This window comes from Gemmatimonadota bacterium (assembly GCA_041390125.1).
In the GTDB taxonomy this organism is placed as follows: domain Bacteria; phylum Gemmatimonadota; class Gemmatimonadetes; order Longimicrobiales; family Gaopeijiaceae; genus JAGQIF01.
On the sequence record JAWKQN010000016.1, the window covers coordinates 57,094 to 104,710 of the forward strand.

40 protein-coding genes (1 of these 40 cut by a window edge) are annotated in these 47,617 nt (G+C 71.4%); 11 read left to right on the top strand and 29 right to left on the bottom strand.

Annotated features, from left to right (window positions below):
- The 3 genes in view from R3E98_17245 to R3E98_17255 are tightly spaced (each overlapping or abutting the next) and all read right to left on the bottom strand, a layout consistent with a single transcriptional unit that may run on beyond the window.
- On the bottom strand, window positions 1–1,028 hold the 5' portion of the coding sequence (locus R3E98_17245; protein MEZ4425146.1) for a CRTAC1 family protein. The gene continues 478 nt to the left of window position 1, outside the view; the window shows 1,028 of its 1,506 coding nt (coding positions 1–1,028); it begins with the start codon at window positions 1,026–1,028; the stop codon falls past the left edge of the window.
- Window positions 1,025–2,317, bottom strand: a complete 1,293-nt coding sequence (locus R3E98_17250) for a Xaa-Pro peptidase family protein (protein MEZ4425147.1) — start codon at window positions 2,315–2,317, stop codon at window positions 1,025–1,027. The genes R3E98_17245 and R3E98_17250 overlap by 4 nt, the downstream gene beginning before the upstream one ends.
- Complete coding sequence (locus tag R3E98_17255; protein MEZ4425148.1) at window positions 2,314–3,348, bottom strand: acetamidase/formamidase family protein; 1,035 nt, start codon at window positions 3,346–3,348, stop codon at window positions 2,314–2,316. The genes R3E98_17250 and R3E98_17255 overlap by 4 nt, the downstream gene beginning before the upstream one ends.
- Before the next feature lie 344 nt (window positions 3,349–3,692).
- Between R3E98_17255 and R3E98_17260 the strand changes: the two genes are divergently transcribed.
- On the top strand, window positions 3,693–4,772 hold the full coding sequence (locus tag R3E98_17260; protein ID MEZ4425149.1) for a 6-bladed beta-propeller: 1,080 nt from the start codon (window positions 3,693–3,695) through the stop codon (window positions 4,770–4,772).
- A gap of 222 nt (window positions 4,773–4,994) precedes the next feature.
- Here the strand turns inward: R3E98_17260 and R3E98_17265 are convergent, their stop codons facing one another.
- The gene (locus R3E98_17265; GenBank protein MEZ4425150.1) at window positions 4,995–6,392 is read right to left on the bottom strand and encodes a mercuric reductase; all 1,398 of its coding nucleotides are present in this window, start codon (window positions 6,390–6,392) and stop codon (window positions 4,995–4,997) included.
- 259 nt (window positions 6,393–6,651) lie between these two features.
- Between R3E98_17265 and R3E98_17270 the strand changes: the two genes are divergently transcribed.
- Window positions 6,652–8,130 carry an ATP-binding protein gene (locus tag R3E98_17270; GenBank protein ID MEZ4425151.1) on the top strand — a complete coding sequence of 493 codons (1,479 nt, stop codon included), beginning with the start codon at window positions 6,652–6,654 and terminating at the stop codon, window positions 8,128–8,130.
- An 18-nt stretch (window positions 8,131–8,148) separates the two neighbouring features.
- Here R3E98_17270 and R3E98_17275 read toward each other — a convergent pair whose 3' ends face one another.
- From R3E98_17275 to R3E98_17290, 4 genes are all read right to left on the bottom strand, one after another.
- Entirely contained in the window at window positions 8,149–8,814 is a 666-nt protein-coding gene (locus R3E98_17275) for an outer membrane beta-barrel protein (protein ID MEZ4425152.1), read from the bottom strand.
- Between the two features lie 81 nt (window positions 8,815–8,895).
- On the bottom strand, window positions 8,896–10,314 hold the full coding sequence (locus tag R3E98_17280; GenBank protein ID MEZ4425153.1) for a hypothetical protein: 1,419 nt from the start codon (window positions 10,312–10,314) through the stop codon (window positions 8,896–8,898).
- 106 nt (window positions 10,315–10,420) lie between these two features.
- Complete coding sequence (locus tag R3E98_17285; GenBank protein ID MEZ4425154.1) at window positions 10,421–10,969, bottom strand: GNAT family N-acetyltransferase; 549 nt, start codon at window positions 10,967–10,969, stop codon at window positions 10,421–10,423.
- A gap of 54 nt (window positions 10,970–11,023) precedes the next feature.
- Window positions 11,024–12,556, bottom strand: a complete 1,533-nt coding sequence (locus R3E98_17290) for an FAD-dependent monooxygenase (GenBank protein ID MEZ4425155.1) — start codon at window positions 12,554–12,556, stop codon at window positions 11,024–11,026.
- A gap of 263 nt (window positions 12,557–12,819) precedes the next feature.
- Between R3E98_17290 and R3E98_17295 the strand changes: the two genes are divergently transcribed.
- From R3E98_17295 to R3E98_17315, 5 genes are all read left to right on the top strand, one after another.
- Window positions 12,820–14,118 (top strand): aminotransferase class I/II-fold pyridoxal phosphate-dependent enzyme, encoded by a 1,299-nt coding sequence (locus tag R3E98_17295; GenBank protein ID MEZ4425156.1) that lies wholly within the window; start codon window positions 12,820–12,822, stop codon window positions 14,116–14,118.
- 4 nt (window positions 14,119–14,122) lie between these two features.
- The gene (locus R3E98_17300) at window positions 14,123–14,743 is read left to right on the top strand and encodes a YigZ family protein (GenBank protein ID MEZ4425157.1); all 621 of its coding nucleotides are present in this window, start codon (window positions 14,123–14,125) and stop codon (window positions 14,741–14,743) included.
- A 146-nt stretch (window positions 14,744–14,889) separates the two neighbouring features.
- The gene (locus R3E98_17305; protein ID MEZ4425158.1) at window positions 14,890–16,995 is read left to right on the top strand and encodes a M20/M25/M40 family metallo-hydrolase; all 2,106 of its coding nucleotides are present in this window, start codon (window positions 14,890–14,892) and stop codon (window positions 16,993–16,995) included.
- A 225-nt stretch (window positions 16,996–17,220) separates the two neighbouring features.
- The gene (locus R3E98_17310; GenBank protein MEZ4425159.1) at window positions 17,221–18,291 is read left to right on the top strand and encodes a hypothetical protein; all 1,071 of its coding nucleotides are present in this window, start codon (window positions 17,221–17,223) and stop codon (window positions 18,289–18,291) included.
- A 318-nt stretch (window positions 18,292–18,609) separates the two neighbouring features.
- Window positions 18,610–19,014, top strand: coding sequence for a hypothetical protein (locus tag R3E98_17315; GenBank protein MEZ4425160.1), 405 nt, complete (start codon window positions 18,610–18,612; stop codon window positions 19,012–19,014).
- A gap of 25 nt (window positions 19,015–19,039) precedes the next feature.
- Here R3E98_17315 and R3E98_17320 read toward each other — a convergent pair whose 3' ends face one another.
- From R3E98_17320 to R3E98_17340, 5 genes are all read right to left on the bottom strand, one after another.
- A complete protein-coding gene (locus R3E98_17320; protein ID MEZ4425161.1) occupies window positions 19,040–19,279 on the bottom strand; it encodes a zinc ribbon domain-containing protein in 240 nt (79 codons plus the stop codon).
- A 107-nt stretch (window positions 19,280–19,386) separates the two neighbouring features.
- Window positions 19,387–20,067: a hypothetical protein gene (locus R3E98_17325; protein MEZ4425162.1), complete on the bottom strand. Its 681-nt coding sequence runs from the start codon at window positions 20,065–20,067 to the stop codon at window positions 19,387–19,389.
- Between the two features lie 20 nt (window positions 20,068–20,087).
- Window positions 20,088–21,098: an amidase family protein gene (locus R3E98_17330; protein MEZ4425163.1), complete on the bottom strand. Its 1,011-nt coding sequence runs from the start codon at window positions 21,096–21,098 to the stop codon at window positions 20,088–20,090.
- A 61-nt stretch (window positions 21,099–21,159) separates the two neighbouring features.
- Window positions 21,160–21,570, bottom strand: coding sequence for a VOC family protein (locus tag R3E98_17335; GenBank protein MEZ4425164.1), 411 nt, complete (start codon window positions 21,568–21,570; stop codon window positions 21,160–21,162).
- 133 nt (window positions 21,571–21,703) lie between these two features.
- A complete protein-coding gene (locus R3E98_17340) occupies window positions 21,704–22,819 on the bottom strand; it encodes a cystathionine gamma-lyase (protein MEZ4425165.1) in 1,116 nt (371 codons plus the stop codon).
- Between the two features lie 194 nt (window positions 22,820–23,013).
- On the opposite strand from R3E98_17340, the gene R3E98_17345 reads away from it, so the two are divergent.
- Entirely contained in the window at window positions 23,014–25,512 is a 2,499-nt protein-coding gene (locus R3E98_17345) for an ABC transporter permease (GenBank protein ID MEZ4425166.1), read from the top strand.
- A gap of 121 nt (window positions 25,513–25,633) precedes the next feature.
- Complete coding sequence (locus R3E98_17350; protein ID MEZ4425167.1) at window positions 25,634–26,758, top strand: NAD(P)/FAD-dependent oxidoreductase; 1,125 nt, start codon at window positions 25,634–25,636, stop codon at window positions 26,756–26,758.
- 22 nt (window positions 26,759–26,780) lie between these two features.
- Here R3E98_17350 and R3E98_17355 read toward each other — a convergent pair whose 3' ends face one another.
- From R3E98_17355 to R3E98_17375, 5 genes are all read right to left on the bottom strand, one after another.
- The gene (locus R3E98_17355) at window positions 26,781–28,388 is read right to left on the bottom strand and encodes a hypothetical protein (protein MEZ4425168.1); all 1,608 of its coding nucleotides are present in this window, start codon (window positions 28,386–28,388) and stop codon (window positions 26,781–26,783) included.
- Window positions 28,389–28,518: 130 nt separating this feature from the next.
- The gene (locus tag R3E98_17360; GenBank protein ID MEZ4425169.1) at window positions 28,519–29,052 is read right to left on the bottom strand and encodes a GNAT family N-acetyltransferase; all 534 of its coding nucleotides are present in this window, start codon (window positions 29,050–29,052) and stop codon (window positions 28,519–28,521) included.
- A 61-nt stretch (window positions 29,053–29,113) separates the two neighbouring features.
- Window positions 29,114–30,253: a glycosyltransferase family protein gene (locus R3E98_17365; protein ID MEZ4425170.1), complete on the bottom strand. Its 1,140-nt coding sequence runs from the start codon at window positions 30,251–30,253 to the stop codon at window positions 29,114–29,116.
- Between the two features lie 178 nt (window positions 30,254–30,431).
- Window positions 30,432–30,977: a thermonuclease family protein gene (locus R3E98_17370; GenBank protein ID MEZ4425171.1), complete on the bottom strand. Its 546-nt coding sequence runs from the start codon at window positions 30,975–30,977 to the stop codon at window positions 30,432–30,434.
- Complete coding sequence (locus tag R3E98_17375) at window positions 30,974–31,333, bottom strand: hypothetical protein (GenBank protein ID MEZ4425172.1); 360 nt, start codon at window positions 31,331–31,333, stop codon at window positions 30,974–30,976. The genes R3E98_17370 and R3E98_17375 overlap by 4 nt, the downstream gene beginning before the upstream one ends.
- A 241-nt stretch (window positions 31,334–31,574) precedes the next feature.
- Here R3E98_17375 and R3E98_17380 point away from each other — a divergent pair, with 241 nt between their 5' ends.
- On the top strand, window positions 31,575–33,542 hold the full coding sequence (locus R3E98_17380) for a PQQ-binding-like beta-propeller repeat protein (protein MEZ4425173.1): 1,968 nt from the start codon (window positions 31,575–31,577) through the stop codon (window positions 33,540–33,542).
- A gap of 4 nt (window positions 33,543–33,546) precedes the next feature.
- Here R3E98_17380 and R3E98_17385 read toward each other — a convergent pair whose 3' ends face one another.
- From R3E98_17385 to dacB, 5 genes are all read right to left on the bottom strand, one after another.
- Complete coding sequence (locus R3E98_17385) at window positions 33,547–34,467, bottom strand: hypothetical protein (GenBank protein MEZ4425174.1); 921 nt, start codon at window positions 34,465–34,467, stop codon at window positions 33,547–33,549.
- A gap of 247 nt (window positions 34,468–34,714) precedes the next feature.
- Entirely contained in the window at window positions 34,715–36,895 is a 2,181-nt protein-coding gene (locus R3E98_17390) for a molybdopterin cofactor-binding domain-containing protein (protein MEZ4425175.1), read from the bottom strand.
- Window positions 36,892–37,389 (bottom strand): (2Fe-2S)-binding protein, encoded by a 498-nt coding sequence (locus tag R3E98_17395; GenBank protein MEZ4425176.1) that lies wholly within the window; start codon window positions 37,387–37,389, stop codon window positions 36,892–36,894. The genes R3E98_17390 and R3E98_17395 overlap by 4 nt, the downstream gene beginning before the upstream one ends.
- Window positions 37,390–37,637: 248 nt before the next feature.
- Window positions 37,638–38,492, bottom strand: coding sequence for a creatininase family protein (locus tag R3E98_17400; GenBank protein ID MEZ4425177.1), 855 nt, complete (start codon window positions 38,490–38,492; stop codon window positions 37,638–37,640).
- A 149-nt stretch (window positions 38,493–38,641) separates the two neighbouring features.
- Window positions 38,642–40,219, bottom strand: coding sequence for a D-alanyl-D-alanine carboxypeptidase/D-alanyl-D-alanine-endopeptidase (dacB, locus tag R3E98_17405; protein ID MEZ4425178.1), 1,578 nt, complete (start codon window positions 40,217–40,219; stop codon window positions 38,642–38,644).
- Between the two features lie 232 nt (window positions 40,220–40,451).
- On the opposite strand from dacB, the gene R3E98_17410 reads away from it, so the two are divergent.
- The gene (locus R3E98_17410) at window positions 40,452–40,931 is read left to right on the top strand and encodes a DinB family protein (protein MEZ4425179.1); all 480 of its coding nucleotides are present in this window, start codon (window positions 40,452–40,454) and stop codon (window positions 40,929–40,931) included.
- Between the two features lie 55 nt (window positions 40,932–40,986).
- Here R3E98_17410 and R3E98_17415 read toward each other — a convergent pair whose 3' ends face one another.
- The 6 genes from R3E98_17415 to R3E98_17440 form a co-directional block, all read right to left on the bottom strand.
- On the bottom strand, window positions 40,987–43,617 hold the full coding sequence (locus R3E98_17415) for an ABC transporter permease (GenBank protein MEZ4425180.1): 2,631 nt from the start codon (window positions 43,615–43,617) through the stop codon (window positions 40,987–40,989).
- Window positions 43,614–43,955 carry a helix-turn-helix transcriptional regulator gene (locus tag R3E98_17420; protein MEZ4425181.1) on the bottom strand — a complete coding sequence of 114 codons (342 nt, stop codon included), beginning with the start codon at window positions 43,953–43,955 and terminating at the stop codon, window positions 43,614–43,616. The genes R3E98_17415 and R3E98_17420 overlap by 4 nt, the downstream gene beginning before the upstream one ends.
- Window positions 43,956–44,110: 155 nt before the next feature.
- Complete coding sequence (locus tag R3E98_17425; protein ID MEZ4425182.1) at window positions 44,111–45,229, bottom strand: amidohydrolase family protein; 1,119 nt, start codon at window positions 45,227–45,229, stop codon at window positions 44,111–44,113.
- 105 nt (window positions 45,230–45,334) lie between these two features.
- The gene (locus R3E98_17430) at window positions 45,335–46,168 is read right to left on the bottom strand and encodes a hypothetical protein (protein ID MEZ4425183.1); all 834 of its coding nucleotides are present in this window, start codon (window positions 46,166–46,168) and stop codon (window positions 45,335–45,337) included.
- A gap of 131 nt (window positions 46,169–46,299) precedes the next feature.
- A complete protein-coding gene (locus R3E98_17435) occupies window positions 46,300–46,566 on the bottom strand; it encodes a hypothetical protein (GenBank protein ID MEZ4425184.1) in 267 nt (88 codons plus the stop codon).
- Window positions 46,567–46,615: 49 nt separating this feature from the next.
- The coding region (locus R3E98_17440; protein ID MEZ4425185.1) for a hypothetical protein at window positions 46,616–47,617 on the bottom strand (1,002 nt) is incomplete at its 5' end.

Genomic DNA, 47,617 nt, shown 5'->3' on the forward strand with positions numbered 1-47,617 from the left:
AACAGGTGGTCGGGCGCCTCGGGCTCGTCTCCCAGGAACGCGGCCACGAAGACGTCCGGCCACCCGTCGTTGTCGTAGTCGCCCCAGGCGGCCGTGGTGCTGTGATGGTCGGCGGCAACCGGCGTGCCCTGCGCCACTTCGGTGAACGTGCCGTCCCCGTTGTTGCGCCAGATGGCATCCGGGCCGTAGTTGGCCACGAACAGGTCCAGGTCCCCGTCGTTGTCGTAGTCGGTGACGTCCGGCCCCACACCGCCGATCTCCTCGGAGCGCTCGCCGCCGTCCATGCCCAGCTCGGCGGCCACGTCCGTGAAGGTCCCGCCGTCGTTCCGGTAGAAGCCGTCCGCGTCCCCGTTCTGGTTGGCCACGAAGGCGTCGAGGTCCCCGTCCTGGTCGAAGTCCGCCCAGGCCACTCCGACCGTGCGGCGGGGATCGCCGATCCCGGTCTCCTCCGTCACGTCGGTGAAGGTCTGACCGTCGTTGCGGTAGAGGCGATTGGGGCCGTCGCGCAGCGCCACGAAGAGATCGACGTCCCCATCCTGGTCGATGTCGATCCAGGAGGTCTGACGAGTCGTCCCGTCGACGGAGACGCCGAGCTGCCCCGTGACGTCCGTGAAGTGCGTCCCGTCTCCGTCATTGCGGTAGATGCGGTCGGTGCCGCCCCCGGCGGGGAAGCCGATGTAGACGTCCAGATGGCCGTCCCCGTCGAAGTCCCCCCAGGACGCCACGCGCGTGTCCTCGGGGCTGGCCAGCCCGACGTCGGCGGCCACGTCGGTGAAGGTCCCGGCGTCGTTGCGGTAGAGACGGTCGGGCCCGTTGCGGAAGCCCACGAACAGGTCCAGATCGCCGTCGTTGTCGAAATCGATGAACGCGTTGGGCTGCGCCCCCGAAGCGGAGAACAGCTCCGGTTGCACGGACTCGAACGTGGGCGGGAAGTCCGGGTCACGCTCCTCCAGCGTGCCCTGCTCGGCCGCGCAGGCGGCCAGCAGCAGGGACGCGCAGAGCGCGAGGCCCTCCCGCCCGCGGCTCACGCCACCCCCGCGAAGGGAGTGTCGAGCGAGGTCGACTGCGGCGTGAACAGCTTCGCGCCCTGCTCGGTGACGTACATGCAGTCCTCCAGGCGCACACCGAACTCACCCGGGATGTAGATGCCGGGCTCGTCGCTGAAGGTCATGCCCACCGCGAGCGGCAGCGTGTTCCCGCGCACCAGGTACGGCCACTCGTGGCCGTCCATGCCGATCCCGTGGCCCACGCGGTGCGTGAAGTAGGCGTAGTCGGGCCCGTAGCCGGCGTCGGAGATGACCTTGCGCGCGGCCGCGTCCACGTCCTCGCAGGGCACACCGAGCTGCGCGGCCTCCAGCGCGGCCGTCTGGGCCGCCAACTCGATCTCGAAGACGTCCCGCATCTTCTGTGTGGGCTGGCCCAGCACGAAGGTACGGCTCATGTCGGAGCGGTATCCCTCCACGCCGCAGCCGCCGTCGATCAGGAGGATGGTCCCCTCCCGGATCACCTGCGGGGTGCGCGAGCCGTGCGGCAGCGCAGCGTATTCGCCCGTCTGCACGCTGGCGCCGCCGGAGAAGCCTTGGCGCTCGTGCGCCATCGACACCAGGCGCCCGAAGTCGGATTGGGTCATGCCCTCTTCCATCGACTCGTAGGCGGCCTTGTAGGCCCGCAACGTCACGTCGTTGGCGAGCTGCATGAGCTCGAGCTCGTGCGCGTCCTTGTGGATGCGGCATCCGGCGCTGATCGGGGTGCCGCTGGTGATCTCCAGCGCGGGGGCGGCCTGGGCCACGCCGTTGGAGAACACGAACCGCACCGTCTCTTCCACGCCGAGGCGTCCGGTGGCGATGCCGCGGTCGCGCAGCCCCTGGGCCACGAGCGCGTAGGGGTCGCCGTCCTCGTGCCACGTCAGCACTTCGCTGTCGGCGTCGAAGGGGCCGTCCGCCAGCTGCTCGCGGGCGCGGTCCTCCTCGAAGAAGGGACAGACCACGAAGGGCGTTCCGGTGCGGGGGATGATCAGCGCGAGCAGCCGCTCGGACAGCCCCCACTGGATGCCGGAGAAGTACACGAGCGACGTCCCGCCCGTGAGCATCAACGCGTCGATGCGGTTGTCCGCCATGAGGCGGCGCGCCTTCTCCATCCGGCCCGCCCGCTCCTCGCGGGTGATGGGGCGCGCCTGGTCCCGCACGGACGTGAGCGCCGCGATGGGGGCGGGCACGTCCTGCGAGGCCGCCTCGCGGGTCTGCGATTCTGCGCCCTGACAGGCGGTGCCGGCGAGCGCCGCGGAGGAGACACCCAGGAAGGAGCGACGAGAGATCATGGTTCGCTACCCGCGTTGAAGATGGACTTCGGGATCATGACGTGGACGCCGACCTTCTGGTCGACGAGCTGGGTGATGCGGAGATCGCAGGCCAGGCTGACGAGGCGGTACGCCTCGCCCGTGTCCACGCCCCAGCGGTCGTGGATCAGCTCGGTGGCCTGGCGGATGGCGATGCGCGTGGCCTCGGTGAGGTCTTCATCCGCGCCCATGGCGATCCAGTGCGTCTGGGTCTCGGCCCGCGGCCACTCGATGCTGTGGTCCTTGTGCACGATCAGCTGGACCAGGCCGCGCAGGGAGGTCTCGATGGCGGTCTGGTTGACTTCGCCGTCCCCCTGGGCGGCGTGGCCGTCGCCGATCTCGAAGAGCGCGCCCGGCACGTGCACCGGGATGTAGAGCGACGTGCCCGCGACCAGCTCGCGGTTGTCGATGTTGCCGGCGTGGATCCAGGGCGGCACCGAGCTCCACCGTCCGGCGTCCGGCGGCGGAGCCACACCCATGCTGCCGAAGAAGGGCCGGAGCGGGATATGGATGCCGGGCTGGAATTCGGCCATCATGCGTTCCCGGTCCAGCCGGAAGATGCGGGTGCGCTCCTCCGGGCAGAGCTCGCGCATGAAGCCGCTGCAGCCGTTGTAGCCGTAGGCGATCGGCAGGTCCACCGTCAGGATGCGGACCTCCAGGACATCTCCCGGCTCGGCGCCCTCGACGAAGACGGGCCCCGTCAGGATGTGGCCCCCCGGCCCCCGGTCGGTCACCACCTCGGTGACGTCGCGCAGGTTGATCTGGACTTCGTCCGGTGGGATGCCCGCGGCCTCCAGGCGCTCCGGGGTGGACGTCAGGAGGGTGGAGACGTCCACGATGTCCCCGGACCGGATCCGGAGCACCGGGGCGGCCTCCGCCCAGTAGTAGCCCCAGGCCACGGTCCGGGGCGTGGCGTCCAGGCGGTGGACCATCGGGGTGGAGGACGCCTCCTGGGCCGACAGTCGGGCCGGCAGGAGCGTCCCGAGCAGCAGGAGCGGCAGGACGAGGCGCATCCCGCCAGTATGCTCGGGGCGGGGGGGACGCGGCAACTTCCGGGGGGACCGGGGCCGGGGTCTGGGGCTGGCCGAGCCTTGGACGGAGGCTGACCGGCCGGGTCAGGGCTGCCGATGTCGTCCACCGCCAGGGGCCAAGGACCCCCGCCGAATCTCCTTTGTGCTCGCCGGACGACTGGTGGGCGCCAAGCGGAGGCGCGTCCTTTGATCGAAGAAGCTTGCCTCGGTTCAGCCGCGCTGGTAAGACGTCTACAGGTAATCGTCAAGGGACCTCGCCCCCCTCCTGCGAGCCGTTGACCATCGGGTTGCCGCGACCTGTTCACCGCCTGGTGAGGTGATTCGCCATGCGCGCTCGCTCATTCGCTTCGCTGCGAAAGACGTTCTCTACCATTCTCTTTGTAGTCGTCACGGTCTCAGGTTGCCAGAGTGTCGAGGCACAGTCTTCGCGCGCTGTTCATCGGGAGCGTCCCGCAGCAATCCGCCTCGTTCCGGTAGTCAGGCTGGACCCGAACGCATCGCCGTTCGGTCCAACAACACGGATTCTCTGGCACCGCGGAAACTACCTCATCGTCGACGAACGCAAGGGCCACGAGGTCTTTGTCTTTGATGCGCAAGGCGAATTCCTGACCGGTGTGGGGCGTCAAGGACGAGGTCCGGGGGAGTTCAGCGACATCATCGCGCTTGGGGTCGGAGCGGCGGATTCCGTGGTCCTCTTCGACCGTGGTAATCTGAGAATGATCGTGCTTGACCCTACCTACAGAGTGGCTCGCGAAGAGCCGCTGCCATTTGTTCCCGAGAAGAATGCGCTCCTCGGGGTCGCGGGGGGCGCGATGCTCGTCGCGACCGCATCCGGGTTTCGCACCGGCGATGTCGCCGGGGTGTCGCTGATCGGGAGCAGGGGTGAGGTAATGTGGACTGCTCCGGATCGAACCTACTCGAGCGGCGGCTACGTTCGGGGAGTGGACTTCGCGCCGTCCACCGCCGGCCACGCCTGGGTGTTGAACAACCCCGACTACACTCTCCGGCGAATCGACCTGCGTACGGGGGCCAGCATAGGTGCGACGCTTGAACTCGCTGGCCCCGACTGGGCTTCCTTCACCCGGGGCGGAGGACCGCCGAGCTTCGGTCTGGGTGTGGGCGAGGACGCGACGAACAGGGTGTGGACCATCATCAGGATGCCTCAAGAAGTGTCCCCTCGCCCCCTTCCGCCCGACGCTCCCTATCCTACCGAAGGCCCTGCAGGAATCTTCGATCTGGTGATCGAGGTCGTCGACGCGAGTCGCGGAGCCGTCATTGCACAGTCGCGCCTGGACGACTTCCCGGGAGGGTTGTTGGGTCGGGGGCCCGTCGCCGGGTCCATGAGGGTATTCACGTACGACGATGAAATGGGTGCGGTCGTTGTGTGGGACGCGTTCGTCAACTAGTTGGTCTGTTCCCGAAGCTGAGTGAACGCGGATACCGCCTCACCCACGATGGCCGGGAGTTGCAGGTCTTCGAATGCGGAGCCGACCGGCCCATCCTGAGCATCGCGATCTCGGTTCCGATTGGGAGTGCGCTGAGGACTGTCATCGGTGATCACAGTGTACGACACGTTTCATAGGTAACGAGCACTCGAGAACAACGGAGGCGCGGAGCTGGAGTGCTGTCTACTCCAGCGCCAAGAACAGGTTGTTCAGCGATTCCGCCAGGGTGGGATGGGCGAACACCCCATCCCGGAGCGCCGTGAACGGCAGGTCCGCCACCATGGCCATCTGCAGGACGCTCATCACCTCGCCGCCTTCGATCCCGAGGATGGCCGCGCCCAGGACCCGGTCGGTCCCGGCGTCCACCACGGCCTTCATGAACCCGCGGGTCTCGTCCGTCTCCACGGCGCGCGCCACACGCTCCATCGGGAGCTTCGCGACCCGGATGTCCCGCCCCTGCTTCCGGGCATCGGCCTCCGTCAGGCCCACGCGCCCGAGCTGGGGGTCCGTGAACATCACGTAGGGCAGCAGGCGACCCGCCCGGGTCACGGACCCGTCGCCGAGCAGCTGCGACTCGACCACGCGGTAGTCGTCGTAGGAGATGTGGGTGAACGGAGGCGCGCCGGTGATGTCGCCCAGCGCCCAGACGTTCTCCACCCCGGTCCGGCAGCGATCGTCCACAGGGATGAAGCCGCGCGCGTCCGGCTCCAGACCGGTGTGCTCGAGGCCGAGACCATCGGCGTTTGACCTGCGGCCGATGGCCACCAGCAGGTGGCTTCCCAGCACCGTGTCGCCCCCTTCCAGGTGCAACGCGATGCCACCGTCGGGACCGACGCCGACGCGTTCGGCAGGTGTGTCCAGCCGGAGGTCGATCCCCTCGTCCCGCAGGATGTCGGCGAGCGCGTCCGAGACGTCCTCGTCCTCGCGCGCGACGAGACGCGCGCCGCCCTCCACGATCGTGACGGCGGCGCCGAAGCGCCGGAACATCTGGCCGAACTCGAGCCCGATGAACCCGCCCCCGAGGACGATCAGGTGCTCCGGCACCTCCGCGAGCTCCATGATCGACGTGGAGGTCAGATACGGGACACGGTCCAGGCCGGGGAGGTCGGGGATCCGCGTGCGGGTGCCGGCGTTGATGAAGACGTGCTCGGCGGCGAAGCGGCGAGCGGGCACGCCCTCGCCATCCGTCTCCGCGTCGTGGACGGAGACCGCGCGCGGGCCCGTGAAGCGCGCCACGCCGGGGACCAGCTCGAGCGTATCGTGCTTCGTCAGCCCGCGCTCGCTGCTGCCGCTCCACGCGTCCACGATCGCCCGTTTCCGGGCGCGCACGGCCGCCAGGTCCACGGTGACCTCCCCCGCGTGCACGCCGTAGTCGCGGGCGCGCCGGGCCAGGTGCGCGACCCGCGCGCTGGCCACCATGGTCTTGGTGGGCGTGCAGCCCTCTACCACGCACGTCCCGCCCACGCGTCCCTTCTCGACGACGACCACCCGCCATCCGGCCTTGGCCAGCGCGCCGGCCAGCGGCTTCCCGGCCTGGCCTGTTCCGATGATGAGGGCGTCACAGGGCTCGGGCTGGGTCATGGTCGTCGGCTCGCTCGGATCGGGGGAGGGGGCCACGGAGGCCGTGGGGGCTCCACGGCGTGGGGTCCTCCGAGGCACCGGTGTCCAATTCTGTGGGGGGTGGATGGGTTCCTGGCGCAGTCGGCCGCCGCCTTCGCGGTTCGGGGGCTCGACGGCAACGCGGCTGGACCAGACGCCTTGCGGTGTCGGAGTTCGGCACGCCATATTGATCAGATATAGTTTACTAAATCATGCTCGACCAATTATGCCGATCCACCCGATGGGCGACATGATCGGCCGCGAGGCCGAATGGCGGCAACTGGTGGACTTCGCCACCAGCGGAGAGCGTGCGGCCAGTCTGGGTCTGGTCTGGGGCCGGCGGCGCATCGGTAAGTCCTTCCTGCTCCAGGGCCTGGCCGAGCAGACGCAGGGCTTCTACTACCATGCCGTGCGCGGATCGAGCGGTGAATCCCTGCAGGATCTCGGAAGGCACCTCGGGACGCACGTAAGGTCCATCGCTCCCCTCGCGTTCGGATCATGGGACGACGCCATCGGTGCCTTGATGGACCTGGGGAATCGCCGGGAGACGCTCGTCGTCCTGGATGAGTTCCCCTACATGCTGGAGCACACGCCGGCACTGGACTCCCTGGTGCAGAGGGCGTACGCGCCCCGGGCGGGCACACGACGGGAGACCCGGACCCGTCTGGTCCTGTGCGGATCGGCCCTGAGCGTCATGGGACAGCTCCTCACCGGAACCGCGCCCCTGCGGGGTCGAGCCTCGCTCGACCTCAGGCTGCAACCGTTCGACTTCCGCACCGCGCGTCTGCTGCACGGAATCGATCATCTGGAGACCGCGGTCCTGACCTACGCGGTCATCGGTGGGGTCGCCGCGTACGCTCGGGAGATGGTGGGACACGATCTTCCCACCGGCCCCCACGATTTCGACCGTTGGGTTTCGCTCCGTGTGCTCTCTCCGACCTCACCCCTGTTCGGCGAAGTGGACCTGTTGTTCGCAGACGACCCCACGCTGTCGAAGGCGCGCAAGCCGAACCTCTACCACTCGACGCTCGCCGGTGTGGCACTCGGCAACCACGCCTGGAGTTCGCTGACGAACTACGTGAAGATCCCTGGCGGCTCCCTCTCCAGCGTGGTGTCGGCCCTCGTGTCTGCCGATTTCATCACCGAGGTGCAGGACCCGGTGCGGGACAACCGTCCGACCTACCAGCCGGCCGATCCTCTGATTCGCTTCCACTACACCATCCTCCGTCGCCACCAGGCCAGGTTGCGCCGCCACGGTGCGGACATCGATGCGCTTTGGGCGGAACTCACCCCTACGTTCCGCTCTCAGGTCCTGGGGCCGTGCTTCGAGTCGATGGCCCGGTCGTGGACGATGCACTTCGCCAGCCACGACACGCTTGGAGGTGCACCCGTCCACGTCGGACCCACGACGTTGTCCGTCACCAACGGTGATACCGGCGCGACAGAGCAACGAGAGCTCGACGTGGTGGTGGCGGGTGGAGATGCCGAGACCCCGAGCGGCCGAACGGTGACGGCGATCGGCGAGGCGAAGGTTGGCGAACGGCTCTCACTCCGACACCTGCGGCGACTCGAGGAGGCGCGGAGAGCGCTGGGGGAGACCGCCGCGTCCGCCAAGCTGCTGCTGTTCGGGCAGCACTTCGACCCCGACCTCCTCCGGGCTGACGGGGACCGCGACGACCTGGAGATCGTCGACCTGGCACGGCTCTACGAAGGCGAATAGCGGCGAATCGCCCCGACGCTAGCGCACGATCCTCCCGATCCGGACGAGCGCCTCGAACGTCCGGAAGCGCACGTCGCCTGCCACGCCGTCGAACGCGGTGGTGAGCCGCTCGGTGGCGCGCAGCTCCAGCCCGATCCGGTAGGTCGGCGTGACCTCGACGTCGACACCCGCCCCGGCCGTGGCCCCGCCGCCCGTCACGTGATCGCGTTCGAGGATCTGGTTGAGGACGCCGCTGCGGTTGGAGCGGAGCAGGATGTCCAGCGTGGGCCCCACGCCGATCCAGCCGGTGAGCGGTCCCACCTGCAGGCGCCCCTTGGCCAGCACCGACATCGTCAGGTAGTCGGCGGACAACTCCGTGGCGCCGAGGCCGTCCGGATCCTGACGCTCGTTGTAGACCTCGCCCCCGCGGCGCACGAGGCCCGCCGAGGCCAGCACGGAAAGCGCGTCGATGGACGTACGCGCATCCGCGAAGACGCCCAGGGTCGGAGCTCCGGTTCTACGCGATTCGTACGGGCTTCTCCAGAGGGAGCGGGCGCTGGCGACACCGGCGTAGCCGCCGAGCGTGGCCCATTCACGCGGAAGCTCCTGAGCCGACGCCGAGGGGTGCAGCGTGAGCGCCGACAGGACGAACACCGCGATGCCGAGGACCGGGATGCGGGGAACCAGCATGCGGAGCGGACCCATGAGCGATCGCTGCAACTCGGCCTGCGGTGGATGTCGTCACCGCCGCAGCCCGTACGCGCGGGATCCGACGGTCCGTTGCTCTCACTCGACCGTCAGCGCCACGAAGTCCGGTTGGGTCTCGGTGAGGATCTCGAGGATGGCTGCGCGGTCGTCCGCCGACAAGTGCTGGTAGTCGCCGCTCCGGTCCTCTCCCGTCAGCACGGCGCGCACCCGGTCATAGGCCCGGCGGCGCACGGCGTCCGGCAGCGCCAGGAACGCGTCCGAATGGATCAGGAAGCTCAGCGGGTAGCGGAACACACGGTTGCCCAGGTCCAGATCCCGCAGAGAGCGCCCCTGGCTGTCGTGCGGGCCACGCGTGGCAAACATCTCGGCGAATCCGGACGTGCCCACCACGGGGCCACCGAGCGGAACCTCCCCCACGAAGAACATGGCGCGCACGAGGCGGTCGACGGCGCCGTCGATGCGCATCCGGGTCGCGGGGGTCAGTCCGTCCGTCGGGGGTGCCTCACCGGTGGTCCGGAGCAGGTACTCCTGCTCGCGCAGCGCCGTGGCCGATTCCTGGGCCGCCAGCGCGATCAGGTTGTGGATGCGGGCCTGATGGGCCAGCACCAACAGGGCCACGATGTCGCTGTGCTCCGACAGGTACGGCGTGGTGTCGAATCGGCCCTCGAGCGACGTGACATGCGCTTCGGACGTCAGGTCCTGCTGGGCCAGATAGCGCGCCCGGTCTCCGACCTCGTGGTGCAGGTCGGGCGCCATGGCGTTGCCGGCGTGCGTCGTGTTGCCGGCGGAGCCCGTGACGTACCACCCGCCCCAGCGCGCGTCGATCGGCGTCCGCTCGGTGGTCGGGCCGTCATGCACGTTGGTGATCACGTACCCGTGCCGGTCCGCGAGCACGGACAGCAGCATGAAGCCGGGCACGCCGAACGTGACGTTCCTGGACTCGTGGCACATCAGGCAGGTCGTGGTCTCCCGCGTGAAGGTGGGAGGGCCCTCCGGGTTCTGCGACAGCGTGTAGAACGCGCCGCCCTCGTCCGGATCCACCGCGCCGATCTCCAGGATCGGGCTCTCCTGCACCCAGCCGATATAGACGTCGTCGTTGAAGTAGACCGCGCGCGGCGTCCACGGAGCGATGCGGTCCGTCTGCAGGCTGGTGCGCGAGAAGATCAGGCCCTGCGACTCGATCGGTACGTCCAGCGCTGCGAGCAGCGACGGCAGCCAGCCCCGGATGGAGTCGTAGACGAGCTGGACGTCCCCGCTGGCGAGCCGGCGCTGCAGCCGGACGATGGGATCGTCGAGGCTCGGGGAGGTCGGCGCGTGCGCGACGGGAGTCCGGGGCGTACCGGCGGGGGCCGCGCGCGGGGCGGCAACCGTGGTCGGTGCCGCGGCGACGCCGAGGCCTGCCGCCCCCGGCTCCGGAGTGGACGCGGTGCTGGCGCAGCCGGCCGCGAGCAGCGTGGCGAGTCCGGTCAGGGCGGAGAGGCGGCAGATCGGGCGCATACGGAGCCGGGACGGTGGACAGGGACGCACAGGGCTCATCACGGGAATATGGACCCGCGCGGGTGGCCCTGGCCGTAGGGAAATCTCCCATACAGGGGGGATATTGTCACGCGGGGGTCTGGCCATCGGTCCCCAGTCCGTCGGATCCGTACAGCAGGACCGGCTCCTGCCCCACCTGGACCTCCCCCTCCAGGCGGAAGCCCAGGCCGGTCAGCACCCGGCCCGACGCGGCGTTGCCGATCGAGGTGATGGCCTCGATGCGGGTCAGGCCGAGCGCATGGCGCGCGTGGTCCAGGACCGCGCGCGCGGCCTCCGAGGCCAAGCCCTTCCCGCGCCAGGCCGGCAGCAGCGCAAAGCCCAGGTCCGGGTGGTCCAGGCCGGGACGTCGCAGGATCCCGCAGATGCCGATCGCGGTGCCGCCGGAACGCAGGCCCACACGCAGCAGACCGAATCCATGGGTCTTCCAACTGGCACGCGGGCCGCTGTCCAACCACACCACCGCGCTTTCTTCGTCGCGGACGCCCCGGTCGCCGATCTGTGTCAGGAAGTCCGGGTCGTTCAGGAGCTCCACCAGGAAGGGTGCGTCGGACTCCTGCAGCGGGGTCAGACGCAGGCGCTCCGTGCGCAGCGCGAACGTGGGGTCGAGGGCGGGCATGGCGGACCATCGGGGCGGCGAGGCGGCGGGGCAAGGCGCGCGCTGTCCGCCAGTTCAACCTGTGCCGAGTTGGCCGTTGCGGTTCGTGCCCCCGGGGGCCGCCGGGCCGAACCAGGTCGCGAGCGCTTCGGTGAGCCCCGCCGGGGTCCCCTCTCCCACCCAGGCGACGTGGCCGTCCGGCCGGATGAGGACCGCGTCGGGCGCGGAGACCGGGCCGATCACCGGTAGCACCCACGTGTCCGTGTAGGCTGCGATCACATGCTGCACGCGGTCCGCCCAGGGCGTGATGTCCAGCGTGCCCCTGCGGGCGAGGTCCAGCAGGACGGCACGTCCGCCATGGAGGAAGCTGAACACGCGCCGCTCACCGTGCGACGTCTCGATGTCGAGGTCGGGCATGCGACGTCCGAGCAGGGGATGTCCCTCGCCGAGGTCGTAGCGGATGTCCAGGCCCGACATCCGCCCGGCGAGGAGCGTGCGCGGCTCCTCCATCCGCAGGATGTCGCCCAGGACGGTGGGGGCCGCCCCAGTGCGTTCGTCGTCGCGGTTCAAGGCCACCTGCGCCATCGTCGCCTCGAGCACGCGTGCGCCTACGGGGTGGCGTTCGTCGTGATACGAATCGAGCAGGCGATCCGGTGCGAGGCCCTTGGCCACCAGCGCGAGCTTCCACCCGAGGTTCACGGCGTCCTGGACTCCGGTGCTCAAGCCCTGACCGCCGATGGGGGAGTGCACGTGGGCGGCGTCCCCCGAGAGCAGCACGCGCCCATCCCGATACCGGACGGCCTGCCGCGTCATGTCCGTGAACCGGGAGATCCAGGTCAAGGAGTGGGCGCCATAGTCGGTGCCGCACGCGAGCACCAGCAGCCTCTTGAGGTCTTCCAGCGTGGGCTCACGCGTCGATCCCACATCCGGCTCGGTCACCATGACGCCGATCGGCCCGACCTCCTTGTAGATGATCTCGCCGTTCCGGATCTCGTATTCCTCCCGTCCGAACGCGTGCAGACCCGCCGCGGTGCGGTGCACACCATAGGGCGGCGTCTCCGTCATCTCCACCTCGGCGAGGAGGTTGCTGGTCGTCGCATCCCAGCCGCGGAACTCGATGCCCGCAATCTTGCGCACGACGCTCCGTCCCCCGTCGCAGCCCACGAGGAACCGGGCGCGCATGGACCCGCCGTCGTCGAGCGTGACGTCGACGCCGCGTTCGTCCTGGACGAACCCGTCGACCTCCGACCCGTACAGGATCGGGACACCGAGCTCGGTGACCCACTCGGCGAGGAGGCGCTCGATGTGCTTCTGCCGGAGCGCAAGACCATAGGGGTGGCGGGTCGGGAAGTCGCTGAGGTCCAGGCGCGTGGTGGCGAAGCCCGTGATCTGCGCCGTCTGACCCGCCTCGAGGAACCGCTCCGCGAGGCCGCGCTGGTCGAGGACCTCCAGGGTGCGCGCCGTGATCCCGAGCGCCCGTGAACCGGACAGGGACTGATCCGCCCGCCGCTCCAGGACGACCACGTCGACGGCCGCGAGCGCCAGCTCGGCCGCGAGCATGAGGCCGGTGGGTCCACCTCCGACGATCACGACGGTATGACTCCTCATCGATCCTCTCCGTCCTGGCGAGCGCGCTTCACGTGTGTCCGGGTCGGACCCGCGATCGGGCCGGAAACCCTACCCGATCGGGGACGTCTGGCCGCAAGCCCCCACCCGTGTCATACTCTGACATGGCGGCCGGCCTCGGACCGGTTCCGCCGCGGGTGCCGTGCCACCCGCCTTGCCGCACCTCCCGCCGCGCCTGAACTTCCCGCCCCGACCGGGTCGGCTCTCCGCCGCCCCACCCCCTGAGCAGGACCGGAGCGTCGAGCATGGCGGTGCTGGCCGAGCGACTGAGGAGCCTGGGAACCGAGAACGCGTTCAAGCTGGGCGAGGACATCCAGCGCTGCATCGACCGCGGGCTGGACGTGATCCGCTTCAACCTGGGCGCGCCCGACTTCCGGAGCGCGCCCTACCTGAACGACGTCGCCATCGCCGAGCTGACCGCGGGCAACGCCACCTACTGCGATCCGCAGGGGCTGCCCGGGTTCCGGAAGGCGATCGCGGAGCACGTGACGCGCACGCGCGGTGTGGAGGTGGGGCCCGAGCGCGTGGTGGTCACCCCGGGCGGCAAGCCTCCCATCGGCTACACGATGCAGACGTACGTGGACCCGGGGGACGAGGTGGTCTACCCGAGTCCCGGCTTCCCCATCTACGAGTCCTGGATCACGTTCGTGGGCGCCGAGCCCCGTCCGCTCAAGCTCTCCGAGGAGCGCGGCTTCGCCTTCACGGCGGACGATCTCGCGGCCCGAGTGAGCGAGCGCACCAAGCTGGTCATCCTCTGCTCCCCGTCCAATCCCACGGGTGGCGTGCTCTCCAAGGACGATCTGGGCGCCATCGCCGAGGTGATCCGCTCGCGCTGCTCACCTGACGTGCGCGTCTTCGCCGACGAGATCTACGAGCACATCCTCTTCGACGGCGAGCGCCACGCCAGCATCCTCTCCGAGCCGGGGATGGCCGAACGCACCGTGCTGGCGTCCGGCCTCTCCAAGGGCTTCGCCATGATGGGCTGGCGCCTCGGCTGGGCCGTGCTGCCCACGGCCGCCGAAGCCGCGGTCTTCAAGCAGCTCAACATCAACACGGTCTCCTGCGTGCCGCCGTTCCTGCAGGAGGGTGGACGCGCCGCCTACGAGGACCCGCGCACGGCGGCGACGGTGGCTGCGATGGTGCGCGAGTTCGAGGAGCGCCGGGACTGGGTGGTCCCCGCGCTGAACGCCATCCCGGGCGTGCGCTGCCAGATGCCCAAGGGCGCGTTCTACGTCTTCCCCAACGTGGAGGGCGTGTGCCGCGAGCTCGGCATCTTCGAGGCCTACGACGCGCTCTCCCCGGAGGGCCGCGCGCGCACCAGCCCGGCCGGTATGCTGCAGATGTTCCTGCTCTACCGCTACGGCATCGCCACCATGGACCGGAAGTCGTTCGGGAAGATCGGCGCCGAAGGCGAGCACTACCTGCGCCTGTCCATCGCCAACAGCATGGAAGACATCCAGGAAGGGGTGCGACGCTTCCGCGAGGCCAGCACCGACCGGGCGGGCTTCGCCGCCTTCCTGGCGGAAGAGCGGATGTGGAGCTGATCCCATGGCGGACGGCGACGTCACGGTGGCGCGCGCCGTCCGGGTGGAGATCCCCCGCATCAAGGGCTCGCGCTTCATCGCCGATCTGGTCCCGGTGAGCGACGCGGCGCAGGCGGACGCGGCGGTGGACGCGGCCCGCGCCGCGTTCCCCGACGCCCGCCACCACTGCTTCGCGTGGCGGGTGGGCGCCCGCGGGGACACATTCCGCTTCGGTGATGACGGCGAGCCCGCCGGCTCCGCGGGCAGGCCCATCCTGCAGCACCTCGAGGGGCTGGACGTCACGGACGCCGTGCTCGTCGTGACCCGGTACTTCGGCGGCACCAAGCTGGGCGTGGGCGGGCTGATCCGCGCCTACGGCGGGGCGGCGGCGGCGGCCCTGGAGGCTGCGGAGCTGGTGCCGGTGGTGCACACCCGCAGGGTCGCCGTGGAGCATCGCTACGAGGACTCGGGCGCCGTGGCGGGTTTCCTGTCCGCTCTCGGCGTCGAGCCGACGAGATCCGAGTACGGCGAGACCATCCATCTCGAGTTCGACGTGCCGGCCGCGGACGTGGAGACGTTCGTGGCCGAGCTGACCGACCGCACCGCCGGACGCGTGCGCATCCGCATCCAGGGAGACGAGCGATGAACGAGACGAGCCGCGCGCGCTGCGAAAGACCCCGGACCGCGGCGTTCCCCCGGTCGCGGGGTCGAAACCGTACGCAGGCACAGACGTGGGTCCCGGGGTGGAGGCGCACCATCGGGCTGGCGGGGTGCCTGCTCGTGGGCGGGGGCATGGCGGACGCGGCCTCCGTGGCTGGCCAGCAGCGCATGGATCCGGCCCTGGACGCGCTCGCCGGGTGGGTGGCGCTGGACGTGCCCACCGGCTACGAGCGGCGGGTGGCTCCGGCCCTGGCGGAGGCCCTGGACGGCTGGAGCGCGGACGCCTGGGGCAACCTGGTGCTGCGCACCGGCTCGGGCAGCCCGCGCAGCGTGATCGCCTGTGCGCTCGACGCCCCCGCGTACGCCGCCAGCCAGATCACCGAGGACGGCTACCTGCGCCTGCACCGGATCGGGCGCGGCTCGGACCATCCGCTCTGGGACCAGGCGCACGAGGCGCAGCAGGTGCGGATCCTCACGGCCGACGGGCCGGTGGCCGGCGTGGTGGCCAACGCCAACGGGCACTTCGCCCAGCAGCACCGGGGCGATTCGGCCGTGGTGGGCGCCGACGACCTCTGGGTGGACGTGGGCGCGGAGGCGCGGGAGGACGTGGCGGCGCTCGGCACCGACCTGCTGGATCCCGTGGTGCGGCATTGGCCCGCCTGGGCCCTGGAGGGCGCCGTGGCTGGCCCGTCCGCCGGCGCCCGGGCCGGCTGCGCCGCGGTGGCCACGGTCGCGGAGTCCGCCCGGCGCTCCCCGCCCCGGGGCGAGCACACGTTCGTGCTGAGCGCCCAGGAAGGCCTGGGATGGGTGGGCCTGTCGTCGCTGCTGGCACGCGGGGGCGCCGTGGACCAGGTCGTCGTGGTGGCGCCCGGGGCACCTTCCGCCGTGGCCGAGTCCCGTCCGGCCGGGCGACTCGGCTCCTTCGGGGGCGTGCTGGCGCAGCGCGGCGTCGAGTCCGTGCGCTGGCTGGCGCCCGCCGTGGAGGATGCGGGGGCCCTGTCGGAGCGGATCCGCGCCGAGGAGGCGCTGCGCCTGCGGGCCGCCGTGGCGGAAGCCGCGGGCGTGGCCCTCCCGGCGGGCGCGGCCTGGGTGGACGCTCCGGCCCGCGCGCCCTTCCGGACGACGGGCGTGTCCGACCTGGACGAGGTGGCGGCGCTCCTGGAGCGACTGGTGGAGCTCCACGCCGTGCCCGGCCACGAGTGGGCGGTCCGGCGGGCCGTGCTGGAGGCCCTGCCGGCCTGGGCCCGCGAGCGGGCGGTGGTGGACGACATCGGCAACGTCATCGTGGAGGCCGGGCCCGACCGCGACACCACGGTGTTCATGGCCCACATGGATGAGGTGGGCTACGAGGTGGAATCCGTCGCGCCCGACGGGGTGGTCACCCTGGGGGCGCGGGGTGGGGCGGTGGCGCCCGCCTGGGAGGGCCAGACCGCGCTGCTGCACTTCGACCCGCCCGGGGCGCCCAGCACGGCCTCCGGCCGGGGCGTGGACCCGACCCGGGAGCGCGCCCGCGAGGCGCTCCGCGTGGAGGCGCCCCGGCCGCCGCTCCGGGGCGTGTTCCTCACCCGGGACGCCCCGGCCCGCAAACGGCCGGACGTCATCCAGGCTTGGTTCGGCCTGGACGGGCCCGCCCTGGCGGCGCTGGGGGTGGGGGAGGGCTCCGGCGTGACCAGCCACAAGGAGGGCCTGCGGCTGGGCCGGCACCGCTTCACGGCCCGCGCCCTGGATGATCGGGCCGGCACCACGGCGCTGATCCTCGCGCTGCACCGGATCGATCCGGACGCGCTGTCCCACAAGGTCCTGTTCACCTGGTCGGTGCACGAGGAGGGCGGCCTGCGCGGTGCGGCCGCGATGGCGCGGCGCTACGGGCCCTCCGCCCGACGCATCTTCAGCATCGACACGTTCGTGTCGTCGGACACGCCGCTGGAGTCGCCCCACTTCGCGTACGCGCCACTGGGGCAGGGACCGGTGCTGCGGAGCATCGAGAACTCGAGCGTCGCGCCGGACGAGGTGCGGGCGCGCGTGCGCCGGATCGCCCGCGAGGCGGGCATCCCCCTGCAGATCGGCCTGACCCAGGGCGGCACGGACGGCACCACGTTCACGTTCCAGGGCGCACCCAACGCCGGGCTGTCCTGGCCCGGTCGCTACAGCCACGCGCCGGGCGAGGTGCTGGACCTCAGGGACCTGGCGCGGCTCCGGGATCTGATCGCGGCGGTGGCGAGGGCGGAGGAGGGGTAGGGGAGACTCGCCGTGGGCCGGTGCTGCCCCGATCTGTACCCAGGGAGCCGCGGAGATCCACCCCGGTCCGTCATCATGCGCTTTCGCTCACGTAGCTCCAGGGCCGTCTCGGTAGCCGTCGCGGGCAGCGCGCTGCTCGGGGCCGCCTGTGGGAGGACATCGGGCGACCGAGAAGTCACGCCCACGATCAGATCCGACGCAGGGTTCGACGCCGGAGCCGTTCCCATGTGGCAGATCGGCGATGCGCCGCTGGTGGAGTGGGCGTTCCACAACGACACGCTGCGCGCGCCTGTACACGACAGCCGCGCGGGGATCCTGCTGGACACCGTCGTGGTCCGCGTGTCGGCGGGTACGCGCGATATCGAGATCTTGAGCCCGGACGGCGCTAGGCGAGCCAGCGGTCGCTTTGGTCGCGCGTGGGGCCTGGGACGGTATCGGGGCGACTCGATCTGGGTCATGGAGTCTCCCGACCAGGACTCCGGGGATGGGGCGGTGGTGTCCATCGTGCATGGCGTCGAGGGCGACGCGAGGACCTTGCGTCTGCCCACGGATCGCGCCTGGAGCACGCCCGTCGCGTTGTGGGATGGGCATTGGGCCACCTTCGTAGAGCGCGAAGACGTCCCGGCGGACGCAACGGCAGGTCTGACGACGGCCTTGCCCGGACGGCTCGCGTTCTGGGACGCCGAAGGGACCCGCGTGACAGAGGACCGGCTCCTTCCGATGGGATCGCGCGTGCGACGGGACAACGGGCGGCTGATCCCGGGGCCGGTCTCACCACGTGCGACGATCGCCGGCGCGGGGCGGGACGTCTATTGGTTCTGGCCGCGCTCCGCTTCCTACCTCCGCATCGGGATCCCTGGGGTGGCCGAGCAGCATGTGGCGTGGCAGCGGCACGGACGGCCGGTGGAGCAGGCCCTTCGAGACAGCATCCTACACCTGGTACTTCGGCGAGGCAGCGCGCGGGAAGGGCCAGCCAGCGCGGAGGAGGAGCGCCTGAGCCGCCAGGAAGAGAGGCTCCCCGAGTACGGAACCGGACCTCTGGCCCGCCCTCTCGTCGATGCCTGCGGCGCGGTTTGGCTGCCCGAGTACACGTTGCCCGGGCTGGAGCCGGCTCGCCGTTGGCTGATATTCAGTCGAGACGGGCAGGTGATCGGTCGCGCCCTCGTGCCGTCCGGCTTCGTCCTGCTCGACGTCCGCGCGGACCGTGTCCTCGGCGCGCTGCTGCGGGAGCGATGGGACGAACACATCCAGATCAGGGCGCTCGATCGCACGAGCGAATGCGAGCCTTCCAGTTGAAGGGCTGGGGCGCGCTCGCACTGGGGTTGACGCTGTCCGCCTGCGCCGGGGAACGGCAGACGACAACGCAGACCTCCCCCCCATGGCGTGCGACCATGGACTGGGAGTTCGGCCTGACCGACTCGACCCTCCTGGGCTCGGTGCAGGCGGTGGCCGTGTCGGAGAGCGGTCGGGTAGTCATCGCCGATCGGATCGCCCATCCCCGTCTGGGCGGTCAACGCGGAGGGTCGGGTCGCCTTCGCCTACTCGACCGACGACCGTGTCCAAGTCACGGATCCCGACGGAGTTGTTGCCGCGAGCGTCCCGACGGGCATTCCGGTGACCGAGCCGACGTCGGAAGACGTCGTCGCCCTCCACGATCTCCTCGACCAGCGTGCGGAGCTCGGCCGGATCCCTCGGAGCTTCCTGCCTCTCCTGGAGATCGCCATTCCGGAGCGGCTTCCGGCCTTCTTGGGTATGGCCTGGGGCCCCGGCGAAACACTCTGGCTCCAGGCGGCGCGTTCCCCCTCCGAGCTGGACCCGGCTCTCGATAGCTTCGAGGCGTTCGGCGGTCAGGGCGGAGCCGAGTGGGTGGTCATCGACCTCGCGACCGGAGCGACCTCACGGGTCGATCTGGGCGTACCACTGTGGCCTGCTTCGCTTCGAGGCCCCTATCTGGTGGGCGTCGCGCGCGATGGGCTAGGCGTCGAGCGGATCGTGCGGTTCACCCTCTCCCGTCCCTGATCGCCGGCAGCGCACGAAGAACGCCTCAGGCCGGTCGTCCGCAGGCGCACCCCGCTCCGCACCCGGTCGACGGCACGGCGGCGCCGGGCGTCATCGGCATCGAGGGGCTGAGCAGCTTCTCCACGGGGGCGTCGGCGGGCGTGTCGCCCAGCGGCGTGCCGGAGCGGGAGGCGAGCTCCCCCCACGTGGTCAGCACCTCGGACATCCCGTGGCGGACCTCCAGGGTCTGCGCGTTGGCGTCACAACGGTATTCGTAGTACGGCATCGGAACCTCTCCTGCGGGGTGACTCCCGGGTCTACCCGGCCTCTGCACGGATCGATCCGGGGCGGGGGGGGGCTCCTCGCGATCCGCCGACTGCGCCCCGAGCCGCGCTACGGCAGCTCCGGCGGCGGCACCCGCCGCCGCGTGGCCTGCTCGAACGCGTAGGCCAGCTCGATCAGCCGGGGCTCGCTGCAGGAGGCACCGTTGAAGCCCACGCCGAACGGGGCGGGCCGCGGCTCGAAGCCCGCGGGGAACGGCGGCCCGCCGTCGTTGGGCACGAATCCGAACGGGACCACCACGATGGGCGTGCCCGAGCGCGCGGCCAGACCGGCGCCCCGGCTGCCGGGCGTGAGGATCGCGTCCAGGTCGTGGGTGGCCAGCACGGCGTCGATCCCGCGTTCGCGGCTCAACAGCGCGTCCTTGGCCATGTCGGCGTCGTTGCGGGCGCGATCGGCGTCCAGGTCCATCTCGTCGGAGATGTCGAAGCGGGACTGCTCGTACTTCATGGCGCCGGCCGCGCGGTGGGCCAGGTTCCATTCGCGCAGCTCCGTGAGCGTGTGCACGGGTGCGGACGGGCCCAGGCTGGCCAGCCAGGCGTTGAAGTCGCGCTTCATGCCGTACTTGAAGTTGACGGAGCAGTCCTCATCCGCGCCCCGGTGCTGCTCGCCGCCCACGCAGAGATCCCACGCCGCGAAGTTGGCGTCGGGATCCGGATCCACCAGGCTGGGCAGATCCGCGGGATCGACGATCGTGGCGCCCGCCGCGCGCAGCGCCTCGATCGCCTCCGCCATCAGCGCCGCCTCCTCCGCGCTCAAGCCCCCGCGCGAGGCGCGCTCCCCGTCCAGCGTGATCGCGTCGTAGTAGAACGCGCGCGGGATGCCGATGCGCGCGCCCTGAGGCCGTCTGCGTTCAGGAACGGGCGGTAATCCCGGTCGGGCGGAGGTGCGCACACCCCGGTGGCCGCGTCGTTCGGGTCCGGTGCGGCGCTCTCCAGCCCGCCCAGCAGGAGGGCGGCGTCGGCGACCGTGCGCGCCATCGGGCCCGCCATGTCGTGATCCAGCGTGACCGGCGCGACGCCGTGGCGGCTGATGCGACCGAGCGTGGGGCGGATGCCCACCAGCATGTTCGCGTTCGACGGGCTGATGATGGAGCCGCCGGTGTCCGTGCCCACGTTGCCCAGCCAGAAGCTGGCGGCCGTGCCGATGCCCGAGCTGGAGCCGCCGGTGGACAGCACCGGCCGCCCGTCGAAGCGGTCCGGGCGCGGATCGCGCCGCGGATCGTACGGATTGAACCCGTAGCCGGTCAGCGCGTTGTAGTTGCCCGGCATGGCGTTCGGCGTGCCGGCCATGAAGTTGGCGAACTCCGTCAGCCCCGCTTTGGCGATGATGATGGCTCCCGCCTCCCGCAGGTTCGTGGTGAGCGTCGCCTCGTAGGGCGGCACGTACCCTGCGAACGCGAGCGCGCCTCCGGTGGTGGGCAGGTGCGTGGTCTGGATGTTGTCCTTGAGCGCCACCGGGATCCCGTGCAGCGGTCCGCGCACGCGGCCGGCCGCACGCTCCGCGTCCAGCGAATCCGCTTCCGCCAGCGCGCGCGGGTTCACCGACACGGCGGCGTTCAGCCGGTCCTCGTAGGTGCCGATCCGCGCCAGGTGGGCCAGCACCAGATCGTGTGCGGTGAGCTCCCCCCGCTCCATGGCGGCCTGCAGATCGGGGATGGTGGCTTCCACCACGTCCACCGGCGGCCGCTCGCGGGGCGACGCGGTGCAGCCGCCGACCAGCAGCAGGGCCGGCAGGAGCGGAGAGACGGGTGAACGCGTGCGCATGGCTGGCCTCGGGCGGTTCGAGCGTTGCGACGGGCGATCGCGGAGAACCCGCGCTCCGAGGTCAGCCCCCGAGCGGAGTGGACACGCCCAGCTTGAACCCGTCCAGGTCGTTGAACTGGAACATGCGAGCCCCCCACGGTTGATCGGCCGGCTGGCTCAGCAGGGCTCCGCCCGCTGCCTCGATGCGGGCCGCGGCAGCATCCACGTCCTCCGGGCTCGCCACGTTGATCTGCAGATAGAAGCCCTGTCCCTTGATCCGGTCCCACCCGAGCTTGCCGTCATCCTGATTGAGGACGATGCGGCAATCGCCCGCTCCCACCACCGCAGCGGCGACCTTCCCTTCGTTCTCGAACGACTGGAACAGCGCAAAGCCGATGGCGTCCCGGTAGAAGCGGATCGACGCCGGCAGGTCCTTGCAGGTGATCGAGCAACCCAGGTTGGTCGCGTGGATGGCCGCTGCCGTGACGGTCATGGAGGTCTCTCCGGGCGTGTGGGGGAGTTCGAAGCCGCGCTGTCGGGGGGCGCCCACGAGCACGCGCGAGAGTCGCGCCGGAATAGTCGAGCCGGCCCCAGGGGCCGGCAAGGCCCCGGCGCGGCGCCGCCGGTCAGGCCTGCACTGCGGCTGCGTGCTCGAGCGCCTGCGCGAAGTCCTCCAGCAGATCATCGAGGTGCTCGCACCCCAGGCTCAGGCGGATGAAGCCGGGTCCGACCGGGTCCCCACCCCACCGCGCACGCCGTTCGCCGCTCGTATGTAGCCCTCCGAAGCTCGTGGCTTCGTGGATGAGGGCGGAGGATGCGAGGAAGGCGTGCGCGGCCGCGGCGCTGCGCAGCTCGAACGACACCACGGGGCCGAAGCGCTGCATCTGCGACCGGGCCACCTCGTGGCCCGGGTGATCGGGAAGCCCCGGGTACAGCGTCTGGAGAACGTCTGGTCGCGCCTGGAGCCAGGTCGCGACGCCGAGCGCGTTGGCGCACATCCGCTCCAGGCGGACATCCAGGGAGCCCAGCGACCGGTGGGCCAGCCACACCTCCATGGGCCCGGCGATGGCGCCGGTCTCGGTGCGCCAGACGCGCAGCCGCTCGGCGTGCGCGGGATCGCGCACGGCCACGTGGCCCAGCACGACGTCGCTGTGACCACAGAGCGCCTTGGTGTCGGACGCCACCGACACGTCGGCGCCGAGCGTCAGCGGCGTCTGTCCACCCACCGTGGGGGTGGTGTTGTCGACCACGAGGAGCGCGCCGGCCTCGCGCGCCGCGGCGGCCAGCGCGCGGATGTCGTAGACCTCGAGGAGCGGATTGCTGGGCGTCTCCACCCACACCACCTGCGCCCCGGGGAGGGCCGCGCGCAGGGCCGCCGCATCCGCCGCGAGGACGACGTCGATCCCGCGCGGGACCAGGTGACGCTGCGCCACGCCGCGCGCCGTGTAGTAGGCGTCTCCGGTCATCACCAGGCGCGCGCCCGGCCCCACCAGGGTGGCCATCACCGCGTACGTGGCCGCCATCCCGGAGGGGAACACCAGGGCGGGGCCTCCCTCCAGCTCGGTCAGCGCGGCCTCGAAGGCCGACCAGGTCGGGTTGTGGAAGCGGCCGTACTGGTAGGGTGCGCTGGCGGGGTCCCCGGCCAGGTGGAAGACGGAGGCGAAGGTCGGCCCGGGCAGGAAGGGCGCGCCCTGCGAGGCCGGTGGGGCTCCGGCGCGGACGATACGGGTGGCGTCACGCATGGGGACTCGGGTGGAAGACGCGAGCCGCGCGCGCTGCGCGGCCCGCGGCCAGCTTCGCCGCCGGTCCCGGCGGTCCGCAAGGTGGTTCTGCAACCTGGCGGGGTCGGATTCCGTCCTAGAAGGGACGAACGCCCGTTCGCCGTCGGCCGCCCGCCGTCGGCGAGCCGCCTCTTCCGGCTGCCGATCCCGCATCCATGGCCGACCTGAAGCTCGCCCTGCGCACGCTCGCCCGGACTCCGTTCGTCACCGCGGTGGCGGTTCTCTCGCTCGCCCTCGGGATCGGCGCCAACACGGCGATCTTCTCGATGTTCGACCAGATGCTGCTGCGCCCGCTCCCGGTCCAGGAGCCGGATCGGCTGGTCAACCTCGCCAACCCCGGGCCCAAGCCGGGGTCCACGTCGTGCAACCAGGCCGGAGACTGCGACGAGGTCTTCAGCTACGAGATGTACCGTGACCTGGAGCAGGCCGACATCGGCTTCTCCAGCCTGGCGGCCCACGTGCTCTTCCAGGCCAACCTGGCGATGGAGGGCCAGACGCTGAACGGCGAGGGGCTCCTGGTGTCGGGCTCCTACTTCCCCACGCTCGGGGTCACGCCGGCGCTCGGGCGGCTCCTGTCGCCGGAGGACGACCGGACCATCGGTGGCCACTACGTGACCGTGCTGGGCTACGGGTACTGGCAGCGGCAACTGGGCGGGGACCCGTCCGTGCTGAACAAGACGATCGTCGTCAACGGCGAGACCCTCACGATCGTCGGGGTGGCGCCGCGCGGATTCGGCGGGACCACCTTGGGAGCGGTGCCCGATCTCTACGTCCCGCTGACGATGCGGGGCGAGATGCAGACCTTCTTCAGTGGCTTCGACAACCGCCGGAGCTACTGGGCGTACGTGTTCGGGCGCCTCCAGGACGGAGTGACGCTGGACCAGGCGTCGCTGCGTGCCAATGCCGTCTATCGCAACATCGTGCGCGAGGTGGAGGCGCCGCTCCAGACGGGCATGAGCGACGAGACCATGGCGCGCTTCCGCGACAAGGAGCTGGTGCTCGAGGCCGGCACCCGCGGCCAGAGCTCCCTGCATGGAGAGGTGCAGACGCCCCTGGTGCTCCTGATGGTCATCACGGTGATGGTGCTGCTCATCGCCTGCGCAAACATCGCCAACCTGTTGTTGGCGCGCGGTGCGGCCCGCAGCCAGGAGATGGCCATCCGCGGATCGTTGGGCGGCAACCGTGTCCAGCTCCTGCGCCAGCTCCTGGTGGAGTCCGTGCTGCTGGCGCTCCTGGGCGGCGTGGCCAGTCTGCTGGTGGCACGCTGGACGCTGGCCTTCGTGAGCTCGATCCTGCCGCCGGAGGCATCCAGCGTGGTTGCGGTCGAGCTCCGCCCCATGGTGATCCTGTTCGCCGGGGTCATGTCGATCGGGACCGGGATCCTCTTCGGGATCTACCCGGCGTTGCACAGCACCCGACCCGACCTGGTGACGCTGCTCAAGTCGAATGCCGGGCAGCCGTCCGGATCACGGGCGGCCGCGCGCTTCCGCTCCTCGCTCGTGACCGCCCAGCTCGCATTGTCGATGACCTTGCTGGCGGCTGCGGGCCTCTTCATCAAGAGCCTCACGAACGTGAGCCGCGTGGACCTGGGCCTGCGCACGGACAACATGGTGCAGTTCTCGGTCTCGCCCGTGCTGAACGGGTACGAGGCGGAGCGCTCCCGCATCCTCTTCGAGCGCATCGCCGAGGAGATGGCGGCCCTGCCCGGCGTGAGCAGCGTCTCCAGCTCGCTCGTGCCCGTGCTGGCGGGCAGCAACTGGGGGACCGACGTCAACGTGCAGGGGTTCGAGAACGGACCCGACATCGATTCCAACTCGCGCTACAACGAAGTGGGAACCGACTACTTCGCCACGATGGGGATCGCGCTGCTGTCCGGGCGTGAGTTCACGCTGGCGGACGGGCGGGACGCGCCCAGGGTCGCCGTCGTCAACGAAACGTTCACGCGCAAGTTCGGGCTGAACGGCGCCGAGGCGGTGGGCAAGTTCATGGCCAGCGGCGGAGACGACGAGCTGGACACCGAGATCGTGGGCGTGGTCGCGGACGCCAAGTACAGCGAGGTGAAGGACGAGATCCCCCCGCTGTTCTTCCGTCCGTACCGTCAGAGCGAGAACACCGGCTTCCAGACCTTCTACGTGCGCACCGACGGCAACCCGGACGCGGTGCAGGCGTCGGTCCTGTCCGTCCTGCGTCGCCTCGACCCCAATCTACCGGTCGAGGAGCTGAAGACGCTCGACCAGCAGCGGAAGGAGAACATCATCCTCGATCGACTGATCGGGATGCTGGCCGCGTCCTTCGCGGTGCTGGCCACGCTGCTCGCCGCCGTGGGGCTCTACGGCGTGCTGGCGTACACGGTGTCCTTGCGCACGCGGGAGATCGGGCTCCGGATGGCGCTGGGAGCGGACCGCGGCCGCGTGCGCGGCATGGTGCTGCGCCAGGTGGCGCGCATGACGGTCATCGGGGGCGTGGTGGGCATCGTGGCCGCGGTCCTCGTGGGCCGCGCCGCCGGCTCGCTGCTCTACGGGCTGACGGGCTCCGATCCGCTCGTGATCGGAGCCGTGACGCTCCTCATGGCCGGCGTGGCGTTGCTCGCGGCCTACCTGCCTGCAGCGCGCGCCTCGCGCGTCGATCCCATGGTTGCGCTCCGCTACGAATGACCGGAAGCTCCGGAGCGGTCTGAGCGCGCGCTCGCGGGCCTGTCGGCTCCTGGGTGCGCGCATCGCCCGCGTCCCCGTCGACCGGAGCCCGATGTCTGCCTCACCTCCCCCCGTCGTCCGGGTGTCCACATTGATCGTGGGTGCCGGCCCGGCCGGGCTCGCCGTGGCGGCCGGGTTGGCCGCGCGCGGCCGCCCGTACACGATCGTGGAGCGCGGCGCTCGGGTGGCGGAGTCGTGGCACCACCACTACGACCGGCTCTGCCTGCACACGGTCAAGGAGCTCTCCGCCCTGCCGGGCCTGGGGTTCCCGGAGCACTATCCGCGGTACGTGCCCCGCGAGCAGCTGGCCGCGTACTACGGTGCGTACGCGACGCACCATGGGATCGAGCCCCGATTCGGCGTCGAGGTGACGGCCATCCTACGGTCGGGCAGCGGGTGGCGCGTGGAGGTGGCGGAAGGCGCGGCCTTCGACGCGGACGCGGTGGTGCTGGCCACGGGGGTGAATCGCGTCCCGGTCCGCCCCACCTTCAGGGGTGAATCCTCGTTCCAGGGCACGATCGAGCACAGCCGGTCCTACCGGAGGCCCGATCCCTACCGGGGCCGCCGGGTGCTGATCGTCGGGATGGGCAACACGGGCGCGGAGATCGCGCTGGACCTCTGCGATGCCGGCGTCGACGTGGCGCTCTCCGTGCGCGGGCCCGTCAACATCGTTCCGCGTGAGGTGTGGGGGCGTCCCACGCAGCGTACGGCCATCCTGCTCGGGCGGCTGCCGGAAGGGCTCGGCGATCGCCTGGGCGTGCTGCTCCGGCGCCTGACGGTGGGGGACCTGTCCCGCTGGGGCATCCGCACCCCCGCGCTTCCTCCGGTCCGGCAGCTGCGGCTGCAGGGCAAGACGCCCGTGATCGACCTGGGCACCGTGGCCCACATCCGCGCCGGTCGCATTCCCGTCCATGGCGCCATCGATCGATTCGTCCCGGAGGGCTTGACCTTCCAGGGCGGCCGCACCGCTCCGTTCGACGCCGTCCTGCTGGCCACCGGGTACCGCCCTGGTGTCGAGTCCTTCTTCGCAGACACGGACGGCTTGTTGGACCGCAACGGTCTGCCCGGCTTCGTGGTGGGGACGGGGCGGTGGGAGGGGCTGTTCCTCGTGGGCTTCGACGCGTATCAGCCCGGGGGCGTCCTGCGGACCATCGTCGGGCAGTCCAGAGCCGTCGTGGAGGCGTTGGACGCGCGCGGCGTCGGCTAGCCGCAGGCGCGCGTCGCTCCCTCTAGCCGCGACGCCCCGTACGCGCGGCCCGCGTGCGCGCCAGCTCCTCCTCGAACGCGATCACCTCGAAGTCGTCCTCGAAGCCCACCCGATCGGGCGAGGGCAGGTAGCGCTCCACATCCGCGCGGCCCAGCTCGCGATCGAAGGCGGCCAGCTCGCGCTCCGCGGCCTGCGACGCGTCGTCCGCCGTGGAATACACGATGTCCCCGGGCCGGCGCTCCTCCAGGCGGAGCTGACGCCGCACCGCCTCCGCAGCCTTGAACTCGTCCAGGACCGCCGGGAACCGGTAGGCCACGGTGCCATCCGCGCGCGGCGCCACGTCCGCCTCGAATTCGGCAGCGAGCCGCTCCAGCTCGCGCTGCACGAGCGCCGGCTCCACCGCGGTCTTGCCGATGCGCGCCTGCACGTGTGCCACGGCGTCCGGGAGCGCGATGGGGTCTCCGCGGCTCAGGGATTCCCCGTAGACCAGGCCGAGCAGCAGACGCCGCACGTTGCGACGCTCCCGCGCGCGATTCTCCCGGCGCACGCCCGCCCAGCGCAGCAGCGGGACGGACAGGAAGAGCAGGCTGAACACCACCGGCACGATCACGAGCCCGATCCAGGCCGCAGTCCCTCCGATCCCGAGCTGCGGGAAGATGAAGGCGGGCGCGGTGGCACCAGCGAGCAGGTTGAAGCCGCCGATGCCGGCGATCAGCGCGTCGGTCTTCTTCTCGTTGCCCGTCAGCTCGAGCGGGTACTCGAGCCGCTGCCACGCGGGGTTCGGCTCCGTGGCGCGCACGCCGCCGTGCGCGCTCGTCATCACCTCGGGGAAGACGTACACCAGCTCGCCGGATGTGGAGACAGCCGGCTCTCCGGCGTACGCGCCGAGCAGCCGCCCCATCTCCTCCTCCGCGGCGGGCCGCTCCAGCGCCGTGTGCTGCATCAGCTCCGCCGTGCTGATCGCGCCCTTCCGCGCCCGGATGAGGCGAAGCACGCTGCGGTCCAACTGGGCCTGCGTGGGCTCCGGCCGGTCCGGTCCGAACACGAACGCGAACACCTTCTTGTAGAACGGCACCCGGTCCTCACGGTCCAGGGTGCGCTCCCAGCGCCGCCCGTAGTACGGGCGTCCGATCCGCCAGCGCGGTGACCAGATCCAGTAGAGGAACCAGAGATTGCCCATGGGGAAGTGGCCGTGCGGTAGACCCCGGCCCCGACCGCGGCCCCCGCCGCGCTGATCGTCCCCCCGCGACAGCATCGCTGCGAGCGCGGCGAGCAGCAGTGCGACGAACACCACCAGGTAGACGACCAGCATGAGCACGATCCAGACCTTGAAGGCCTGGGAGACGAACGCGCGCACGGCGCGCCCGAGGCGCTGCAGCGCCGGCACGTGATCGCGCCGCAGGAGCCGGGGCTCGAACCGGTAGATGAGCTCTCCGGAGTCGGAGACCTCGAGATGGCCCTGGCGCGTCTCCAGCAGCGCGCGCAGGTCGGATTCGACCGCGTCGCGGGCCAGCCCGGTGGCCGCGACCACGTCTCCGACGGTGGCACGCCCGTCGAGCTCGCGCAGCGCGCGCACGACCTCGGGTGGGGCTGCAGCACGGGAGGGGGCCAGCTCGGTCGTGGGCGTCACGGCACGCGATCCGGAGGAAACGAGAGGATGCCTTCCGTACCCGTCCTTCGTTGGTGCGGTCCGGAGAATCCGGAGGATGCGGGAGGATGCCTTCGGTACCCGTCCGACCGTGGCGTGGTCCGGGATGCCGTCAGCGGCCCAGCAGCGCCTCGAAGTACAGGAGCGCGACGCCGCCGTGGACTCCACCCCCCACGGGACGGAAGTCGCAGCGGAGGTAGAAGGGACCCGCGCCGGCCGGGTCGTCGTACGCGTCGAGGCGCAGCGCGTCGGCGCCCAGCCGGGTCGCTGCCGTCCGGGCCGCCGCCATCAGGGCGGAACCCACGCCGCGCCGCTGCGCCTGCGGAGCGACCGCCACGTCCACGACGTACAGCGGCGCGCGCACGGGTGTGAACCGCGCCGGATCGATCGTGACCGGCTCGACCTCGGTGAGCCGCAGGCTCCCCACGACGCCCTGTCCGCTGCGGGCCACGAGCACCGTCGACATCTCGATGCCGCGCAACGCTGCCGTCTCGCTGGCGGCGCGTGACCAGGGGCCGCTGCCGTGGCGCGCGGTCAGATCGTCGGCGGCGGCGCGGGCGACGCGCGCGACGGCCCGGGCGTCCGCCTCGATCGCGCGGTCCACGACCACGTCGGTCGGCCCGAGGCCGGTGCGGTGCGTCTCCATCCGGAACGATGGTGTGGATGCCGCGCGCCGGGAAGGCATCCGGTCGGATGCGACCGGCGCGTCACTCCGCGCGCGCGGTCTCCGCCCGTCCGGAGTCTGCCGTCCGTGCACCCGCAGCGTCCTCCAGCACGGCCCGGATGCGTTCCCCTCCGCGCTGCACCCACCCGCGGAACTCCGTGGAGACATCGCGGTGGTCCGGCAGGTACGCGAGGAAGTCGTCGAGCGCGAATGTCCTGCGCGCGATCCCCGCACCCGCGGCCACGGCCTCGCGGGCGTTCCAGGCCTGTTCCACCTGGTTGCCGGTCGGCACCACCAGGACCGGCTTCCCGAGCCAGAGGGCCTCGGCCACCGACTCGAATCCGGCAGTGCCCACGAATCCCCGGCACGTGCGCATCAGCTCCAGGAAGCGTGTGTCCGACAGGCGGTGGAACGTCAGATTCGCGTGCGGCCTCTCCTCCTCGGGAGCGCCGGGCCGGTCCCAGAAGGCGTGGACGAGCACGTGTCGGTTGCGCTCGTGCCAGCGGGCGATCGCGTCCCCATAGCCGTCGTTGACGACGTAGACCAGGAGGTGATCGGCCGTCTCGACCGGCGCTTCGCGCACACGTCTCCGCAGCAGCGGAGGCACCACCCGCGTATGTGGCGTGGGGCCGTCCGGCAGGTCGCGGAAGGACAGGGCCAGCCGGGGCGTGGCGCCCGGCGCGGAGGCCCGGTTGAGCAGCCGGAACGTGGCGAGCTCGAGCGGTCGGAAGGGGGGTGCGGGCGTGCCGGGATGACCGAGCAGGTACTGGTGCGCCACCGAGACCACGGGGATCCGGCCGGACCCCAACGCCACGCCGCCCAGCGCATCGTAGAAGTTGACGACCAGATCCGGTCGCAGGTCCTCCACCTGTCCACGGATCCACTCCACCGCGCGGCGGTACGCGCCGGCGCGCGCCAGGTTGTAGAGCGTCGTGCGCGGTACCGACACCCCGGTGCGGTCCGGACCTGGAACCGTCAGGGGCGACGGGAAGCGCACCGGCTCCATCTGCATGCGCCGCGCAAAGTAGTCGGGAAGGGGTCGGCGCTCGCCGCCACCCACCAGCAGGCCGGTGACGTGGTGGCCGGCCTCCTCCAGGAGCTCCTTCAGGGCGAGCGCCTGGCTCAGATGGCCACGTCCTTCCCCCTGGACCACGAAGACGATGCGGTACGAGCCGTTGGACATGGAGGCGCGTGCCGGTGCCGGGGCGTGCGTGAAGGAGCGGGTTGCACCTGGAGCTTCGCGTCCGTCCGCGGCGGGCGGCAATGCGCGCGCCGCGGTTGCGGCACGATGGTGACGGGCCTGCGACGGGTCGGTTACGCCCGCCCGGTCCCGGCGGGGCCCGGAGCCCGCGGGGTGCGCCTCAGCAGCGGCCCTGGCGGTGGTCGGCCGGCCGACACGGCGGCTCGGCCGCTCCCCAGAATCCGAGTCCGCCGCTGCGGGCCCGCGTCTGGGCCGCGGTGAGAAGCTCGACGTAGCGGACGTTGGGCGGCACGGTGGTCACGAAGGCCACGCCCGACTCGACCAGCGCCAGGTTGACGAGCGTGCGCTCGCGCCAGACGTAGGCGAGCACGCGCCCGTATCGGTCGCGCTCGGCGACGTCGAGCTCCAGCAGGACCGTTGCTCCTTCGGGGGCCCACTGCGCCAGCGCCGCGGTGGCGTGCGCCCCGTAGGGCGTCTGCGTGCGTTCGGGTGCGTCGATGCCGATGAGACGGACGCGTTCGTCGTCGTCACAGACCAGCGTATCGCCGTCGACGATGCGCTCGACGAGGCAGGGGCGGGTCGGAGCGTCCGGTGCGGGGGCCGCCGGCCGCGTCTGCGCACCCAGCTCGACGGGACCCGCCAGCAGCACCAGCACGGCGAACCGCCGGAGTGCCCGGTGGGCGTCGCGCCCTCCGCGCGGGATCACGCGTCGGCGAGCCGGGTGAATCCGGTCGAGCGGGGATCGCGGGGTCTTCCTCCCGCCAGCTGATCCAGGAAGACACGCTCGCGCTCGCTCAGAGCCATCACGCCCCGCGCGGCCACGACCGCCAGCAACCGTTCCACCTCCTTGCGGTTCAACGGGTGCAGCTGGGCGAGGGGGATGCCCTGCCAGTGTTCGCGTTGCTCCCGCTGGCGCGCGAGCGGAGACGTGAACGTGGAGTTGGGGGCTTCGACCCTCCGGTTCTGGAGCTTCCGGCGGCGACGCCGCCGGCGCACGACGCCCACGACCAGCACGGCGGTCATGGACGCGATCAGCAACGAGAGGATCCAGATTCCGGTCATGGCCCTGCGTGAAGCGGGTGCGGAGGCCGCGGAGCGGCGGTGTCCTCCTGTTGGACACATCAACCGCCTTCCGGGTTTACCGGCCCTACGGATGCGGTGTGCCTCCGGGTTTCGCTGGAGGCCGAAGCGACGGGCCGGATGGGGCGAAGGGCCGGGTATCCTCCCGCGCGCGGCCCGCCTATCATGGGACACCCCAACCGGGAACCGGTTTCCGTCCCCGATCGCCAGCTCCCGCCCGCCCATGTCCCTACGTCGCCGATTCCTCGGGGTTTACGGGGGCGGGATCCCCCGCGCCCCGGGTCTCCTGCTGGCCCTCCTGACGGTCGTGCCGCCGCTGGCGGCACAATCGGGTGCTCCCGGCGGCACGTGGCCCGTCTGGGGCGGAGACGCCGGGGCCACACGCTACACGGCCCTCGACCGGATCGACGCGGACAACGTGAGGGACCTGGAGGTGGTGTGGCGCTGGCGCATGGACGGGGAGGATCTCCCTCCCGAGCCGCGCAGCCAGACGGTGCCGTTGATGGTGGACGGGGTGCTGTACCTGACGGCGGGGCTCGACCGCGCCGTCGTGGCCCTGGATGCGGCGACGGGCACGACGCTGTGGACCTGGCACCCCGGGGAGGGCGTGCGCGCCGAGCGCGCGCCGCGGCGCAACTCGGGCCGAGGGGTCGCATCCTGGAGCGCGGACGGCGAACGCCGCATCGTGACGATCACACCGGGCTTCCACCTGGTCGCGCTCGATGCCGCCACCGGCCGCCCGGTGCCGGGCTTCGGTCGCGAGGGCGTGGTGGATCTGATGGAGGGCCTGCGCGTGCCTCCCGGTGTGGATCCCGTGGGCATGATCGGGAACAGCAGCCCGCCCGTGATCGCCAACGACGTGATCATCGTGGGACCGGCCTTCCAGACCGGCTTCCGTCCGCCGTCGATGGCCAACGTGAAGGGGGACATCCGCGGCTTCGACGTCCGGACCGGACGCGAGCTCTGGGCCTTCCGGACCATCCCCGAGCCGGGCGAGCCGGGGAGCGAGACCTGGGAGGAGGGGTCGGCCGCCTGGACGGGCAACGCCGGCGTGTGGCCACCGTTCACGGCGGATCCCGACCTCGGGCTGGTGTACCTCCCGGTGGAGGCGCCGACCAGCGACTACTACGGCGGGCATCGGCCCGGGGCCAACCTGTACTCGTCCTCGCTCGTGGCGCTGCATACGCGCACCGGGGAGCTCGCCTGGCACTTCCAGACGATCCACCACGACATCTGGGACTACGACATGCCGTCGGCGCCGATCCTCGTCGACGTAGACGTCGCCGGGCAGGGCCGGCGCCGCCTGGTGATCGCGCTCACGAAACAGGGCTGGGCCTGGGTGTTCGACCGGGAGACCGGGACGCCCATCTGGCCGATCGAGGAGCGGCCTGTTCCCGCCTCGGACGTGCCGGGGGAGTGGACGTCGCCCACGCAGCCCTTCCCGACGCGCCCGGCGCCCTTCGACCGGCAGGGACTCTCCGAAGACGACCTGATCGACTTCACGCCGGCGCTCCGGGCCCGGGCCCTCGAAGCCGTGCGGGGCTATCGCCTGGGGCCGCTCTACACGCCCCCGTCCGTGCTCGCCGCCGACTCGTCCAACCTGGGGACGATCCTCGTGCCCGGCGCCCTCGGCGCAGCCGCCTGGGAAGGCGGCGCCGTCGACCCCGAGACGGGCATCCTGTATGTGGGATCGGCCACGACGGCCACTGCGGCCGCGCTCGCGCCCGACCCGTCCGCCACCGACATGCGCTTCATCCAGTCCAGCGCGGCGCGGACGCCCACCGTGGACGGGCTGCCCCTCTTCAAACCGCCGTACGGTCGCATCACGGCCATCGACCTCACGACCGGCGAGCACGTGTGGATGATCCCGAACGGGGCCACGCCCCGGAGCGTGGCCGAGCACCCCGCGCTCGCGGGCCTCGCTCTGCCGCCCACGGGGAAGTCCACGCGCGCCGGCACGCTGGTCACGCGCACGCTGCTCTTCGCGGGGGAGGGCTGGGGTGGGGATCCGGTCCTGCGCGCCATCGACAAGTCGACGGGCGCCGTGCTGCACACCGTCACGCTCCCCGGCACGCAGAACGGCCACCCGATCAGCTACCTCGCGAACGGCCGCCAGTTCGTGGTGCTGTCCGTCGGCGGGCCGGGACAGGTGCCGGAGCTGGTGGCGCTGGCCCTGCGCGCGCGCGAGTAGGGTCTCAGCGCAGGAGATCCGCCACGAGCGTCTCCAGGGCCGCCTGCCACACCAACGGCCGCCCGGGCAGATCCTCGCGGCGCGCGTGCCGCAGGGTCTCCACGTCCTCTTCCCCGAAGAGCTCCTGCGCCCCCAGGGCGCTCGAGCCCAGTCGCGTCCGCCGCACCGCCAGCCCGGCGGCGCCGATGCGTACGGCCTTGCCGTCGGATCCCACCAAGGCGCCCGTCAGCTGAAGCACCTGGACGGGGGTCTCGAGCGACGTGAGCCAGGGCAGCTCGACGACGTGTCCTGCGCTCAGCTCCACCTCCTTGGTGCCCCGTAGCCCGCGCTGGAGGGGGAGCCACTGGCCCACCTCCAGGGTGAGCACCAGCACGTGGTCGACGCCGGCGACCTCCATCCGCTCGGCCAGGGCCGCGGACCATTCCGGGGACGGACGGCCCACCGCGAGATGCATGCGCGCGGGCCCACGGCCCAGCGCTTCGTCTTCGTCGACCGCACAGTCGTCGGTGGGAAGCCCGCTGGGCGTCTGGCATCCGAAGCGGACGTCGGGGGGGATCCGCGTTCCCGACCCGCTCGTCTGCGCGTCCAGCGCGGGAAGCGGCGTGCTCACCTCCAGCGCGGCCAGGGCGGCGTCGAGATCGGACAGGAGCGCCGCGATGGCGCCGTCCGCCGGGGGATCGAAGAAGGGCTCGTCCGTCGCGCCGGCCTGATAGGCCACCGGCAGATGGCCTGGCGTGCCGGACGCGGCTGCCCGCCCCTCGCCTGCGATCCAGGGCGCGTGCTCGGGAAAGGCATCGCCCACCCCACTGCCGAACGTGGCTCCGGTGCTCGCGCACCCGGCCGTCATCAGCGCGAGGAACATCACGACACAAGAGACGGCCCCGTGCGACAGGGCACGCAGACCGCGTGGGACACGCGCGGACATGGTGAGGAGGCTCCCGGCCGGACGGCCCCGGCGAAGCGCGAAGACGGCCGCTCGACCCCACACCCGGACGGGTGGTGAGAGGACGTGGATCGGGCCGTGATAACCCCGGTGGTGCGCCGGGATCCCGTGCGGGTTGTCCGGAAGGGGAGCGGCCGGACCAGCGAGATGCGAAGCCGCCGTGCGGAACAGGGCCTTGCGGGGTGGAGCAGGACGGGGTGCCGGGCGCGGAGCCCGGCACCCCCGACCGTCAGGACCAGCTCAGGTCGTGCTTGCTCAGCGGCAGCGAGCGGACCCGCTTGCCGGTGGCGGCGAAGATCGCGCTGGTCAGCGCGGGGATCACCGGCGGAAGCGGTGGCTCACCGAGCCCGGTGGGATCGTTGTCGCTCTGGACGAAGTGCACCTCGACCTCGGGGGCACCCCCGATCCGCATCAGCGGATACTCGTCGAAGTTGGACTGCTGCGCCCGCCCGTTCGCGATCGTGATCTCCTGCCCCAACGCCTGCGAGAGCCCGTCGATGACGCCGCCCTGCGCGTTGTTCATGGCGTTCAGCGGATTGATGATGTGGCGACCGATGTCGCCTACCGCCCAGACCTTGTCGACCGTGAGCCGGCCCTCCCGGCTGACCGTGGCCTGCACCACCTCGGCGAAATACCCCCGGTGGCTGTAGTGGAACGCCAGCCCCTTGCCGGTTCCGCGCGGCAGGCTGCCGCGCGCGTCCCAGTCGGAGACCTGCGCCAGCCGCTCCAGCACCGCGCGCGTGCGGACGGGATCGACCGCCGTCTCCGGGCCTGCCTGGGCCAGCAGATCCAACCGGAACTTGAGCGGATCCACGCCCGCGGCGTGCGCGAGCTCGTCGATGAACGACTGGTAGACGAACGCCAGGCCGTTGCTGCCGGGCGCGCGCAGGGCACCGGTGGGGATGCCGAAGGGCATCAGCGTCGCACCCATCGCCAGGTTGGGAACGAACCCGGCGGGGAACTCCGAGTCACGCACGCTGGCGCTCGACGCGAAGCGCTCGCCTTCACCGAAGGACACGAAATGGTTCTTCCAGGCCACGAGCCGGCCGGAGGCGTCCACGCCACCCTCCATCCGGTGATAGCCGGCCGGACGGTAGAAGTCGTGCCGCATGTCGTCCTCGCGGGTCCACAGCAGCTTGACCGGGACGCCCACCTCCTTGGCGATGGCGGCGGCCTCCACGAGGTAGTCGTTGCTCAGACGGCGCCCGAATCCGCCGCCCATGCGCGTGAGGTGCAGGGTGATGTCGCGCTCGCGGATGCCCAACGCCTCGGCGGCCATGGTGCGGCCGCGCTCGGGCGTCTGGGTCGGCGCCCACAGCTCGAGCTTCCCGTCCTGGAAATGCGCGGTGCAGTTCTGGGGCTCGAGCGGCGCGTGCGACAGGAACGGATAGTCGTAGTCCGCCTGCACGCGGTGCGCCGCGCCGGCCAGGGCTCCGTCCACGTTCCCGTCGGAGCGGATGGACAGCGTCGGCGTCTGCGGAAAGAGGCGCTGCGCCTGGGACAGGAAGCCCTCGCTGCTCTGCGAGGCCGTGGCGCCCTCGTCCCACTGGACCTCGAGGACGTTCAGACGCGCCTGGTTCACGAGCCACCAGTTGTCGCCCACGATGGCCACACCGGAGAGCAGGCCCGCGAGGTTCTCCCCACCCTCCACCACGAAGGCGTGGCGCACGCCGGGTTGGGCGCGCACGGCCTCGAGGTTGGCGCTGCGGACCTTGCCGCCGAAGACGGGGCACTTCTCGAAGACGGCGTAGAGCATCCCGGGCAGCGTGGTGTCGATGCCGTAGAGCGGGCGGCCACGCACGATCGCGTCGTTGTCGACATCCGGGATGGGCGTCCCGATGATGCGGAACTGGCTCGGGTCCTTGAGGGGCACCGCCTCGGGGTCGGGTGCGCGCAGCGCGGCCGCCGCGGTCGCGAGCTCCCCATAGCGGGCGCTGCGGCCGCTGGCGCGGTGGTGCACCACACCGGCGTCCGTCTCCAGGTCCGCCACCGGTACGCCCCACGTGTCGGCTGCCGCCTCCAGCAGCATGGCGCGCGCGGCCGCGCCGGCGCGGCGCATCGGATACCAGTGCGTCGGCGTCGCTGTGCTGCCGCCGGCGAACTGGCCCGAGAACTTGTCCGTGTCCAGGTCTCCCTGGACCACGTGCACGTCGGCCCAGGCCACGTCCAGCTCCTCGGCGATGAGCATGGGCAGCATGGTCTTGATGCCCTGCCCGATCTCCGGGTTCTGCGCGACGAGGGTGATGGTGCCGTCCGGCGTGATGCGGATGTGCCCGTTGGGCATGAAGTCCGCCGAGGCCGCTGCCGCGTCGCCGGCGCCGAAGACGTCGAAGTAGCTGGAAAGCAGGAGACCGCCCCCGGCGACCGCGCTGACCTGCAGGAACTGACGCCGCTTCATCGTGGTGCTCATGCGCCCTCCCTGGCCCCGGAGCCACGCTCGGCGTTGTCGGTCATGGACTGTGCGGCGCGGTGGATGCCTTCGCGGATGCGGATATAGGTGCCGCACCGGCAGAGGTTGCGATCCATCGCCTGGTCGATGTCGTCATCCGACGGATTCGGATTGCGCTCGAGCAGCGCCGCGGCCGCCATGAGCTGGCCGGCCTGGCAGTAGCCGCACTGCGGCACGTCCAGCTCGCGCCAGACCCGCTGCAACGGATGGTTGCCATCGGGCGAGAGGCCCTCGATGGTCCTGACGTCGTCGCCCTCGACGGTCTCGACCCGCACCTGGCAGCTGCGGGTCGGGCGTCCGTTCAGGTGGACGGTGCAGGCCCCGCATTCCGAGACCCCGCACCCGAACTTGGTGCCTTTGAGGTCGAGGAGGTCCCGCAGGACCCAGAGCAGAGGCATGTCGGGCGGGGCGTCCACCGTGACGGAGGCCCCGTTGACCTTGAAGGTGACGGGCATGGGCGTGAGCTCCTGGATCGGCGCGGAGGGGGCACTTCAAGGGTACGGGCAGCCCCGAGCCCGGAGCAAGGATGGCGCCGCCGGGCGATCCCCGCGGGTGGCCCGCTCGGGGGGACCTACGACCCGCCGGCCGGCCGCTTTCGCCGGTGGCCCCGTGGAGCCGGAGCCCGGCGATGCGACGCGGGGGAGGGCGCCGTGGACGCGGGGGCCGCCCCGCCCGCGGCCACGGCCCCTGCGCGGGGAGCGGCCTACTTCAGGAGAGAGCGGATCTGCCGGACCGCATACTCCACCTTCATATCGACGACCCGCTTGCCCAGCTCGGCCGACGAGCGGCGGGCGTCGCCGGTGATGCCGTTGTTGAGGCGCGCCGATCCGGCGGCCGGGCGCTGCCCGCGGGGCAGCACCGGGTCGCCGATCGCGTCCTTGACCAGATCCAGCCGCACCCACCCCAGCGTGCCGCCCAGGTACATCATCGTGGAGGTGTCGGGGATGCCGGCGTGGGAGCTGGCGGGGTACCCGTTCTCTTCCATCCACGCGTCGAAGTCGGCTCCCGCCTTCGCGTAGACGTCGTCGCAATAGACGACGCGGATGCCCTGGCTGCGGTACTTCGCGTCCAGCCGCTCCGCCACGGCCGCCAGCTGCTGCTGACCGCCGCCGTGGTCGCCCATGAGCACGACCGCCTTGAAGCCCGTCTTGATGAGCTCCTCCGCGATCTGCTCGTTCATGGCTTCGAAGAGCTCGTTCGTCAGCCCGATCGTCCCGGGCAGCTCGGCGCTGGCCCGATTGGGCGAGAACGGCAGCACGGGCGCCACCAGCGCGTCCCCCAGCTCGAGCGCGATCCGCCGCGCGATCTCGCGACCCATCAGGGTGTGACCGCCATTCACGTTCTGCGGTCCCCTCTGTTCGGTCCCGCCATTGTAGACCAGCGCCGTGGTCTTGCCGCTCTCCAGCGCGGTCTTGACCTCCGGCCAGGTCATCATCTCGAACTCGACGTTGGGTGCGCGCGTGCCCGCCGCACCCGGGGAGACCTCCTGGGCAGCGAGCGACGCGGTGGAGAGCAGGGCGAAGAGGACGAGAGCGGGACCGGACGCGCGGACGGGCATGGAGCGACTCCTCGAGGTGTGGGCTGCGCAATCTCGGCCCTCCGCGGGGGCCGGCAAGATGAACCTCGTGTCAGGGTCGGTGCCGAGGGATCGGCCCGGCTCCGGCGGCTGCGCGCGGGGGCGTCGGGCAGCGGTGCGCGGCACGCGCCTCAGGGGATCTCCTCCCAGGCGAGGGACGCGATCTCCCCCAGTGCCTGCCCGGCGATGACGGCCGGATCGGGTTGGTCCGTGGCGAAGTTGTTCACGTAGATGGCGAAGGCGATCTCGCGTCCGCCCCGCGTGGTCAGGTAGCCCGCCAGACCCTTGCCCGTGATGAGAAGGCGACGGTTCAGCGGGTCGAAGATGCCATACGTGCCGGTCTTGGCCTGCACGTGGCCCGCGCCGGGCGCGTCCACCTGGATGTCCGCGAGCGTGCCGTCGCGCCCCAGGACGGGCAGGGCCGCCCGGAACCCGTCCGCCCATGGGCGGGAGGCCACCAGGCCCAGGAAGCGGGTCATGAACGCAGGCGAGAAGTGGGCCCGTGCGCCGGCGCCGTCCCCCTGGGCCGCCCCGTCCAGGTCCAGTCCGGCGCGCTCCAGCCAGTCGTGCTCCAGGTCGAACCCCGTGCGCGCCTGGTCACGGGCCTCGGGAAGCGAGGCCAGCAGCAGCGGGAAGTTGCTCGCATGCAGGTTCTGGCTGGTCTTGAGGACCACGACGGCTTCTTCGATCAGGGGCAACGAGACGTGTTCCGCGACGACCAGCGAGTCCACGTAGGCGTCTGCGAGCGCGGCGAAGTCCACGGTGCGCGAGGCGAGCCGGGGAAGCGCCGCGACGTCCACGTCCTCGAGCGCCTCGGCCAGGACGACCTCCCCGAAGCGACCCGGCTCCGGAACCACCCATCGCAGATTCTGCGCAGCCGACCCGACAGGCACGCTACCTGTGGCGACCAGCACGCGATGCGAACGGTCCGTGCTGTCCTCCCTCGCGTCGAAGCGCTGCGCCTGCCCGGAATCCGACGTCAGCACGTGCGCCCGCACGGTCAGATACGAGGTGCGCGGCGTCACCTCCACGCGGGCGGGCATACCCGCGGTTGCCGCGGGCGTCACCACGATGTCGATGACGTTGTCGTTGATCACCAGCGGCCCCATGGTCACGCCGGTGCCGCCGTCCCGCTCGCCCTCGGGAAAGAGGGAGGCGTCGACGATCACCTGTCCTGTGATCGCCCGGATCCCGTGACCCGCGACCTGCCGGGCGAGGTCGCGGAGGACGGTGAGCGGATCCGTGTCCAACGGTGGACCGCCGTACGAGTGGTCGTGATCGATGAACGCGTAGGTGCCGTCCGGACGTGCGCGCCCCGACAGGTTCGGGTCCCCGCTGGCCACCAGCACCAGGTCGCCGTCGAGGATGCCGTCGCGGACCGGACCCGTGCGGTAGACGCGCGTCGTGAAGCGATGGTCCGGGCCGAGCACCTCCAGGGCGGTGCCCATGGTCAGCAGCTTGGTCGTGGAGCCGGGGACCATCAGCCGGTCGTTGTTCACACCGAACACGACGCGCCGGTCCCGCAGGTCGTAGAACTCCAGCGCCCACGAGGCGTGACGGAACTCCGGCCGGTCCAGGACCGCCTGGATGCGCGCCGGAAGCGCCTGTGCCCCTGCGGTGGCGGGGAGCAGGAGCACGCTCAGCGCCAGCGCGACCGGGGTGGCGCATCGAACCCGACGCGCCCGAGGGGGGAGGACGAGGAAGGACACGGCGGAGTCTCCGGGCGAGTGCGCGGCGCGGGTTGCGGTGCAAGCATCCGGAGTGGGCGGCCCGCACGCAACCCGAGCCGTACGCGCTCGGCGGCGACCCTCGGGATCGGCGCCTCGGCCCCCTGGGGCGTTCTTGCCACCCCGAGATCGGCCCCGTATCATACCGAACAAAAACCGAAACTGGGCCGATCCGAGGATCCGGTCGGCCCCTCTGTCCAACGGAGGCCTACCGATGTCCGCGTCCGCAGCCCCTGGCGTCATCGTCACCCCCGCCGAGCTCCACGAGCACTGGCAGGGTCACCGCCGCCTCACCCGCCGGGTCATCGAGGCGTTCCCCGCAGATCAGATCAACACGTTCTCGTTGGGCGGGATGAGACCCTTCGGCGCCATGGTCAGGGAGCTGCTCAACATGGCCGAGCCTTCCTTGCAGGGCGCGCTCACGGACGAGTGGCGCAGCTTCACCGAGGGCGAGCTCGGCAAAGCGGAGTTGCTGGAACGTTGGGACGAATCGACGCGCCGGATCGACGAGCTCTTCCCGCAGCTTCCCGATGCCCGCTTCCGCGAGACGCGCAACGCCTTCGGGATGTGGGAGGGGACGGTCTGGAACCTCCTCTTCTACGTCATCGACAACGAAGTCCACCACCGGGCCCAGGGCTACGTGTATCTGCGTGCGCTGGACATCGACGTGCCTCCGTTCTGGGAGCGGCAGTAGCGAGGTCGGGGAGGCGTGGGCGTGCGGTATCCCAGCGACGAGGGCGACCGCGTGCTCACTCCTCCCGCAGCACCGTCATCGGATCGGTGCGGGCGGCGCGGCGCGCGGGGATCCACACCGCGAGCCCGGCCACGAGCAGGAGGAGCACGAGGCTCGCGCCGAAGACGGTCGGATCGGTGCCCCCCACGCCGTGCAGCTGTCCTTCGATGCCGGCGCTGAGGGCGAGCGCGCCCACGCAGCCCACCAGCAATCCGGTCGCGACCAGGATCATCCCGTCGCGCAGGAAGAGACGCGTCACCTGTTGTTCGCGTGCGCCCACGGCCATGCGGATGGCGACATCCCGCCGACGCTGGGCGGCCGCGAACGAAAGCACGGCATACAGGCCCAGCAGGGCCACCGCGATCGCGAACGCGGCGAAGACCCCCAGCAGGCCCGCCAGGAAGCGCGCCGGCCGCGAGGCGGCGTCCACGAGGTCGTGCAGCCAGCCCGTCTCTGACAGTGAGACGGTCGGGTCCAGGGTTCGCAGGGCGCGGCGCATCTCCGCCAACGGCGGAGGCGCGCCCGGGCGCATGCGCAGCGCCACGAGCCCCCACGTGCTCGTGTTCTGGCTGGATGGAAGGTGCAGCCCCACGCCCTCGGAGCCCCCCACGGAGGTGAGCAGGTCCTCGGAGACACCGACCACCCGCACCCAGGGCCCGGGCTCCTCGTCCGCATTGGCGGTCTGGCGGACGCGCAGCCGCTGCCCGATCGCGGACTGCCCGGGCCAGAGCCGCTCGGCGAGGGAGCGGCTCACCACCCCGACCGGCTCCGCGCCGTCCACATCGTCGGCACGGAAGCCGCGGCCGCTGCGCAGCGGCACGCCCAGCACGTCGAACCAGTGGCGGTCGTGGACGATGAGCTCGCCCATGACCGATCGGGACGCGGCGTCCGTCCCGGACTCGCTCTCGAAGAACCGGTCCACGAAGTCGGTCTGGAACGGCAGATGCGTCCCGACGGCGACGCCCTCCACGTCGGGCAACGCCGCGAGCGTGCTTCGCAGCCGCTCGAAGAACTGCACCCGGTCCTCGGACGTCGGGTAGCTCTCGGCGCGCAGCAGCACGCCCCCGTTGTAGAGCCGGTCGGGCGCGAAGCCCAGCTCGAGGTCGCGCAGGTGCTCCACCGCGCGCAGGGCCAGGCCGGCTGGCACCACCAGCGTGAGCGAGAGCGCCACCCCGCCCGCCACCAGGAGCTCCAGGGGCCGGCGGCGCGCTCGACCGCGAGTGCTGCCGCGACCGCCCTCGCCGAGCGCGGACGCGCCCTGCGCGCGCAGGGCGCCCAGCAACGGAGCCAGCCCGAAGAACACACCGGTGCCGAGCGTCAGGGTCACCAGCACGGCGACGGTGCGCGCATCGATCCGGAGCGCGTCGAGGCCGCCGGGCACGGCCTGGCCCAGGTGGGCTTCGAGGGCCGGGGCGCCCGCCCCCAGGAGCACATGGGTCAGCAGCAGCCCCAGCAGCGCCGCCGCGCCGGAGAGCGCGAGACCCTCGAAGACGAGCTGGCGCACCAGTCGACCGCGTCCGGCGCCGAGCGCGCGCCGGATCGTGAATTCCCGCTCGCGGACCGCCGCCCGCACGAGCAGCAGAGCCGCCGCGTCTCCGCAGACGATGAGCAGCGCCAGGAGCACGGTGGCCACCGCGACGCCGAGCACGGGACGCAGCGGCCGGGTGTAGCGGTCCTGCAGGAGCTCGACGTCCACCGCGAAGTCGTCGGGCACGGTCGCGAAGCGCGCCAGGCTCCGTTGCTCCAGCGCCGCGGCCGCCGCGGCAGGCGGGACGTCGGGACGCAGGCGTCCCCCGTAGATCGTGCGATCGGTGCGCAGCGGCGCCAGGAAGTCGGTGTAGCGGTTGTAGTGCCACACGTCCGCGGCGAGCACGCCCACGACCGTGAACGTCTCCGAATCCTCCGGACGATCGGACGTGAAGGCGGTCAGGGTGCGGCCGACCACTCCGGGGTCGCCGCCGTAGCGCTCCTGCCAGAGTCGGTGGCTGATGAGCGCCACGCTCCTGCCGCCGCCCTGCGTTTCTTCGGGGAGGAACAGCCTTCCCGCGGCGGTGCGCAGCCCGAACGCCTCGGGGTAGGCGGGCGAGATCCACGCGCCCCGCACCAGCTCGGGCGCGTCGCCATCCAGCAACGTGAACACGTCCAGGTCCCAGGACGCCGGTGCCTCGAACAGGTCGCCCACCTCCGACTCGTTCAACGGCAGCAGCGGAGAGACCAGCACCAGACGATCCGGAGCCGGAAAGGGCAGGGGGCGCAGCACGTAGGCGCTCACCACCGCCGTCACGGCCGCACAGGCGGCCAGGCCCACACCGAGCAGCAGCACGATCCCGGCGGTGAGGCGCGGCCGCCGGACGAGCGCACGCAGCGCGGCGCGCGCGTCCTGTCGCACGCCACCCAGGACCGCGCGGGTGCCCGTGGATCCACGCATCGAGCGGGAGCGCGAGCGCACGTACGCCCACTCGCGCGGCAGCGCCTGCGCCAGGTCGGCGGCCAGCCGGAAGGAGACGCGCAAACGGCTCCGGCCGTTCCTGCGCGCGTCCTCCAGCAGGCGGCGCGCATCCTCCTCCATCGACTCCGACCACTCGGAGCGGAAGCCCGGCGGGAAGAGCCGGAGCGCGAGCCGGTAGAGGGTGCGCACGAGCCTCATCGGGCTTCCCGGGGCCGGAGCCCACGGGTGCGCGCCAGCTCCGCCAGCCGTGTCATGCGGCCCAGCTCCCGCTCGAGACCGGCCCGGCCTGCCCGCGTGAGCCGGAAGGCGCGCCTCCGACGTGCGTCTCCGCTCCCGTCCTCCACCTCCTCCACCCACGCCTGGTCCCGTAGGCGGTTCAGGGAGCCGTAGACGGTGCCGGGTCCCATCGCGATGCCGGACTCCTCCTCGACCCGCTGCATGACCGCGTAGCCGTGGAGGGGGCCCTCCCCCAGGGCCAGCAGGACGTGGAAGACGGCTGGGGTCAGGGGCTCGGGGCCCGCGGAGTCCGGGGTCATGACGTGGCCATTATTACGGTGGACGAAATATTACGTCCATCGTAGCATCGGAGCGGGGGCCTGCCAAGAGGGGTGCCCGCGGCCACCGCCCCGGACACCCCCCCGATCCAGCTTGTCCCGTTCCATTCCGCGGCGGGACCGACCGGCCGTCTAGCTCACCGCGGGAACCCCGCGGTCGGCATCCGCGGGATGATGCGGAGGGCGTTGCCGTAGTAGACCTGTCGGAGCACGTCGTCCGGCAGCTCCATCCCGTACAGCTTCCAGAACGCGTGATAGTCGCGGTAGTAGTCGAAGTACTCGTCCGCGGTCTCGAACACCCGCCAGTAGTACGGATACTCGTCCGGCGCGAAGGAGTCCTTCCCGAACAGGATGCGGTCCTTGTACTTCACGAAGAACTCGCGCGCGAAGCGGGGTTGCCGGCCGAGATCATAGAGCACCGCGCCCAGCTCGGTGTGCACGTTGGGGAAGCGGTCGAACAGCGCGCCCAACCGGCCGAGGTCGTTGGCGTACCAGCTCATGTGCGCCACGACCCAGGTGGTGTTCGGGTGCTTCGCGATCATCCGGTCGCGCTCGGCCATCAGGTCATCGAAGGTCGGGTACTGCGAGCGATCGTTGAACTGGCGATTGGGGAAGAGCGCCATCTCCAGCCAGCGCTCGTTCGAGTAGTCGAGCGGCTCGAAGAACTCCGGCGGATCCCCCGTGTGGACGAAGACGGGGATGCCCAGGCGGCCCGCGGTCTCCCACACCACGTCCAGCTCCGGGTCGTCGAGCGCGAGCCGGCTCCCGTCGGCTTTGGTGGTGCCGAGGCCGAAGCCCTTGTTGATCTCGCCGATGCCGACGGCCCCGGCCGCCACGTCGCGCTCGAGCTGTGCCGCCAGCTTCGCCCCGGACCCGGGGCCGACGTCCCGCAGGTCGAGCGTCGTGAAGAACACGAAACGGTCCGCGTAGCCGGCGGCGCGCACCGCTTCGATCTGCCGCGTCAGCCGCTCACCGGAGCTCCCGCGCGCCTGGACCATGACCTGCAGGTTGAGCCGGTCCATGGCTTCGACCACCTCTCGGATGGTCTGCGGGTTGTCGAGGTTCGGCGGGTGTCCATGGAAGTCCACGGCCGGGAAGCGTGCGCGCGGCACCGTGTGCTCCGGCACCACGAGCGTCGACTGCGGCTTGTACTCGACGATGGTGGGGGGCGGGATCGTGGGTTGCCGCGTCTGCGCCAGGGCGGCCTGGGGCGCGAGGACGAGAACGGGGAGCAGCGGCAGTAGCGAACGGCGCATGGACGGGCTCCGGATCGTGGCGAGAGGACGGCAAAGTGGCCGGCCGACGAGGCGCTGTACAGCCGGCAGCGGGTTGCGGGTCCCCCCGCCGCAGGGCACCGAGCCTCAGAACGTGATGACGAGGCTGGCGCTGAACTGCTCGCCCGGATTGAAATTGGGCGCCCCGGACCCGTCCTGGTAGACGAAGTCCAGGCTCTCGCCCTCGCCGAGCTTCAGGCGGAGGCCCGCCTCCACCCGGTGGTAGGCGGCCCCGTTCGCGAGGTCCAGCCATCCGGTGGCCCGTCCCAGGAAGGCCAGGCCGCTCCGGCCGAACTCGACCAGGGCGATGGGACGGGTCAGCGCGAGGTCCGCCTTGAGGCGGAAGAGCGCGGAGCCCGGCGCCTCCTCGGAGGCGTCGGGGACGCCCAGCGTGTCGGGAGCCGGGTCCGGCAGGTCGGCCTTGTATCCCGCCTGCAGGAACACCCCGAACGTGCTCTGTCCCAACACGCCGCGCCGAGCGCCGGGCAGGTTCTGGTACCACGGCACCCATCCCCCTTCGAGCAGCACGTTCACGTCGTCGAAGGCGCGATCGGCCTCGATGCCGCCCGCCACGGTGACGACGTGGAAGAAGCAGGTCCCGCACGGCGTTCGCACCCCGGCGATGGTCGTGTCCGGCACCCAGATGACGTTCCCGTGGATCTTGGCGATGACGCGGTTGAAGGCGTCGGCCTCGCCGGTCTCCAGGGTGACCACGGGGCTGAAATCGACGATACGGACGCCGCCTTCGCGGCTGCGTACGCGGAAGACATCCCCCAGGCTTTCCGCGTACTCGATGGCGATCCGCATGGCGGCCGCCTCGGCGTTCGTACGCACGGTGCCGAGCGCCACCGACAGGTTCCGTGGCGGCGGCTCCTGCGCCGCGAGCGTGCAGGGAAGTGCGCAGCCGAGGAGCATCAGCACAGGAGAAGCGAGCCGCCGCCGCCCGACCGCGTGCTCAGCGAGTGGACCGGCTCGGCGCCGCCCTGTCACCCCGGGCTGCGCGGGGAGTGGAGCGCCGTCGGGCCCCTCCACCGCTGGCGAGGCTACGGGCCTCACGCGTCGCCCGGAGGCAGCAGCACGGCCGCCAGCTCCGCCACGGTGAGGTCCATCCAGTCCGCCGGCCATTCGGGATCCTCGAGGCCGTTCATCACGAAGGTGGCCCGCACGAAGGCCTTGTAGATCCGCTTCGGTGTGGCCGTACCCACCCCTTCGTCCGTGAGCACGTCCTTGTGCACCGTGTTGTCGTCGACCACCACACCGGGCGCGCTGAAGGCCCCGAGCTGATAGATCATCACGGCGCGCAGCTGGGCGTTGTCCACGGGTCGCACTCCGGGTCGCAGTCCTCCCGCAGTCTAGGGGGGGTGCGCGCTATCTCGCCAGACGCTCCGCGAACCAGATCCGCGCGTCCCGACCGGCGATCTCCTCGAGGCCGTCCAGCACTGTCTGCGTGGTGGCCGGCCGGCTGCCGAACACGAACGCGACGAAGCGACGCATGGCGTCCGCGCCGATGCGCGCCTCCAGGTCGAGAAGGGCCAGCGGTGCCTTGTGGTAGAGCACCGCGTGGGGAGGCCGCTCCGTCGCCGCCGGAGTCCAGACCGGGGGCTGACCGTCGGCGCGGCGTTCCTTCTCCTCTCGTAGCGCGGCGCGGGCCGAGGCGCCATAGCGCGCACCGACGAACGAGACCGCCGCGTACTCGGCGAAGGACTCGTTGAGCCAGTGATCGGGCGAGCTGGCACCCGCGCCCACATGCCAGAAGTGCGCGAGCTCGTGGCACAGGTAGCCCGCGAGCCCCTCCGCGGTGTGCGCGTCCAGGCGGCTCAAGCTGATGAAGCCGCGGCGGGCGTACCCGGTATCGTCCCGCGGCGCCACCACCACGTTCGCCGCCGTGATGGGGTGCGTGCCGCCGTAGCGCTCGTTCAGGAAGGCCACGCAAGCACCCCCCATGTCCAGCAGCGCCTCCAGAGACCGTCCGTCCCCCCCGCGGGCATAGAGCTCGAAGACCCCTCTGCGGCGTCGTTCCAGGTCGGGCGCAGCCACGAGGGCGATGTCGATCTGGGGCAGGGTATTCTCGACCCGGAAGCCGTCCGCGCTCCGCGACACGATTCCGCTCGAGACCACGGTCCACGCGGGATCGATCACGAGATCGAACGCGGCCGTGAACACCTCCGAGACGGACTCGAAGATCGGATGCCAGGCACCATCGATGTTGAGCTCCACCCATTCCGGTGTGATCCGGTCGATCGGGAAGCCCAGCTCCTCCGGCGTGGGTGCCCCACGGTATCGCACGCGTACGCTCACGCGGCTGCCGACGGTCACGTCCGGTCGGAACGTCACACCGATGCGCGTCCAGGGCGCGAACCCGTCCCACGT

Excerpts from the sequence above, each read along its gene's own strand:
- R3E98_17375 (MEZ4425172.1), bottom strand. The coding sequence starts at position 31,333 with ATGACCGGAATCTGGATCCTCTCGTTGCTGATCGCGTCCATGACCGCC.
- R3E98_17330 (MEZ4425163.1), bottom strand. The coding sequence starts at position 21,098 with ATGCGCACGCGTTCACCCGTCTCTCCGCTCCTGCCGGCCCTGCTGCTG.
- R3E98_17345 (MEZ4425166.1), top strand. The coding sequence starts at position 23,014 with ATGGCCGACCTGAAGCTCGCCCTGCGCACGCTCGCCCGGACTCCGTTC.
- R3E98_17260 (MEZ4425149.1), top strand. The coding sequence starts at position 3,693 with ATGCGCGCTCGCTCATTCGCTTCGCTGCGAAAGACGTTCTCTACCATT.
- R3E98_17340 (MEZ4425165.1), bottom strand. The coding sequence starts at position 22,819 with ATGCGTGACGCCACCCGTATCGTCCGCGCCGGAGCCCCACCGGCCTCG.
- R3E98_17255 (MEZ4425148.1), bottom strand. The coding sequence starts at position 3,348 with ATGCGCCTCGTCCTGCCGCTCCTGCTGCTCGGGACGCTCCTGCCGGCC.
- R3E98_17380 (MEZ4425173.1), top strand. The coding sequence starts at position 31,575 with ATGTCCCTACGTCGCCGATTCCTCGGGGTTTACGGGGGCGGGATCCCC.
- R3E98_17325 (MEZ4425162.1), bottom strand. The coding sequence starts at position 20,067 with ATGGCGGAGGCGATCGAGGCGCTGCGCGCGGCGGGCGCCACGATCGTC.
- R3E98_17295 (MEZ4425156.1), top strand. The coding sequence starts at position 12,820 with ATGGCGGTGCTGGCCGAGCGACTGAGGAGCCTGGGAACCGAGAACGCG.
- R3E98_17300 (MEZ4425157.1), top strand. The coding sequence starts at position 14,123 with ATGGCGGACGGCGACGTCACGGTGGCGCGCGCCGTCCGGGTGGAGATC.
- R3E98_17390 (MEZ4425175.1), bottom strand. The coding sequence starts at position 36,895 with ATGAGCACCACGATGAAGCGGCGTCAGTTCCTGCAGGTCAGCGCGGTC.
- R3E98_17420 (MEZ4425181.1), bottom strand. The coding sequence starts at position 43,955 with ATGACCCCGGACTCCGCGGGCCCCGAGCCCCTGACCCCAGCCGTCTTC.
- R3E98_17415 (MEZ4425180.1), bottom strand. The coding sequence starts at position 43,617 with ATGAGGCTCGTGCGCACCCTCTACCGGCTCGCGCTCCGGCTCTTCCCG.
- R3E98_17285 (MEZ4425154.1), bottom strand. The coding sequence starts at position 10,969 with ATGCCCGCCCTCGACCCCACGTTCGCGCTGCGCACGGAGCGCCTGCGT.
- R3E98_17395 (MEZ4425176.1), bottom strand. The coding sequence starts at position 37,389 with ATGCCCGTCACCTTCAAGGTCAACGGGGCCTCCGTCACGGTGGACGCC.
- R3E98_17310 (MEZ4425159.1), top strand. The coding sequence starts at position 17,221 with ATGTGGCAGATCGGCGATGCGCCGCTGGTGGAGTGGGCGTTCCACAAC.
- R3E98_17275 (MEZ4425152.1), bottom strand. The coding sequence starts at position 8,814 with ATGGGTCCGCTCCGCATGCTGGTTCCCCGCATCCCGGTCCTCGGCATC.
- R3E98_17400 (MEZ4425177.1), bottom strand. The coding sequence starts at position 38,492 with ATGCCCGTCCGCGCGTCCGGTCCCGCTCTCGTCCTCTTCGCCCTGCTC.
- R3E98_17335 (MEZ4425164.1), bottom strand. The coding sequence starts at position 21,570 with ATGACCGTCACGGCAGCGGCCATCCACGCGACCAACCTGGGTTGCTCG.
- R3E98_17385 (MEZ4425174.1), bottom strand. The coding sequence starts at position 34,467 with ATGTCCGCGCGTGTCCCACGCGGTCTGCGTGCCCTGTCGCACGGGGCC.
- R3E98_17280 (MEZ4425153.1), bottom strand. The coding sequence starts at position 10,314 with ATGCGCCCGATCTGCCGCCTCTCCGCCCTGACCGGACTCGCCACGCTG.
- R3E98_17305 (MEZ4425158.1), top strand. The coding sequence starts at position 14,890 with ATGGCGGACGCGGCCTCCGTGGCTGGCCAGCAGCGCATGGATCCGGCC.
- R3E98_17410 (MEZ4425179.1), top strand. The coding sequence starts at position 40,452 with ATGTCCGCGTCCGCAGCCCCTGGCGTCATCGTCACCCCCGCCGAGCTC.
- R3E98_17270 (MEZ4425151.1), top strand. The coding sequence starts at position 6,652 with ATGGGCGACATGATCGGCCGCGAGGCCGAATGGCGGCAACTGGTGGAC.
- R3E98_17250 (MEZ4425147.1), bottom strand. The coding sequence starts at position 2,317 with ATGATCTCTCGTCGCTCCTTCCTGGGTGTCTCCTCCGCGGCGCTCGCC.
- R3E98_17290 (MEZ4425155.1), bottom strand. The coding sequence starts at position 12,556 with ATGAGGAGTCATACCGTCGTGATCGTCGGAGGTGGACCCACCGGCCTC.
- R3E98_17265 (MEZ4425150.1), bottom strand. The coding sequence starts at position 6,392 with ATGACCCAGCCCGAGCCCTGTGACGCCCTCATCATCGGAACAGGCCAG.
- R3E98_17360 (MEZ4425169.1), bottom strand. The coding sequence starts at position 29,052 with ATGGAGACGCACCGCACCGGCCTCGGGCCGACCGACGTGGTCGTGGAC.
- R3E98_17365 (MEZ4425170.1), bottom strand. The coding sequence starts at position 30,253 with ATGTCCAACGGCTCGTACCGCATCGTCTTCGTGGTCCAGGGGGAAGGA.
- R3E98_17320 (MEZ4425161.1), bottom strand. The coding sequence starts at position 19,279 with ATGCCGTACTACGAATACCGTTGTGACGCCAACGCGCAGACCCTGGAG.
- R3E98_17425 (MEZ4425182.1), bottom strand. The coding sequence starts at position 45,229 with ATGCGCCGTTCGCTACTGCCGCTGCTCCCCGTTCTCGTCCTCGCGCCC.